The 57,671-nt window shown below is 58.4% G+C and carries 45 protein-coding genes and 2 pseudogenes (2 of these 47 cut by a window edge); 31 read left to right on the top strand and 16 right to left on the bottom strand.

Annotation, left to right across the window (positions count from 1 at the left end; genetic code table 11):
* Positions 1 to 893 carry the 3' portion of a hypothetical protein gene (locus LJY18_RS18160; RefSeq protein WP_238043227.1) on the top strand. The gene continues 337 nt to the left of window position 1, outside the view, so 893 of the gene's 1,230 nt are visible here — the last part of the coding sequence; the start codon falls outside the window, past its left edge; the stop codon is at positions 891 to 893.
* A gap of 56 nt (positions 894 to 949) precedes the next feature.
* On the opposite strand, the gene LJY18_RS18155 is transcribed toward LJY18_RS18160, so the two are convergent.
* Both LJY18_RS18155 and LJY18_RS18150 read right to left on the bottom strand, forming a co-directional pair.
* A complete protein-coding gene (locus tag LJY18_RS18155; RefSeq protein ID WP_172149172.1) occupies positions 950 to 1,417 on the bottom strand; it encodes an RNA methyltransferase in 468 nt (155 codons plus the stop codon).
* 370 nt (positions 1,418 to 1,787) lie between these two features.
* A complete protein-coding gene (locus LJY18_RS18150; protein ID WP_238043226.1) occupies positions 1,788 to 2,162 on the bottom strand; it encodes a YajD family HNH nuclease in 375 nt (124 codons plus the stop codon).
* A gap of 129 nt (positions 2,163 to 2,291) precedes the next feature.
* Here LJY18_RS18150 and LJY18_RS18145 point away from each other — a divergent pair, with 129 nt between their 5' ends.
* On the top strand, positions 2,292 to 2,621 hold the full coding sequence (locus tag LJY18_RS18145) for a hypothetical protein (RefSeq protein ID WP_238043224.1): 330 nt from the start codon (positions 2,292 to 2,294) through the stop codon (positions 2,619 to 2,621).
* Between the two features lie 139 nt (positions 2,622 to 2,760).
* Here LJY18_RS18145 and LJY18_RS18140 read toward each other — a convergent pair whose 3' ends face one another.
* The gene (locus tag LJY18_RS18140) at positions 2,761 to 3,315 is read right to left on the bottom strand and encodes a helix-turn-helix domain-containing protein (protein WP_238043222.1); all 555 of its coding nucleotides are present in this window, start codon (positions 3,313 to 3,315) and stop codon (positions 2,761 to 2,763) included.
* Positions 3,316 to 3,460: 145 nt separating this feature from the next.
* Between LJY18_RS18140 and LJY18_RS18135 the strand changes: the two genes are divergently transcribed.
* Together LJY18_RS18135 and LJY18_RS18130 are read left to right on the top strand one after the other, a co-directional pair.
* Complete coding sequence (locus LJY18_RS18135) at positions 3,461 to 5,920, top strand: FAD-dependent oxidoreductase (protein WP_238043220.1); 2,460 nt, start codon at positions 3,461 to 3,463, stop codon at positions 5,918 to 5,920.
* Between the two features lie 192 nt (positions 5,921 to 6,112).
* Positions 6,113 to 6,429, top strand: a pseudogene (locus LJY18_RS18130) (IS3 family transposase); the annotation flags it as partial.
* Positions 6,430 to 6,608: 179 nt separating this feature from the next.
* Here LJY18_RS18130 and LJY18_RS18125 read toward each other — a convergent pair.
* Both LJY18_RS18125 and LJY18_RS18120 read right to left on the bottom strand, forming a co-directional pair.
* Positions 6,609 to 7,082: a cyclic nucleotide-binding domain-containing protein gene (locus LJY18_RS18125; RefSeq protein WP_238043219.1), complete on the bottom strand. Its 474-nt coding sequence runs from the start codon at positions 7,080 to 7,082 to the stop codon at positions 6,609 to 6,611.
* 112 nt (positions 7,083 to 7,194) lie between these two features.
* Positions 7,195 to 9,240 (bottom strand): S9 family peptidase, encoded by a 2,046-nt coding sequence (locus LJY18_RS18120; protein WP_238043217.1) that lies wholly within the window; start codon positions 9,238 to 9,240, stop codon positions 7,195 to 7,197.
* A gap of 162 nt (positions 9,241 to 9,402) precedes the next feature.
* On the opposite strand from LJY18_RS18120, the gene LJY18_RS18115 reads away from it, so the two are divergent.
* The 3 genes from LJY18_RS18115 (at position 9,403) to LJY18_RS18105 (ending at position 11,578) form a co-directional block, all read left to right on the top strand.
* Positions 9,403 to 9,885 (top strand): MFS transporter, encoded by a 483-nt coding sequence (locus LJY18_RS18115; RefSeq protein WP_238043216.1) that lies wholly within the window; start codon positions 9,403 to 9,405, stop codon positions 9,883 to 9,885.
* A gap of 358 nt (positions 9,886 to 10,243) precedes the next feature.
* Positions 10,244 to 11,020, top strand: a complete 777-nt coding sequence (locus LJY18_RS18110) for a class II glutamine amidotransferase (protein WP_238043215.1) — start codon at positions 10,244 to 10,246, stop codon at positions 11,018 to 11,020.
* 33 nt (positions 11,021 to 11,053) lie between these two features.
* Positions 11,054 to 11,578, top strand: coding sequence for a DUF2937 family protein (locus LJY18_RS18105; protein ID WP_238043214.1), 525 nt, complete (start codon positions 11,054 to 11,056; stop codon positions 11,576 to 11,578).
* 138 nt (positions 11,579 to 11,716) lie between these two features.
* On the opposite strand, the gene LJY18_RS18100 is transcribed toward LJY18_RS18105, so the two are convergent.
* Entirely contained in the window at positions 11,717 to 12,895 is a 1,179-nt protein-coding gene (locus LJY18_RS18100) for a vWA domain-containing protein (RefSeq protein ID WP_238043213.1), read from the bottom strand.
* A 156-nt stretch (positions 12,896 to 13,051) separates the two neighbouring features.
* A complete protein-coding gene (locus LJY18_RS18095; RefSeq protein WP_079202284.1) occupies positions 13,052 to 13,897 on the bottom strand; it encodes an AAA family ATPase in 846 nt (281 codons plus the stop codon).
* Between the two features lie 248 nt (positions 13,898 to 14,145).
* On the opposite strand from LJY18_RS18095, the gene cysK reads away from it, so the two are divergent.
* From cysK to LJY18_RS17985, 22 genes and pseudogenes are all read left to right on the top strand, one after another.
* On the top strand, positions 14,146 to 15,120 hold the full coding sequence (cysK, locus tag LJY18_RS18090) for a cysteine synthase A (RefSeq protein ID WP_238043212.1): 975 nt from the start codon (positions 14,146 to 14,148) through the stop codon (positions 15,118 to 15,120).
* Positions 15,121 to 15,734: 614 nt separating this feature from the next.
* Positions 15,735 to 16,019: an integration host factor subunit beta gene (ihfB, locus tag LJY18_RS18085; RefSeq protein ID WP_172149193.1), complete on the top strand. Its 285-nt coding sequence runs from the start codon at positions 15,735 to 15,737 to the stop codon at positions 16,017 to 16,019.
* Positions 16,020 to 16,434: 415 nt separating this feature from the next.
* A complete protein-coding gene (locus tag LJY18_RS18080) occupies positions 16,435 to 17,700 on the top strand; it encodes a Wzz/FepE/Etk N-terminal domain-containing protein (RefSeq protein WP_238043211.1) in 1,266 nt (421 codons plus the stop codon).
* 710 nt (positions 17,701 to 18,410) lie between these two features.
* Positions 18,411 to 19,682 (top strand): Wzz/FepE/Etk N-terminal domain-containing protein, encoded by a 1,272-nt coding sequence (locus LJY18_RS18075; RefSeq protein ID WP_238043210.1) that lies wholly within the window; start codon positions 18,411 to 18,413, stop codon positions 19,680 to 19,682.
* A 262-nt stretch (positions 19,683 to 19,944) separates the two neighbouring features.
* Positions 19,945 to 21,000 (top strand): LPS O-antigen chain length determinant protein WzzB, encoded by a 1,056-nt coding sequence (locus LJY18_RS18070; protein WP_238043208.1) that lies wholly within the window; start codon positions 19,945 to 19,947, stop codon positions 20,998 to 21,000.
* A gap of 242 nt (positions 21,001 to 21,242) precedes the next feature.
* A complete protein-coding gene (locus LJY18_RS18065) occupies positions 21,243 to 22,736 on the top strand; it encodes an MBL fold metallo-hydrolase (protein ID WP_238043206.1) in 1,494 nt (497 codons plus the stop codon).
* Between the two features lie 255 nt (positions 22,737 to 22,991).
* Complete coding sequence (rfaH, locus tag LJY18_RS18060) at positions 22,992 to 23,513, top strand: transcription/translation regulatory transformer protein RfaH (protein WP_238043203.1); 522 nt, start codon at positions 22,992 to 22,994, stop codon at positions 23,511 to 23,513.
* A 773-nt stretch (positions 23,514 to 24,286) separates the two neighbouring features.
* Positions 24,287 to 25,717: a sugar transporter gene (locus LJY18_RS18055; RefSeq protein WP_238043201.1), complete on the top strand. Its 1,431-nt coding sequence runs from the start codon at positions 24,287 to 24,289 to the stop codon at positions 25,715 to 25,717.
* On the top strand, positions 25,714 to 26,916 hold the full coding sequence (locus tag LJY18_RS22590; RefSeq protein ID WP_238043200.1) for an O-antigen ligase family protein: 1,203 nt from the start codon (positions 25,714 to 25,716) through the stop codon (positions 26,914 to 26,916). The genes LJY18_RS18055 and LJY18_RS22590 overlap by 4 nt, the downstream gene beginning before the upstream one ends.
* The gene (locus tag LJY18_RS18045; protein WP_238043199.1) at positions 26,906 to 28,132 is read left to right on the top strand and encodes a glycosyltransferase; all 1,227 of its coding nucleotides are present in this window, start codon (positions 26,906 to 26,908) and stop codon (positions 28,130 to 28,132) included. The genes LJY18_RS22590 and LJY18_RS18045 overlap by 11 nt, the downstream gene beginning before the upstream one ends.
* On the top strand, positions 28,125 to 29,159 hold the full coding sequence (locus tag LJY18_RS18040; RefSeq protein WP_238043411.1) for a polysaccharide biosynthesis protein: 1,035 nt from the start codon (positions 28,125 to 28,127) through the stop codon (positions 29,157 to 29,159). The genes LJY18_RS18045 and LJY18_RS18040 overlap by 8 nt, the downstream gene beginning before the upstream one ends.
* 3 nt (positions 29,160 to 29,162) lie before the next feature.
* On the top strand, positions 29,163 to 30,281 hold the full coding sequence (gene wbjC / locus LJY18_RS18035; RefSeq protein WP_238043198.1) for a UDP-2-acetamido-2,6-beta-L-arabino-hexul-4-ose reductase: 1,119 nt from the start codon (positions 29,163 to 29,165) through the stop codon (positions 30,279 to 30,281).
* 23 nt (positions 30,282 to 30,304) lie between these two features.
* Positions 30,305 to 31,435 (top strand): non-hydrolyzing UDP-N-acetylglucosamine 2-epimerase, encoded by a 1,131-nt coding sequence (gene wecB / locus LJY18_RS18030; RefSeq protein ID WP_238043197.1) that lies wholly within the window; start codon positions 30,305 to 30,307, stop codon positions 31,433 to 31,435.
* Positions 31,436 to 31,440: 5 nt separating this feature from the next.
* Entirely contained in the window at positions 31,441 to 32,673 is a 1,233-nt protein-coding gene (locus LJY18_RS18025) for a glycosyltransferase family 4 protein (RefSeq protein WP_238043196.1), read from the top strand.
* Complete coding sequence (locus LJY18_RS18020; protein ID WP_238043195.1) at positions 32,673 to 33,269, top strand: sugar transferase; 597 nt, start codon at positions 32,673 to 32,675, stop codon at positions 33,267 to 33,269. The genes LJY18_RS18025 and LJY18_RS18020 overlap by 1 nt, the downstream gene beginning before the upstream one ends.
* On the top strand, positions 33,266 to 33,886 hold the full coding sequence (locus LJY18_RS18015; RefSeq protein ID WP_238043194.1) for an acetyltransferase: 621 nt from the start codon (positions 33,266 to 33,268) through the stop codon (positions 33,884 to 33,886). The genes LJY18_RS18020 and LJY18_RS18015 overlap by 4 nt, the downstream gene beginning before the upstream one ends.
* A gap of 11 nt (positions 33,887 to 33,897) precedes the next feature.
* Positions 33,898 to 35,070: a DegT/DnrJ/EryC1/StrS family aminotransferase gene (locus tag LJY18_RS18010; protein WP_238043193.1), complete on the top strand. Its 1,173-nt coding sequence runs from the start codon at positions 33,898 to 33,900 to the stop codon at positions 35,068 to 35,070.
* 34 nt (positions 35,071 to 35,104) lie between these two features.
* Positions 35,105 to 35,305: pseudogene (locus LJY18_RS18005) on the top strand (glycosyl transferase); the annotation flags it as partial.
* Positions 35,302 to 35,886: a PglD-related sugar-binding protein gene (locus tag LJY18_RS18000; protein WP_238043191.1), complete on the top strand. Its 585-nt coding sequence runs from the start codon at positions 35,302 to 35,304 to the stop codon at positions 35,884 to 35,886. The pseudogene LJY18_RS18005 and the gene LJY18_RS18000, both read left to right, overlap by 4 nt.
* Positions 35,887 to 36,132: 246 nt before the next feature.
* Positions 36,133 to 38,139 carry a polysaccharide biosynthesis protein gene (locus LJY18_RS17995; protein WP_238043189.1) on the top strand — a complete coding sequence of 669 codons (2,007 nt, stop codon included), beginning with the start codon at positions 36,133 to 36,135 and terminating at the stop codon, positions 38,137 to 38,139.
* A gap of 326 nt (positions 38,140 to 38,465) precedes the next feature.
* A complete protein-coding gene (locus tag LJY18_RS17990; protein ID WP_238043187.1) occupies positions 38,466 to 39,692 on the top strand; it encodes an O-antigen ligase family protein in 1,227 nt (408 codons plus the stop codon).
* A gap of 352 nt (positions 39,693 to 40,044) precedes the next feature.
* The gene (locus LJY18_RS17985; RefSeq protein WP_238043185.1) at positions 40,045 to 40,491 is read left to right on the top strand and encodes an REP-associated tyrosine transposase; all 447 of its coding nucleotides are present in this window, start codon (positions 40,045 to 40,047) and stop codon (positions 40,489 to 40,491) included.
* Positions 40,492 to 40,869: 378 nt separating this feature from the next.
* On the opposite strand, the gene LJY18_RS17980 is transcribed toward LJY18_RS17985, so the two are convergent.
* The 6 genes from LJY18_RS17980 to LJY18_RS17955 all read right to left on the bottom strand — a co-directional run bounded on the left by LJY18_RS17980 (position 40,870) and on the right by LJY18_RS17955 (position 47,782).
* Positions 40,870 to 42,516, bottom strand: a complete 1,647-nt coding sequence (locus tag LJY18_RS17980) for a BatD family protein (RefSeq protein WP_238043184.1) — start codon at positions 42,514 to 42,516, stop codon at positions 40,870 to 40,872.
* Positions 42,513 to 44,264, bottom strand: a complete 1,752-nt coding sequence (locus LJY18_RS17975; RefSeq protein ID WP_238043182.1) for a VWA domain-containing protein — start codon at positions 44,262 to 44,264, stop codon at positions 42,513 to 42,515. Before LJY18_RS17975 ends, LJY18_RS17980 begins: the two co-directional genes overlap by 4 nt.
* The gene (locus LJY18_RS17970) at positions 44,261 to 45,292 is read right to left on the bottom strand and encodes a vWA domain-containing protein (RefSeq protein WP_238043180.1); all 1,032 of its coding nucleotides are present in this window, start codon (positions 45,290 to 45,292) and stop codon (positions 44,261 to 44,263) included. Before LJY18_RS17970 ends, LJY18_RS17975 begins: the two co-directional genes overlap by 4 nt.
* Positions 45,285 to 45,779, bottom strand: a complete 495-nt coding sequence (locus LJY18_RS17965; protein WP_238043178.1) for a DUF4381 domain-containing protein — start codon at positions 45,777 to 45,779, stop codon at positions 45,285 to 45,287. Before LJY18_RS17965 ends, LJY18_RS17970 begins: the two co-directional genes overlap by 8 nt.
* Positions 45,776 to 46,714 (bottom strand): DUF58 domain-containing protein, encoded by a 939-nt coding sequence (locus tag LJY18_RS17960; RefSeq protein WP_238043176.1) that lies wholly within the window; start codon positions 46,712 to 46,714, stop codon positions 45,776 to 45,778. Before LJY18_RS17960 ends, LJY18_RS17965 begins: the two co-directional genes overlap by 4 nt.
* Before the next feature lie 108 nt (positions 46,715 to 46,822).
* The gene (locus tag LJY18_RS17955; RefSeq protein WP_238043174.1) at positions 46,823 to 47,782 is read right to left on the bottom strand and encodes an AAA family ATPase; all 960 of its coding nucleotides are present in this window, start codon (positions 47,780 to 47,782) and stop codon (positions 46,823 to 46,825) included.
* A 642-nt stretch (positions 47,783 to 48,424) separates the two neighbouring features.
* Here LJY18_RS17955 and LJY18_RS17950 point away from each other — a divergent pair.
* The gene (locus tag LJY18_RS17950) at positions 48,425 to 53,287 is read left to right on the top strand and encodes an NAD-glutamate dehydrogenase (protein WP_238043173.1); all 4,863 of its coding nucleotides are present in this window, start codon (positions 48,425 to 48,427) and stop codon (positions 53,285 to 53,287) included.
* A 486-nt stretch (positions 53,288 to 53,773) separates the two neighbouring features.
* On the opposite strand, the gene LJY18_RS17945 is transcribed toward LJY18_RS17950, so the two are convergent.
* Both LJY18_RS17945 and LJY18_RS17940 read right to left on the bottom strand, forming a co-directional pair.
* Complete coding sequence (locus LJY18_RS17945) at positions 53,774 to 55,363, bottom strand: ABC-F family ATPase (protein ID WP_238043172.1); 1,590 nt, start codon at positions 55,361 to 55,363, stop codon at positions 53,774 to 53,776.
* Positions 55,364 to 55,476: 113 nt separating this feature from the next.
* On the bottom strand, positions 55,477 to 55,755 hold the full coding sequence (locus tag LJY18_RS17940; RefSeq protein ID WP_238043171.1) for a peptidylprolyl isomerase: 279 nt from the start codon (positions 55,753 to 55,755) through the stop codon (positions 55,477 to 55,479).
* 147 nt (positions 55,756 to 55,902) lie between these two features.
* On the opposite strand from LJY18_RS17940, the gene LJY18_RS17935 reads away from it, so the two are divergent.
* Complete coding sequence (locus LJY18_RS17935; protein ID WP_238043170.1) at positions 55,903 to 57,111, top strand: PilT/PilU family type 4a pilus ATPase; 1,209 nt, start codon at positions 55,903 to 55,905, stop codon at positions 57,109 to 57,111.
* 32 nt (positions 57,112 to 57,143) lie between these two features.
* Here the strand turns inward: LJY18_RS17935 and LJY18_RS17930 are convergent, their stop codons facing one another.
* Positions 57,144 to 57,671, bottom strand: the 3' portion of a protein-coding gene (locus LJY18_RS17930) for a tetratricopeptide repeat protein (protein WP_238043169.1). The gene runs 339 nt beyond the window's last position; only the last 528 of its 867 coding nucleotides appear in the window; its start codon lies beyond the right edge, outside the window; its stop codon occupies positions 57,144 to 57,146.

The following is a 57,671-nucleotide window of genomic DNA, read 5'->3' as shown; positions in this document are numbered from 1 at the left end:
CCGAAGACTGGGCCTTGCTGCGCGGCGACGACCTGGTGCCCAGCGCCCAGTTGCGTCAGCAGAACAAGACCGAACTGGTCGCGCGCCTGCAGTTCGAGCTGCCCAAGGGCTGGCGCGGCGTCGAGACCGGCTGGCCGCGGATCGGCAAGAACAAGTTCCGCATCGACAACCCGCATCGCAAGTTCGATCGTCCGACCGGTTGGATCATCGCCGGCAAGATCGGGACACGCCGTGACAAGCTTGGTGAAACCGATGTGACCATCGCCGCGCCGATTGGCGAGGGCATGCGCCGCATGGACATTCTGACCCTGTTGACCTTCGTCTGGAAGGAAGCCCAGGCGGTGTTCCCGCGTGACCCGGCCAAGCTACTGATCGTGGGGGCTGGCGACCCGATGTGGCGTGGCGGCCTGTCGGCGACCAATTCCTATTACATGCATGCCGATCGTCCACTGGTCAGTGAAAACGGCACCAGTTCGCTCGTGCATGAACTGGTGCACGTGTTCAGCCGCATTCAGTCGCGCGACCGTAGCGACTGGGTCACCGAGGGGCTTGCCGAGTACTACGCCATCGAGCTGGTTCGCCGTGCGGGTGGCTTGAGTGAGGAGCGCTACCAGAAAGTCCGCGAGCAGATGGTTGACTGGAGCAAGCCGGTGAAGAGCCTGCGTGGCAGCAGTGCCAGCGGTCCAGTGACTGCGCGTGCGGTACTGTTGCTGCAGGAACTGGATCGGGAAATCCGTCAAAAGACCAAGGGCAGTACCGAGCCACGCTCGCTGGACGATGTAACCCGTGGTCTGATGCGCCTGGACAAGGTCACTACCAAGGAGTTTATCGAGATCAGCGAGAACGTGATGGGCGGGGCGTCCAAGGTACTCGACAGCAAACTGCTGAAGTAGCCTCTGCGCCGCTCGGGCTTATCTGCCGTTCGCGCGCCCGGCTTCGGTCGGGGCGTCTAGAACTTGGGGCCGGATTTGGTGTTATTGCCCTTGGCCATGCGGTCGTAGAGCACCACATTGACCGTGGCGGCGAGGTTCATGCAGCCCTGGGTGGGGATGTAGATCACATCCTCGCACCAGGCGCGTATTTCCTTGTTCAGCGAGCCGTCTTCCGGGCCGAAGATATAGATCGCCCGGTCCGGGTGGGTGTACTGCGGCAGCGGCCGCGCGCCTTCGACCAATTCCACCGCGACCGGCGTGCAGCCCAGCGGGATGATCTTCTGCAGATCATCGATGCCGATCAGCGGAATATCCTGGAAGACTTTCTTGGTGTCGGTGACGAAGTCGCGGGCATGCTCATAGCGCGTGCCGGTGTAGAACACCGAGGCCGCGCCATAGCAACCGGCGGCGCGCATCACCGCGCCGACGTTCTCCGGGGATTTCGGGTTGAATAAACCAATGCAGCTGTATCGTTTGTTCGCCACGAAGCAGGGCCTTTACGCAAAAGGCGGCAGTATAAGGCCTGACGGCATTGCTGCCAGGGCAATCGGATGAAGCTGCATGCTGGGGCTGATGGGATTACGGCATCGATTGGCTGAGCGCCCGCCGGATCTGTGCCGCGCCGATGAACCACGCGGCGCTGCCTGCGCATAGGGCGGCTCGGGCGGCGATCCGTTCGGAGGTAGGGCGGCCTCGGAGCGCAGCGACAGCCCGCCAGCTTTTGTGCCGCGCCGAACAACCAATGGTGCACTGCCTGCGGCGAGTAACACCCTACGGATGGCGGATCGCTCGAGGTATTAGGAGCAGCGGGCGTTTGGAGGCGGCCGCAGTAGACGGGAGTTTTGTCCCAATCGCTCAGTCTTTGCTCTTCAGCAGGGCGGCCAGGTCGGCAAAGGCCTTGTGGGTCGATTTTGGCCCCTGCGGGCTGGACGTCGAGCCTTCGCTGAAGTACTGCTGGTCGGTGTAGCGCGCATGCTCGTTATCGTGACAATACAGGCACAGCAACTCCCAGTTGGAACCGTCTTGTGGGTTGTTGTCGTGATTGTGATCGCGGTGGTGCACGGTCAGTTCGCTCAGGCGCTTGCCGGAAAACTCCCGGGCACAACGACCGCAGACATGCGGGTACATCTTCAGGGCTTTATCCCGGTAGCCTTCTTCGCGACTGCGCTGGGCATCGGCGAGGATGCGGTCGAGCTTGGCGGTAGGCGAGGGTGATTTGTCCGTGCTCATGACTGCTCTCGTGGCTAACTACTAATGCCGACAGTGTAGCCCTGCCGATGGTCGGCGAAAACAGGCGGGTGGGCACTAATCGGCACTGCGCACAGCCCAATGCCCAGGAGTCTTGCAAAATAGAGGTGAATGATGCGAGTGGCGAGTGCGCTACTGCTGAGTCTGACGGTGCTGTGCGGCAGCGTGATCCAGGCGCGGGACTATCCAGCGTCGACGCCCCGTGAGCGACCTGCCGGCTCACCCGGCACCGCCACGCCGCAACCCTTCATCCGGTCGCTGCCACGCAACCTGCCGACTCCGGCGCCGAATAATCCACCCTTGCTCAACGACGGAACGGGCTACAAGGCCAATCCATCTGGCGGTTCCCTGGCTCCAGCCGATGGTCAGTTGCCGCTGCTGGAGCAGCAGCGCCAGCGAAACAGTCAGGGCATGCCGGGCAGCCACAAGGGCATCGACTGAATTCACCAGCCTCGAAAAGGCCAACGCTTAGCGGCTGAAGCGGATCGCCAGAGGCAGGGTGAAGCTCTGCTGCCATCAGGCGAGCAACGCGGTTCAGGCTGACGACGATTATGCGCAGTGGGTACGATTTGGCTTTTTCTCAGCTGTAAACCCAAAGCACTCTGGTGAAGCCTTTGTTTCTATTGGCGCAACGGCAGGGAATGCCGCTCGGGATTTGGAAGCCTTCTCCGGCACAGACTACAACCTCTTCATCCGCAATCCAGAGTGTCAACTCTCCCTCCAGCACATAGCCACCTTGCTCTGTGCTCTCGATAATCTGCCGATCGCCGAAGTCTGCCCCAGGTTCAAGCACAGTTTCTAGCATGATCAATTGACTGGAAATGTTTGGGGAAATCACGCGGTCTGAGACGCCACGAGCGAAACTGAGAGTGCGTCTTTCTTCTGGGCTTGTAACCCATTGCTTTTGAGGTGGCTGTGCCGGGCTGATGAAATATGAGTAGGTAACACCCAGCGCTTGGCTGATGGAGTGGAGGTCTTCCACTGTGGGTTGTGAAAGGCCGCGCTCAATTTGGGAGATGAAGCCAATGGATCGATCTATACGCGCAGCAAGTTGACGGACCGTCACTTTCTGCCGAGTTCGCAGGTCTCTGATGCTCTTGGCAAGGCTCATGGAGTCAATGTCAGGCGTGCTCATTCGTAACTCATTGGGCGCAGAGGGGTGGCCATTATGGCGTAGGGCTCAAGTCTATTGAAGCGCCCTGTGGGTGCTTGTCCCATGAACTATATTGGCGTAATGTTCATGAACGTATTGTTTGACTTGTTCATTGTTTGGGGGTGCCATGACCACTGAATTACCTTCGCACGCGCGTGCTGTCATTGTCGGGGGAGGGGTTATTGGCACTAGCATTGCCTATCACCTAGCCAAGTTGGGTTGGACGGATATCGTCCTGCTGGAGCGAGACCAGCTGACTTCAGGCACAACCTGGCACGCAGCTGGGTTGATCACAGGTGCGGGCATTTCCTGTGAGACCCTACTTTGGGCGCAACAGTACACACGCAAGCTGTATGAGAGCCTTGAGGCTGAAACCGGCCTTTCCACCGGCTTTAAGCGCATCGGACACCTGCATCTGGCAACAACCGAAACACGCCGGGAAATTCAGCGCCGCGAGATGAATTTTGCCCGTTCGCAGGGGGTGGACAAATTCGAGGTTGGCCCACGAGAGGTCAAGGAGTTGTTCCCGCTGATTGAAAACACTGGCGTGCTTTCTGCGATCTATACGCCTACCGACGGTCGTGCCAATCCGGTCGATGTCACCATGTCGCTGGCCAAGGGCGCACGCATGCAGGGCGTGCGCATCTTCGAAAAAGTGCAGGTCAACGACTTCGTGGTGAGAAACAAGCGTATCACCGGGGTGCAAACCAATCTGGGTGATATCAGTGCCGATGTCGTGATACTGGCCGCCGGCATGTGGTCACGGCAACTGGGCGCGAAGATCAGCGTTTCGGTGCCGCTGCAGGCCGCCGAGCATTATTACTTGCTGACCGAGACGATTGAGGGCGCGCACCCCGATATGCCGGTGGTTGAAGATCCTGCCACCTACACCTATGTGCGCGAAGAAAGCGGCGGCTTGTTGTTCGGCCTGTTCGAGCCCTGCGGCGCGGCCTGGAGCCCCAAAGGCATTGCCGATGATGCCAGCTGGCTGAATCTGCCACCGGACTGGGAGCGCATGACGCCATTCCTGGAGGCCGGTTTCAAACGTTATCCGGTAATGAATGAAGCAGGGATCAAGACCTTCTTCTGCGGCCCGGAAAGCTTCACCCCCGATGGCGGCTTCCTGATGGGCGAAAGTCCGGAAGTGGACGGTTTGTATGTGGCCAGTGGCCTCAACTCGCTGGGCATTCTGATGGCCGGTGGCATGGGCCTGTTGATGGCTGAGCAGATTGTGCATGGCAATGCCTCTCAGGATATGACCGGCCTGATGCTGTCGCGCACGGCACGCCATGAATCGGTCAGCAACTTTCTCACCGCGCGGATTCCGGACGTCTTGGGCTATGGCTTCAGTCATGGCGTGATGCCCAACTTCAAGCACAAGAGTGCGCGTAACGCCCGGCGCCTGGCCTTGCACGATCGCTATGCCGCCCGTGGTGCTTATTTCGTCACACTCAGTGGCTGGGAAATGCCCAACTGGTTTGCTCCGGACGGGCAGATGCCGGCAGTGGAATACCGTTTCGGTCGGCAGCCCTGGTTCCACCTGGCTGCCGCCGAGCACAAAGCCACCCGTGAAGCAGTGGCGCTGTTCGACAAATCCTTTATGGGTAAATTCATGGTGCAGGGCCGCGATGCGGAGAAGGTGCTCAATCGCGTTTGCGCCAACTCGGTGTCGATTCCGCTGGGGCGCAACATCTATACCCAGTGGCTGAATACCCAGGGCGGCATCATTTCCGACCTGACCATCACCCGTATGGGCGAGCAGGAGTACATGCTGATTACCGGTGATGTGCTGCAACGCATTACCCCCAGCTGGTTGCGTCAACACACTGGCGAGGATGAGCAGTGCACGGTGACGGATGTGACTTCGGCCTACACCTTGCTGAGTTTGCAGGGGCCAAAGTCGCGTGAGCTGCTGCAAGCCATCAGCGGCGCTGACCTGTCCACCGAGGCTGTGCCATTCCGTGCCAGTTGCGAGATCGAGCTGGGTTATGCGCGCATCCTGCTGGTGCGTATCACCTACATGGGCGAGCTGGGTTACGAGCTGTACATCCCTACCGAATACAGCCACACCGTGTATGACGCCTTGGTGGAAGGCATCGAAGGCCAGGGCGTTCCGCTGGTGCACGGTGGTCTGATGGCGCTGGAAAGCCTGCGTCTGGAGAAGGGCTACCGCGATTTTGGCGTGGATATCGACAACACCGATACCCCGCTGGAAGTCGGCCTGGGTTTTGTCGTCGACTTCAACAAGGAAGACTTCATCGGTCGCGATGTGTTGGTCGCGCAGAAGGCCAGCGGCCCGCTGAAGAAACGCCTGGTGCAGTTCCTGCTCAAGGACGCCGAGCCGCTGCTGTATGGCCAGGAACCGATCCGCTGTGATGGCGAATATTGCGGTTACATGCGTGCCGGTGCTTTTGGTCACACCCTTGGCGCTGCGGTCGGTCTAGGTGTGATCGAGCTGGAGGAGGGCATCACTGCCGATCTGTTGCGCAGCAAGCTCTTCGAGGTGGAGATCAACGATCAGCTGGTCGAAGCCACGGTGTCGCTGGCACCGATGTACGACCCCAAGAGCGATCGTATTCGCCTATAACCGCCATGGCCTGACTGCTCTGAGTGGCAGCCGCTGCAGCGTCTTGTTTGACGTTGCGCGGCGGCGCTCAGCCCGAGTTTATTGCCATGCCTATGTCGACTGCCCGCGGAGGACTCCTCATGCAACACGAAAACAACCACTACATCATTAAAATCAGCTGCCCAGCCACCTCGGGCATCGTCGCGGCAACAGACGAGCGACCTGGCGATTGATGCGCTGCTAATGGCGGCCTGGCGACGTAAGCCGAGGCAGTAAGTGATGATCCACTTAATCGGTAGCATGAGCCATCGAGGAAATTGTCATGACAACGCGGTGGCGGAAAGTTTCTTCCAGCTGCTGAAGCGGGAACGGATCAAGCGGAAGATCTACGGCACTCGGCAGGATGCCCGCAGGATGTATTCGATTACATCGAGATGTTCTACAACTCAAAACGACGGCATGGTTTCAACAATCAGCTGTCACCGGTAGAGTTCGAAAAGCGCTATTTCCAAAGCTTGGGGAGTGTCTAGAAAACCCGGGGCGATTCATGATGAAGAGCAACCTGAAGCAATCATAGGGCTGTTGGCTTCTTCTTGCGCGGCCTGGGAGTACGGCGCATCCATATCTGACGCTCGTGACCCGGATCGCAGTCCGCTAGCGCGGCCCAGGGATTCCCTGGCTCCGGCGAGCTCAAGGTGGTTATGGCTGCTTAGATCTGCTGCTCGACCAACTGACCGTCGACCATGCGCAAGCGCCTGGACATGGCCACGGCGATGGCGCGGATGACTTGGGCGGCGGACTTGGGGGCCTCCTGCAGCATCTTCTCCAGCGAGTCCCGGGCCAGGATCAACAAGGTGCAGTCGCTGACGGCGATGCAGCTGGCCGAGCGCCTTTCGCCGTCCAGCACCGCCATTTCGCCAAAGGCGCGACCTTTGCGCAGCTTGGCAATCTCGACCGTTTCGCCACTGGAGTTGGTCTTGCGGATCGACACCGCGCCGAAGTGGATGATGCACATGAAGGTACCGGCATCGCCCTCGTGGCAGATAATGGCATCCGGCTCAAATCTGCTGATGTTGAAATAGCCAGCCGCGCTAAGCACCTCGCTGGGCTGCAGGCTGTTGAACAGCCCGCAGTCGAGCAGCATGTCGCGGATTTCATCGATCAGGTAAGAGCTGTCTGGCATGGGGTTCTGCTGCGTCGGGTCGGGATAAGTGTGACGTTAGCCGGCCTGCCCATGCTTGCCAACTGCCGCTGGCACCAAGCTGTGAAAGGGCGCGCAGTCGGGTGTGTTTTTTTCAGCCCAACCCGAACACCTTGAGCAGGAAGGCGTACTCCAGCGCCACATCCTTGAGTGCCTGGTAGCGTCCGCTCATGCCGCCATGGCCGGCGTCGAGGTCGGTCTTCAGTAGCAGCAGGTGGTTATCGGTCTTGGTGGCCCGCAGCTTGGCCACCCACTTGGCCGCCTCCCAATATTGCACGCGGCTGTCGTTGTACCCGGCCACGGCGAGAATTGCCGGATAGGCCTGGGCCTGGACGTTCTCGTAGGGGGCGTAGCTCTTGATCCGCTCGAACACCTCGGCTTCGTGCGGATCGCCCCATTCGTCGTACTCGGTGACGGTCAGCGGCAGGTCAGGATTCTGCATGGTGTTGAGCACATCGACGAAGGGCACCTCGGCGATGGCTGCGGCAAACAGTTCGGGGCGCTGATTGAGCACCGCGCCGATCAGCAGGCCGCCGGCACTGCCGCCGCTGATGGCGAGCTGGCCCGCCGTGGTGTAGCCGCTGGCGATCAGGTGCTCGGCGCAGGCGATGAAGTCGCCGAAGCTGTTGTGCTTGTGTTCCAGCTTGCCGGCGCGGTACCAGGCTTCGCCCAGCTCGCCGCCGCCGCGCACGTGGGCGATGGCAAAGACGAAGCCGCGTTCCAGCAGACTCAAGCGCGCATGGGAGAACCAGGGGTCAAGGCTTTCGCCGTAGGCACCGTAGCCATAGAGATAGAGCGGGGCAGGCTGGCCAAATACGTCACGCTTGGCCACCAGGCTGATGGGCACCTGGGTGCCGTCCGCAGCGGTGGCCCAGAGGCGCTGGCTGACATAATCGTCGGCGTTGAACGGACCCAGTACCGGGGTTTCCTTGAGCACCTGCTGGACGCCGTCGACGAGCGTCAGTTGGCGGATTTGCGCCGGGCGGTTGAGCGCTTCGTAGCGCAGGCGAATCACCGGGCTGGCAAACTCCAGGGTGTCCTGCACGTCCAGGCTGTAGGCCGCATCCGGCAGCGTCACCCGGTAGGCTTGCTGGCCCTGGGCATGCACCTCGATGATCGGCAGGCCGCCCTCGCGCAGGCTGAGGGTCAGCGCGCTGTCGTTCAGGCTCACGCCTTCGAGCATCAGCTGCGGGTCATGGCCGCGCAGTTCGCTCCAGTGCTCGCGGGTCGGCGTCTGCCCGGCGACGCTGGCTTCCTTCACGCAGTACAGGGCGAAGTTGATCCCGCTCTGGTTGCTGCGGATCAGCCAGGCCCAGCCCCCATCGACCTTGCCGTGGTCGACGTAATATTCGTGGCCTTCCTCGCGCGGCGCCAGGCAGCGGAACGCGGCCTCCGGCGTATCGGCATCCAGCACCCAGGCCTCGCTGGTGGTCTTGCTGTTGAGCAGCACCACCAGTTGGCGCTCGGAGCTGGCGCGGTAACAGTTGAGAAAGAAACGCCCGTCGGCCTCGTGAAACACCTGCTCGGCCGAATCGCTGCCGAGCCGATGGCGGTACAGCTTGTGCGGGCGATGGCAGTCGTCCAGCTCGCCGAAGAACAGGGTCTGGCTGTCGTTGGCCCAGGTCATGCTGCCGTCGCAATCGGCGAAGGGCAGTTGGCTGATCGCGCCGGTGGCCAGTTCCTTGACGAACAGCTGATAAACCTCTTCGCCACTGGTATCCAGGCTGTAGGCCAGGCGCTGGTGATCCTGACTGACGCTGAAGGCGCCCAGCGAGATAAAACCACCATCTGCCAGGGCGTTGGGGTCGAGCAGCAGCTGTTCGGCGTGCTCATCGACATCGAGCGAGCCATCGGCCGGACGCGGGCAGCGATAGTGGCGCGGGTATTCGTCACCAGCGGTGGTGCGCTGATAGTAAAGCCAAGGGCCCCAGGGCGAAGGCAGCGACAGGTCGGTCTCGCGGATGCGGCCCTTGATCTCCTGAAACAGCGCTTCGCGCAGCTCGCGTTGCTCCGCTAGCTCGGCTTCCAGGTAGGTGTTTTCCGCCTTGAGGTACTCGAGCACCTCCTCGGCGTCGCGCTGCTCCAACCAGCGGTAAGGGTCGGCAGCATTGTCGGTGCGGGCGATGGGGGCGTGCGGCATCTGGTGACTCCAATTCTGTACGGTCTGCAGCTAGCAGCCTGTCGGACCACGGAAAAGCCGTTATCATAAGCCGCACTGCATCAGCAGGCCGTTGAAAAATGCAGCCTCACTCGCTGCGGTTATCAACGGGCCAGCCCCGTCATGCTCAGAGATCCGCGCTTTATGACCGAAAACGACTATTTACTTGCCTGGGGCGTCTATGTCGTCGCTGCCTTGGGTTGCCTGCTGGTGTGGTTCCGCATAACTCGCTGGATGTGGCGTTATCTGCGCGAGCCCCTGCGTTTGCTGGCAGCGGTGCTGCTGTTCAGTCCGACCGTAGTCGATCCGTCCAATGAACAGGTACTCGCCCCGTCGATTGCCATCACCGCGCTGGATCTGCTGCTGGATGTGGGTAACGGTATCTGGCGCGCAGTAGCCGATCTGTCCATGTACGGTCTGATTGCATTCGCCCTGTATCTGTTGTTCGTGGCCATTCGTTGGCCCCTGGCGCGCTGGTGGAAGAGTCACCGTGGTCCGCAAGCGGAGCCGGATGACGAGAACGCGCCGACCCTGCGCGAAATCATGCAACGCGAGAACGAGGAACCTGTCGAGAGTCTTTATGCCCAGGCTGACTCGCGCCACTTGCGCGTGGAACCCCGGCTGTGAAGCCTGCAGCAGCACGCAATTAGCAGGGCGCTACGGGCCGCAGGCAGTGTACCGATGCTTCTTCGGCGCGGCGCAAAAGCTTGCGGGCTGTCGCTGTGCTCCGAGCGGAACGCCGCCCGGATCGCCCTACGCAACTTGCAATTCATCGGACATGGCAGGTGTGTGGCCGTTGGATCGGGCAAGCGCAGGCTGGCGGTAGGGGGCTTGTCCTGAGCAAAGTCCAGCATCAAACCGCCACATAACCCAGCAGGGGGCGCTGCCGGATTGTTTAACGCGCCTGTGCAAGCGTTCATGGCTTGCACCTGTCTGTGCAGACGTTCAGCATGCGCCTTTGAGCGCAGAGTCGAGAGTTGCAAGCATGTGTGAATTGCTCGGCATGAGTGCCAATGTGCCCACCGACATCGTCTTCAGTTTTACCGGGCTGATCCGCCGTGGCGGCGACACCGGGCCGCATCGTGACGGCTGGGGCATCGGCTTTTATGAAGGGCGCGGTCTGCGCCTGTTTCAGGAGCCGCGCGCCAGCAGCGAATCGGAGGTGGCGCAACTGGTGCAGCGTTACCCGATCAAGAGCGAGGTGGTGATCGGGCACATTCGCCAGGCCAACGTCGGCAAGGTCTGCCTGGCCAATACCCACCCGTTCGTGCGCGAACTCTGGGGGCGTAACTGGTGTTTCGCGCACAACGGCCAGTTGGCGGGTTTTTCACCGACGCCAAGCTTCTATCGACCCATTGGCGACACCGACAGCGAGGCGGCTTTTTGCGAGCTGCTCAATGGTCTGCGCCGCGACTTCCCGGAACCGGTGGCCGTGGAGCTGCTCCTGCCCGGTCTGGTTGCGGCCTGTGCGGCCTATCGCAAGCACGGCGTGTTCAACTGCCTGCTCAGCAATGGCGACTGGTTATTCAGCTTCTGCTCGACCAAGCTGGCACACATCACCCGGCGCGCGCCCTTTGGCCCGGCGCAGTTGAAAGATGCCGATGTGCGGGTGGATTTCCAGGCCGAGACCACGCCCAACGATGTGGTGACGGTGCTGGCCACGGAACCCTTGACCGATAACGAATGCTGGAACCTGTATCGTCCGGGTGAGTGGCGGCTGTGGCGGGGCGGCGAGTGTGTGGCCCGGGGCATGAGCGACTGAACGGACGGGTAATTTGCAATCAGGAGAGGGGCGATGTTCAGAAGCTATCTACGCTTGGCGCTGTTTGCCTTGGGCCTGCTGGTTGGCGTGCAGGTACCGGGGTATATCGGGGACTACAGCAAACGTGTCGAAGCGCACCGGCTGGAGTCAGAGCAGAGCTTGGCGGGTTTCCGTGAGACTGCCAGGCGCTTTTTTCAGGGCGATCTGCAGGCGTTGGTGACGCACTATCAGGACAGTGATGACCCGGTCATGCGCAGTGACGCGCAGAGCGTGGGCTACCTGGTCGATCGCGCCAGTTTCCTCGAACTGGAGTGGCAGGCCATGCAACAGCCGTGGTACGGCCAGGTCTGGCACCTGGCGACGGCCGCCGATAGCGAACTGATGGACGAAACCTACAGTGCCTACCGTTATCAGGTACTGCTGGCGCCGCAGGCCATCGCCTGGGGCCTGGTGTGTGCCTTGCTGTTGGCCTGGCTGGTGGAATGCCTGTTGCTGCTGATCGGCTTGCTGCTCGGCGGCGGCCGCAGCCAGCAGGTGCAACGGAGGCACTGGCGTTAGACGCTATCCGTAGGGGCACTGGCCGAAGGCTGTGCCCCCTTGGTTTATCGGCGCGGCAAATATCTGGCGGGCTGTCGCTACGCTCCGAACGGAACGCCGCCTGGGCCAACCCAAGGCGCGCCGATTCTGCGGGGTGACCTACTTGGACAGGAACTTCATACCGTCTTCCAAGCCTTGCAGCGTCAGCGGGTACATCTTGTCTTCCAGCAGCTCGCGCATGATATTGGTCGAGGCGGTGTAGCCCCAGGCGTCCTTGGGGTAGGGGTTGATCCAGATGAGCTTCTTGTACTTCTCCATGAACCGCTTGATCCACACGTAGCCCGGCTCCTCGTTCCAGTGCTCAACGCTGCCGCCGGCCTGGGTGATCTCATAAGGCGCCATGGCCGCGTCGCCGACTAATACCACCTTGTAGTCGGCGCCGTATTTATTCAGAACATCCTGGGTGGAGAAGCGTTCGGAGCTGCGCCGCAGGTTGTTCTTCCACACCGATTCGTACACACAGTTGTGGAAGTAGAAATACTCCATGTGCTTGAACTCGGTCTTGCAGGCCGAGAACAGCTCTTCGCAGACCTTGACGTGGGCATCCATCGAGCCGCCGATGTCGAACAGAATCAGCAGTTTGACCGTGTTGCGCCGCTCCGGACGCATCTGGATATTCAGCAGGCCGCCGTCCTTGGCGGTGTGGTCGATGGTGCCGTCCAGGTCCAGCTCGTCCTGGGCGCCCTGGCGAGCGAACTTGCGCAGGCGGCGCAGGGCGATCTTGATGTTGCGCGTGCCCAGTTCGACCTGGTCGTCGAGGTTCTTGTACTCGCGCTGATCCCAGACCTTGACCGCCTTGCCCTGGCGCTTGCCGGCATCGCCGACGCGGATGCCTTCCGGGTTGAAGCCGCCGGAGCCGAACGGGCTGGTGCCGCCGGTGCCGATCCACTTGTTGCCGCCTTCGTGGCGTTCCTTCTGTTCTTCCAGGCGCTTCTTGAACTCCTCGATCAGCTTGTCCAGGCCGCCCAAGGACTCGATCTTGGCGCGTTCCTCGTCGCTCAGCGAACGCTCGAATTCCTTGCGCAGCCACTCGTCGGGGATCAACGCCTCGATGTGCTGGTTGAGGTTTTCCAGACCCTTGAAGTAGGCACCGAAGGCCCGGTCGAACTTGTCGAAGTGGCGCTCGTCCTTGACCAGGATCGCCCGGGCGAGATAGTAGAACTCGTCCATGTCGGCAAACACCACGTTGTGTTTCAACGCGTTGATCAGGTCGAGCAGCTCGCGCACCGATACTGGCACCTTGGCCGCGCGCATTTCATTGAACAGGTTGAGCAGCATGGCTGCGTCCTCACAAGTATCCGTAGGGTGGGTTAGCCGCGTAGCGGTGTAACTCACCATCGATGCCATCGGCACCGTTTTGGCCAGCCTGGCGGCTGGTCGGTGGGTTAGGCTGCGCTAAGCTGCGCGGCCCGACCCACTCTGCAAAAGCGTGGCTTAACGACTGGCGCGGCGGCTCATGAAGGCCAGGCGCTCGAGCAGTTGCACGTCCTGCTCGTTCTTCACCAGGGCGCCGGCCAGCGGCGGGATGGCCTTGGTCGGATCGCGTTCGCGCAGCACCGCTTCGCCGATATTGTCGGCCATCAGCAGCTTGAGCCAGTCGACCAGTTCGCTGGTCGAGGGCTTCTTCTTCAGGCCCGGCACCTTGCGCACGTCGAAGAACACGTCCAGCGCCTCGGCCACCAGATCCTTCTTGATGTTCGGGTAGTGCACGTCGACGATCTTCTGCAGGGTCACGCGGTCCGGGAAGGCGATGTAGTGGAAGAAGCAGCGGCGCAGGAAGGCGTCCGGCAGCTCCTTCTCATTGTTTGAGGTGATGATGATGATCGGGCGCAGCTTGGCCTTGATCGTCTCGTCGGTCTCGTAGACGTAGAACTCCATCTTGTCGAGTTCTTGCAGCAGGTCGTTGGGGAACTCGATGTCGGCCTTGTCGATTTCGTCGATCAGCAGGATCACCCGCTCCTCGGCCTCGAAGGCTTCCCACAGCTTGCCCTTCTTGATGTAGTTGCGAACGTCGTTGACCTTGTCGGAATCCAGCTGCGAATCGCGCAGGCGGCTGACTGCGTCGTACTCGTACAGCCCCTGGTGGGCCTTGGTGGTGGACTTGATGTGCCAGGTAATCAACTTGGCGCCGAAGGACTCGGCCAGTTGCTCGGCGAGCATGGTCTTGCCGGTGCCCGGTTCGCCCTTGACCAGCAGCGGACGCTCCAGGGTAATGGCGGCGTTGACCGCGAGCTTGAGGTCGTCGGTGGCGACGTACGACTGGGTGCCTTCGAACTTCATCGGTAAATCCTCGAACGGTAACGCGTCGGGCAATACCCGCGGGTTCAGTATTTGAAAAGGCGACTATACCGCGCAGTCCCGGTGACTGTGAACGCAGACGCGCCATTCAGTCACTGAATGGCGGGTCACGCTATGCTCGTCACTGCAGTCGGCTCGAGTCGCGAACCGGTTTCGCCGCGCTGGACGGCCGCGCCTGAGCATCATAGGCTTCAAGGCTTTCTCCCGGCAGCAAGCACAAGGACACCGCCATGAGCCGCATCTTTGCAGACAACGCACAAACCATCGGCAACACCCCGCTGGTCAAGATCAACCGCCTCGGCCCGGCGGGTGTCACCATCCTGGCCAAGATCGAAGGGCGCAACCCAGCCTATTCGGTGAAATGCCGGATCGGCGCCAGCATGGTTTGGGACGCGGAGGAGCGGGGTGTGCTCAAGCCCGGCATGACCATCGTCGAACCGACCTCGGGCAACACCGGGATCGGCCTGGCCTTCGTCGCCGCGGCGCGCGGCTACCAATTGTTGCTGACCATGCCTGCCTCCATGAGCCTGGAGCGGCGCAAGGTGCTCAAGGCCCTGGGCGCAGAATTGGTGCTGACCGAGCCGGCCAAGGGCATGAAAGGCGCCATTGAGCAGGCCGCGGAAATTGCCGCCGCCGACCCCGCCAAATATTACATGCCGCAGCAGTTCAACAACCCGGCCAACCCGGCGATCCACGAAGCAACCACCGGCCCGGAAATCTGGAACGACACCGATGGCGCAGTCGATGTGCTGGTCTCCGGCGTCGGCACCGGCGGCACCATTACCGGCGTGTCGCGTTACATCAAGCAAACCCAGGGCAAGCCGATTCTCTCGGTCGCGGTCGAGCCGATCAGCTCGCCGGTGATCAGCCAGACCATCGCTGGCGACGAGGTCAAGCCCAGCCCGCACAAGATTCAGGGCATCGGTGCCGGCTTCGTGCCGAACAACCTCGACCTGAGCATGGTCGATCGCGTCGAACAGGTCAGCGACGAGGACGCCAAGGCTGTGGCGCAGCGGTTGATGCGTGAAGAAGGCATCCTCTGCGGCATCTCCTGCGGCGCCGCCATGGCCGCCGCCCTGCGCATTGCCGCCGAACCGGCCATGCAAGGCAAGACCATCGTGGTCATCCTGCCCGACTCCGGTGAGCGCTACCTGAGCAGCATGCTGTTCAGCGACATGTTCAGCGAACAGGAACTGCAGCAGTAAACCCATCGCACCGGGTCGCGGACCGCCGCCCGGAACTTCCCACAAGAGCAACAGGCCCCGCATCTCCCTGTAGGAGGCGCGCCCTCGCGGCGATAGCGGACAACGTCCGCTCAACAAGCAAAGCATCGCGCCGGGGTAACGGAACACCGCCAGAATCTTCCCGCAAGAGCAACAGGCCGCGCATTTCCCTGTATGAGGGCCGTGCCCGTTCCTGACGGGCTTGCGGCATTTCCCACATCCATGTGGGTCACGCGTCCCGCGGCGATAGCGGACAACGTCCGCCCAACAAGCCAAAGCATCGCGCCGAGGTCACGAAACGCCGCCCGGACCCTCCTACAAAGGTAACCAGCACCACAAATCCTTGTAGGAGGGCGTGCCCGTTCCTGACGGGCTTGCGGCATTTCCCACATCCATGTGGGTTACGCGCCCCGCAGCGATAGTGGACAACGTATGGCCAACAATCGAAAGCATCATGCCGAGGTCAGCCCTTCTTCCAAGGCAACGAACACCGCAATCCCCCCTAATCCATTGATTTTCGGGCTGTTCAAATGCTGGGCAGCGTGCTAAAACCATTCTATCGAGTGATCTAGCCGCTTGAAAAAGAAGGGAAAAACATGACCAAGTCGGAGTTGATCGAAAGGATCGTCACCCATCAGGGGCAGCTCTCAAACAAAGATGTCGAGCTGGCCATCAAAACCATGCTGGAACAGATGTCCCAAGCTTTGGCTACGGGTGACCGCATTGAAATCCGCGGCTTCGGCAGTTTTTCTCTGCACTACCGCGCACCCCGTGTTGGGCGTAACCCGAAAACCGGTGATTCGGTTCGCCTCGATGGAAAATTTGTACCGCATTTCAAACCGGGCAAAGAGCTGCGCGATCGGGTCAATGAAGACGAGTAGGGCTGTGCCTGTTCTGTCCTAGCGCATTTCTTCGTGTCAGCGGATGTACGTAGGGCGGCTTCGGAGCGAAGCGACAACCCGCCAGCTTTTGCGCCGCGCCGCCGAACCCATGGTGCACCGCCTCTGGCGAGTGACGCCCGGCGCTCGCGGATCATCTACCTTCACTCATGTGTGTCGCCCCATGGCCGCAGTTGGTTTGCCTGCTTTTTCAGCGCAATGCACAGTTCAGTCATGAATTAGCTGCTTTTTGCTCTGCTTCGCACAAATTGCAGGGTTCATGGAACCTTTTTCGCCAAAAGCTGCCATATTTCCTCTTGATGTGTGTGGATATCAACTCTGATGGCCGGCTAATGGCCTCAGCAGGCTGCTTAGGGATGAGCATTAGAAAACTGTTTGTTTCGGAGCCTCCCTAAATATGCAAGACCAATCCCCGCGATCCTTTAACGATGACGAGATCGACTTGGTCAAACTGTTTCAATCCCTGTTCAAGCAAAAGTTTCTGATCTTGGCTGTTGCCGCATTGGTAACTCTTATGGCCGCTGCCTATGCGTTTCTGGCCACGCCGCACTACCAGGTGCAGAGCATATTGCGTCCGGTTGATCGCGGTAGTCTTGATGAGCTGAATAGCACCGGCGTTTACGAGTTGACCCCATCTGAAGCGCTCAGCCGCGTTGGCTCAGGGCTCTCATCTTATGAAAATCGCCTGGCATTTTTTCGCGATCATCAGGCGCTTTTCAGCGGTCTGATCGGGCCGAACCGTTCGTTGGAGCAGGCTTTTGAGGCGTTCAATCGAACGTCGTTCACCATGCTGCAAGTCGACCCTAAAAAAACTGCTGGCCAGAGCGAGTTTGTTGGTCTGTCGCTGACCTACCCGCGGGGCGTGGAGGGAGTGGAGGTGATCAACGGCTTCGTCACCTTTGTGCTGGATACCGAGCGGGCGCGAATAGACTCGGATTTGCAGGTGCTGGTGGCCAATAGGTTGCTTAACATCGAACAGAAGATTAACGCGGCACGCGCCAGCTATGCCGCGAGCAAAGAGGCACGGATCGCCGCCCTGCTCGAACAGGACACCTTGACCCGCGCCCAGTTGCAGGATGAACTCCGCGCATTGCGCGGCGAATTGAAAACCCGTCGTCAGTCACGCATCGCGGTTCTGGACGAAGCTATCCAGATTGCCGAATCGCTGGGTATCGAGAACCCCACCACCCCCTCGTCAATGTCTGAGTCGCAGCGTCAGGGGCAAGTGGTGCGTACCGAGGTAAACAGCCGAGAAATTCCGCTCTATTTCATGGGCAGCGCAGCCTTGAAGGCCGAGCGCGAGGCATTGAACGCCCGCCGCTCGGATGACTTCATCGAACCGCGAATTGCCGAGATCGAGAAGGAGCTGACGCTGCTGAACCAAAACCGCCAGGTAGAAATTCTCGAAAAGCGCCAGAACGAAGATCTCTACCTCAAGGATCTAGCGGAGTGGCGTCAGGAAGCGGCGCAACTCAAGGGGATCAAGTTCGATACCAGTGCATTAAAGCTGGTGCGGCTGGATCAGCAAGCGCTCGAACCGCTGGCACCAGTCAAGCCGAAGAAGGCCATGATCATCGCCTTGGGTGGGGTAGGGGGGCTGATGCTTGGCTTTTTCGTGGCCTTGCTGCGCAATTTAGTACGCCCGAGAAGACAAATGGCCTGAGCGTGGTTGGCTAGATCAGCTCCTCGGATCACGCTGGAGCTCATCATGGCTGCTGTCCAGCAACACACTCCAACCCCTGCGCGACCCTAGGATGGTGCGAACGGCGATCCGTCGGGCCGCGTAGGATGAGCGCAGCTATTCCCATCACCAGGCAGGTTTGCATTTGCTACCGATGAGCATATTCGGAAGAAAATGCGAGATAGTGATCAACGATGGGTATTGCTGCACTCGACCGTGACGGGAACGACTCCTTCATACGTGGTACATAGATCCCGTCTGCAGGATGAGCCCATATGCATCCTACAAAAGCAGCTCCGGCTATTGAGCTTACGTAGCTCTGCGGGACTTGCAGGCCGAACACTTTGCCTTAATAGGCAAGAGATGCGTGGTCAAGAGTGGTGTAAAAACGAGTGAGTAACTATTTGCGCAGCTACCCTGAACTCTGGCCAACCCTTGCGGCCCGCGCTCCACATGGGTTGTGATAGCTGTCACCAGGTTCCCTTCTATCCGTTCGTAGCGACCAAGCCGCTGTCAAGGCTTGTAATGTCATACGCTGCTGGCACAATGCCGCGCAATCACTGCTGGCAGGATTGACGCAGGCCCTGATTCCGTCTGCTCTTGAGCAATAGCCGCAGCGGAAAGCAAGCCCAAGGATCGTTGTCTGCCTGCTGGCGCATTAGTGAAGCCCTTTCCGAAGATGGATCTTGATCGTGAATGCAATTTCCCAAGCGATGCCGCAAACCTCCAGTGATGAAATCGACCTGGCTGCCCTTTTCCGCGCGCTCTGGAAGCAAAAACTACTGATTGTCTCCATCACGCTGCTGGTCGGCTTGTTGGCAGCGGCATATGCCTTTCTGGCGACGCCTCAATACCAGGTGCAAAGCGTGCTGCGCCCGGCCCTGATCAAAGACCTTGATGCGCTTAACCGTATGGGTGTTTACGAACTCACCCCAGGCCAGGCCATGCGGCGTGTCGGTGCAAGCTTGGAGTCTTACGACACTCGTCTTGAGTTCTTTCGCGCCAACCAGGGATTGTTCGAAAGCCTGCGTCTGCCCAAGCGCAGCCTTGAACAGACCTTTGAAAGCTTTAACCAGCAAGCCTTCAAGATGCTCCAGCCCGATACGAAGAAAACCGATAACCTGAGTGCCTACATCGGCATCCAGTTGACTTATCCCGAGGGCGTCAACGGCGTCACCTTAGTCAATGACCTGGTCGAGTACAGCTTTCAGCTTGAGCGCCAGCGTATCGCCGCCGACCTGGCCGTGGTCATTCAGAACCGCCTGAACCAGCTCGAACTGCAGATCGCCGCGGCGCGCGCGAGCTATGAAGCGACCAAAGAATCGAGAATTGCCGCGCTGCTAGAGGCCGACAGCCTCAAGCGTGCAGAGTTGCAAGACGAGCTCAAGGCCCTGCGCCAACAGCTCAAGACGCGTCGCAACAACCGGATTGCCCAACTGGATGAATCCATTCGCATCGCCAAGACCCTTGGCATCATCAAGCCGACCACCCCTTCGGCTCTGGGTGAGGGCGAGCGGGTTTCGCAGGGCAGCGTGATCCGCACCGAGGTGAACAGCCAGCAGATACCGCTCTATTTCATGGGCAGCGAAGCGCTCGAGGCCGAGCGCAATGCCTTGCTCCAACGCCGTTCCGACGACTTCACCGAGCCGCGTGTCGCGCAGATCGCCAAGGAACTGCAATTGCTGGCGAACAATCGGCAGATCGAAGTACTCAACAAGCGGGAAAACGAAGACCTGTTTCTCAAGAAGTTGGCCAGCTGGCGTGAAGAGGCTGCGCGCTTGCGCAGCCTTGATGTCGATGTTTCAACCCTGAAGCTGGCCACTGTCGACCAGTCGGCGATGCAGCCGATCAAGCCAATCAAGCCGAAGAAGGCCCTGATTCTGGCCTTGGGTCTGGTGCTGGGCGGCATGCTCGGACTGTTTATCGCCTTGCTGCGTAATATGTTGCAGCGGCCCCACACATAATTAATGTGCTCGCTTGACGCCCACTGCGCAGTGCTCCTGACCCCGGTTGTGTTGCGCCCAGGCGGGGTACTTCAATGCGATCTGTTCCACACCGTTTGTTCGTTAGTAAAGGTCTGGATGCCCTAGACTGAGCCACGCGACTGGTCGCTAGGGGGGTTGTATTGCATGGCGTTGCTGGCAGAATGCGCCCCTGCGAAGCCCTCTGCTATGCGAGCGGCGTTACGTCTGAATAATCGAATTTTTGACAACAGTTGGATCTACAGTGACCGAACCAACATATCCGCGCCAAGTTAATAGTGAAGATGAAATCGATCTGGTTGAGCTGTTCTACGGCCTGTGGACGCAAAAATGGCTGATAGCCCTGATTACTTTGGTGTTCGCTGTGGGTGCAGCTTCGTATGCCTTTTTCAGCCAGCCGGTATATGAGGCGCGTGCCGCTTTACTGCCACCCTCGCTTAGCAATATCGCCGGCTTCAACTTGGGGCGTGGTGGCAACGGCGAACTCAAGTCTTTTGCGGTAGCCGATGTGTATGCCGTGGTTACCCGAAACTTGCAAGGTGATGACGCTCGGCGCGAGTTTTTCCGAGAGGTCTACTTGCCCTCTCTGAGCGAAGGGTCGCGTTCCGGTTCCCAGGATGCGCTCTACGCTAGTTTTGCTAAAACACTCAGTGTCAAAGCGCCGGACAAAAACCAACCGGATCGCTATACCGTCGTCGTCGAGCATCATGACCCGGCGCAGGCCGCCGAGTGGGCCAAAGGGTATATCGATCTTGTGACCCGGTTGGCGCTCGATGAGATGCTGCAAAACATTCACCGAGAGGTTGAGGTGAAGGGGACTCAGGTTCAACAGGAGATCAAAACCCTGCGTGTGTTCGCCAAGGCTCGCCGTGAGGATCGGATTATTCGGCTCCAGGAAGCTTTGGTGGTGGCTGAGGCGCTGGGTTTGGAGAATGCCCCAGTAATCAGTGGCCAAATAGCCGAACAGCTGTCTGCCTTCATGGATGGCGACCTGATGTATATGCGCGGTTCCAAAGCGCTGCGTGCAGAGATCAGTGTCCTGAAAGCTCGCACCTCGGATGATCCCTTTATCCCTAACCTGCGCAATCTGGAGGAAAAGTACGCCTTCTATGAGGGTATGCAACTTGATCCAGAAAAAGTGGCTGTTGCACGCCAAGATGGGGGAATCGAGGTGCCGGATCAGCCCATCAAGCCGAAGAAGCCGCTGATAGTGGCACTGGGTGTGGTGCTGGGCGGCATGCTCGGCGTGTTTATCGCATTGATTCGCCTGATGCTGAGAAAACGCTCCGCCAAAGCCTGATGCTGTATGGCAAGCGATAACGGAGGGCATTCTCCACTACGGCGCCAAATGGCGTGACTGGCTCCTGCTACGTGTGTAAACGCGGGCGTTGATCGTTCCCACGCTCTGCGTGGGGATGCAGCTCCGCACCCACAGCCGTGACGCGCTCGATACACACAAGCGGCCCAGGCCGCAGTAAAGAACCGCATCCGGCTCGGCTGCAATCGCCGGCCATCGTTAATGGATTAACAGAGATCAATCACATGGATTACCCCGACATTTTGCATCACGGTGCCAAAGACGGCGTGACCGGCTCCTGCCATCCACTGCTGATGGACACTGAACACAGCCTGCTGATCGACTGCGGCCTGTTCCAGGGCGCGGAAATCTCGGCTGAAGGCAAATCCGCGGCTGATCGACTGGCCATCGAATTTCCCCTGGATACGATCCAGGCCTTGGTCGCCACCCATGTGCATATCGATCACGTCGGGCGTATTCCCTATCTGCTGGCTGCTGGTTTCAAGGGCCCGATTCTCTGTAGCGAACCTTCGGCCAAGCTGCTGCCCATTGTCCTGGAAGACGCCTTCAAGCTGGGTTTCAGTCGCGATCAGAAGCAGGTCGAGCGCTACCTCAAGCTGGTTGAACAGCGCATCATCGCTTTGCCCTACAAGACCTGGTTTACTCTGCATGACAGCGAGCGCCTTATCTGCCGCATCCGACTGCAGCGCGCCGGGCATATCCTCGGCTCGGCCTACGTAGAGATCGACCTGCATTACCCCGAGACCGGAAAGAAGAAACGCATCGTCTTCTCTGGCGACTTGGGTGCGCCGCATGCGCCGCTACTGCCCGCCCCCAAGCCGCCGTATCGCGCCGACATCCTGGTAATCGAGAGCACCTACGGCGACCGCCTGCACGAAGATCGGCGCACCCGGCGCAAGCGCCTGGAAGGCGTCATCGAACAAGCCCTGGCCAATAACGGCACCGTACTGATCCCCGCCTTCAGCATCGGTCGCACCCAGGAACTGCTCTACGAACTGGAAGGCATCATCCACAGCAAAAAAATCGATGCCGGTCGCAAGGGGCAAACGAGCAGAGCCGCCCGTGATCCCTCAATCCCGTCGGTAGGCAAGGCCGGGGTTGGCGGCGGCAGCACAGTCGAGATCGACTGGCCGACATTACCGATCATTCTCGATTCGCCCTTGGCTAGCCGTTTCACCCGGGTTTACCGCGAGCTGAAACCCTTCTGGGACAACGAGGCGCTGCAGCGCGTCAAGCAGGGCCGCAACCCGCTGGGTTTCGAGCAACTGCTGACCGTCGACAGCCACCAGGCCCATCTGGCCATGGTGCGCCACCTGGCAGCTACCGCTCGTCCGGCCATCGTCATCGCCGGGAACGGAATGTGCAGCAGCGGTCGAATTGTCAATTACCTGAAAGCCATGCTCCACGATCCCCGACATGACGTACTCTTCATCGGTTATCAGGCACAAGGCACACCCGGTCGAGCGATCCAGATGTATGGTGAGCGCGGCGGTTACGTCTATTTTGACGGAGAGCGCTACAAGATTGGAGCCAAAATCAATACCATAGGCGGCTATTCGGCCCATGCGGATCAGAAAGGTTTGTTGGGCTTCGTCAGACGCATGCGCAGCTGGCCCAGCCAGGTGCGCATCGTCCATGGCGAACGGATCAAGGCACACTACAGGCAGGCCCATCGGAACCTGGAGCTATCAATTCCGAGCGGCCGCAACGATGCTTGACTTCAAGCGCTAGTTTTTCACCTGCATTGATGAGGAAATGCAGCAGCCGTAAATCACCTATTTTTCAGTAGCCAGCGGGTCGTCTCATAACCGGCATCTCTGGCGACTCCGACAAATGTGGCCTCAACGGTAAAAAGTCCATCCTAAACACTTGGTTAGGTTGAAACGAACCCTGCAGCCGGCCCAATCAAGCCAGCTGCACACAGGAGTGAACTGTCGGTCTGCAGCTGCTGCGCCGATTAGCTTGTTACCTTTATGAATGTAACTGCCACAACAACCGCCTGCATCTCAGGTACGGCCCCTGGTTGGTACCTCGTGCACTGCAAGTCCCGCCAGGATGAGCGTGCAGAAGAGAACCTGCTACGCCAGGGCTACCCTTGCTATCGGCCGCAACACAGCTGTGAGCGGATCGTGCGTGGCCGTCGGCAAATCATCGCCGAATCGTTGTTCCCCGGTTATCTATTCATCCAACTGGCCGCCGATGCCAACTGGGCCCCTCTGCGCTCGACCCGCGGGGTCAGTCGAATAGTGGGTTTTGGCGGTATGCCGCTGCGACTCGATGACAGCTTGATCGAGCGCTTGCAACACCGTACAACGGCACCCGTTAAACCAGCCCTCGAAGCGGGGGATAGCGTACGTATTACCGAAGGGGGCTTTGCCGAGCTGGACGCCATCTTCGTGGCCATGGATGGCGAGCAGCGTGTTCTACTGCTGCTCAATATGCTCAATCGCCAGCACCAGATCAGCATGCCGCTGGTGAGCATCGTCAAGAACTGAACACCCCTCGGCACTGGCCGAGATCAAGGCTGCACCCTGGCTAATCCAGTAAAATTCGATGATTTTGACGTTCTCAGGAAACCAACGGTAAATCCTGGGGCGGTAGCGTGTCTGAGATCAAACCGCTTCCAGGCATGTGCTGCACTCGCTTTCTGTAGGTGGACCCGCTTGGAGCTTTGTAAGCGCACTGCGTCCGCTATCGCCGCGTGAGACATGGATGTGAGTGAATGCAGCAAGACTGTCAGAGACTCCATGGTTGAGTGCAGTAGGAAAATGTCGGTAACATTTTCAAGAACAAGCGCGGTTCTCCTGGCAGACAAATGCGTGGTGAACTTTTGCTAAAGAAGCTTGAGTGGTGTTGTGAGAAGGAAGCTGAAATGTGTAAGGCAGGCTGGTTGCAGAGACTGAATGTAACTATGAAGAGTACCTCAAAGAAATAGTTGGACAAATATTCGTTCGTGCCGGAGATATGAGTCAATGTTGGTACGTGCGATTAAAGTTTTGATGCATCATGATTTGATCATCTAAGATGAAAATATTAAGGAGAGCTGCTTAATACCGTATCATATTTTTGAATAAAAGATCATGACCTATGAGATTTGGCCTTTTTAATTTATCTGGTTGTCTTCCACTTCATCAATAATGAGAAAAAATAATTGACATCGGAGGCTTGTCTTCATCGAGAAGTTACCATTGCTTGATTGTTGTTCCTCTCCGCGCGACATGAACAAATATCGTTGTTCGAGTCTGAAGGATATCAAAGTGTTAAACTTATGAATTTTTTTATAAAACTGATTTTCTATGTGCCAGTGAAATTAGTTCCGGCTTTAGTGGGCGTATTTTTTGTGGTTTTCTTGTACGGGAAATTATTTGATGGTCAGTATGTAAACTATTCGATAAGTATTATATGTTCTTTGATTGCTATGCAATTGTGTATTGGATGGTTGGCTAATTCAATTCTTTATTTTCTCCCTAGCCGTGAGAGCAAAGAAGAGTTTTTGTTTGACTGCATAATATTGGTAATACTGATTTCTCCAGTGGCTTCTGTTATAGCTGCATTGATTGCAGGTTTCTTCATTTCAGGGTCCGCTGTTTTTTACTGCGTAATTTTTCTGTGTCTGTCGCAAATTTTTTATTTTTTAGTTTCGGCTATATTTCAGTCTGAAGTGCTTATAAAGCAACAGCTGTATTCTGTTATGTTTCAAGGATGTTCGCAAATTTTGATGTTGTTGATTTTATTCAAAATTTACGGGCCTAGGTTCGAATGTGCAATAGTTGCAATGGGTGTGGGGTTTGTTGTTTCGGTAATTTATTTGTTCTTTAAATTGTCTGGGATTTTTAGTGTAAGAAACATTTATTTTGATTTTAATAGACTCGTTTCAACTTTTAATTTGGTATTTAAATATGGCTCACCATTAGTGCTGTGGATGTTTGGTGTTCTTGCCGTTTCAGGCGGCGAGAGATTTGCAGTGAGCTTTTTTAATATTGAGCTAGGAGATGCGTATTTATCGTTGAAAGATTTGTTTGTTGGTGCTTCTGGTCTTCTTAGTATGCCATTGCTGATGTTGGTTCATCCGATTATTATCGACAGATTTCGGCGAGGGTATTTTGACAGCAAAACTATCGAGAGTTCCATAGGGCTCCTGATTATTGTATTTTCTCTATTTTGGACTGCTTGGCAGTTTGTTGGCTTTCATTTATTCGAGTTTGCAGCAGGGAAAGAAATATATTTACCTAAGTTGGTTATATTTATAATTTTCGTTAGTGTATTTTTGGGCTGCGTGTCTATTTACCTTCAGAAAAGACTAGAAGTCCATAAGAGGATATCGCTAATGGCGAGATATGCACTTTTCTCAGGTCTGGTTTCAATTGTTTTGAGTTTTACTGGGGCTTATTTTTTGGGGCTATATGGAATTGCTATTGGTATCTTGGTTTCACAGGCCTTATATACAGGATTGGTCTTGGGTAGTACTTTTAAGAAATTGCAGTTTTATCCATGCCTTATGCAGCCATTAATTATTTCATTGTTTTGTTGGTTTTTGGGATTAATTTACTCGCTTTTATTGGATTCAGTATTTTCACAAGCAGAGTGGCATATTAAATATGTTTGTTGGACTGTGGGTTTTATGGTTTTATCTGTATTTGTCCTCTACCGTGGGGTTGAGTGGAGTAAGCTCGGAGCTGCTAGGGTGGTGGCTAAGTGATTTTAATTATTGCTTTTTTAATAATTTTCCCGTTTAGTGTTTTTGATTATAAAGATACTGGTGTTCCTCTTTCAGATATGGTCTGTGTTATTGGATTCTTGTTGATTGCTTATAGAATATATACTTTGGAGGCTTGCGTTCTCATATTGTCAATATTTTTTGCTTTTGTCTCTGTGATGATTGGCTTGGTCAAGTACGGTAGTATTGGTTATTCAAGTGTTCTTTCATTAGTTTTTTTGTTTAAACCGTGTTTCGCGTATTTTGCTGGGGCTGTAATTATTTCAAGTAATGAGGATTTTTTAAGATTCATTAAAGGGTCGGCAGTAATGTCGTCGATTTTAATACTACCTGTTTTTCTCTCCATAGCTGTATTTGATAATTTTATTGTTAGGTCGAATTCATCAATTAACGGTAGTTTTTTTGGCGTGCCTTTATTCGGGGCTTACGGTGTGAATTCCCTGGCAGCATACTATGTTTTGCTTGCATTCATGCTGTCTCTTGCTTTATCTGAATACAGGTTTTCTGTAGTGGTTCGTGCGCTTCTTTTCATGAGTTTAGCCATAGCGTTCTATCTTGTGCTCGGTTCATTGTCTCGCATGGCTATTGTTGCAATATCTATTTTGTACCTCGGTCTTCACAAGGATTTAATTAAGAGTAATTTTTATTTAGGAGGCGTATTTGTTATTGTTGTTATTTTTATGGGGGTAAGCTTGTTTTCAATTGCTTATCAAGAAGGAATTGGCGTTGAAAAAATTAATCAAGTAATTAATGGGTTGGCTGCTGGTGATTTAGATTATGTATCTAGTGGTCGATTAACTTTGTATAGGGTGGCTTTGGAACAAATATTCAACAGTCCATTTAGTGGTGTGTCGTTTGGAGGGTTTGGTTTGCATGTGCAAAGCATCAGTGGATATGCAGATCTAGCAGGGTTGAGTCCGCATAATCAATATATAACCCTATTCTGGAAGATGGGTTTTCCTGCAGCTTTTTTTTACATTGTGTTTTTGGTGGCTGTTGTTTATCGGGCAGGTGCGAATTGTGGAAAGGTATTCAGGAAATGGGTGTTTAGACTTTGCTTGATTGTGCTTATAGTGTTTTCCAGTCTTTGGGATGCTCTTCTTATCCCTAATGTTGCTGTTTTCTTCTTCTTTTTAATGGGTGCTTTTTCAAGCCAGGGCTATAAGTTAGATGAAAAATAAAATTATGTATCTTGGTTATTATGTGGGCGATGAGTATTTTGAAAGGTATTCAAAGGGTGATCGGTTTCCACAAGTGGCAGCTTACAAGTTGGAAAGTCGAATTTTAAATTCACTTGCCCAGGGCGGTGAATCTGTTAATGTCTTGGGGAGTATTGCGGTAACAACTTACCCGATGAATAAGAGGGCTGTACTCCCTTCTGGGCTATTTTCAAGTGATAATGGGCAAAATGGTAAAATTTTCCCCTTTATAAATACGCCTTTACTTAAAATGCCTTCTAGATTTTTTTCATCAATCTTCTGTATGTTGAGCCGCGGACGTGCAGACGCTGTATTTGTTTATTCTGCACATTCTCCTTACTTGTTGTCGTCTTATGTTTTTTCAAGAATTTATAAAATACCATTTTTTGTTTTTTTACCTGATCTACCTCTGTTTATGGATATGGGGTTGAAGCGATCTTTCTTTTCTAGATTTTTAAAGAAGCTTGATAACGAAATTATTAACTTTCTCGTTTCTTTATCCTCTGGTGTGTTTGTTTCAACAAAGTACATGATTGAGGATAATCCACGCTGGAGAAGTTTGCCTTATCTTGTGGTAGAGGGGATAGCAGAAGGAGTAAGTGGAGATCTGTCTGTGGATGAAAGAGCTGTTTTAGCTAGCGAAATGCGCAGCCAGAAAGTTATTTTCTATGCGGGGGGAGTAAATAGATCCTATGGTATTCGTGAGTTAGTAGAAGGCTTTATTGAGAGTAATATTGATGCGCAGTTGTGGATTTGTGGGCGTGGAGATTTGGAGAGTTATCTTGATGAGGTTTCGGCCAGGCACGTAGGTGTTAAATATCTGGGCTTTTTGCCACCAGATGATGTGTTGAGTATCCAAAATTCTTGTGATCTTTTGGTTCTAAGTAGAGATCCGAAAGAAAAGTATACGCGCTATTCGTTCCCCTCTAAATTGCTAGAGTACATGTCAAGCGGTGTTCCTGTTCTTACAACCAAACTTGAAGGTATTCCAGAAGAGTACTATGAGTATTTGAATATTATCAGTGAGTTTTCAGTTGCTGGAATTGCTACTGCGCTAGAAGAGTTTTTCTCCATAGATGAGACGCTCGTTCGTCGCAAATCCGCGCGTGGGGGGGAGTTTGTTAGGAGTAATAAGAATACAATAGCTGTTGGTTCTAAAATGGTTAATTTTTTAAATAGGTGCATAAATGATTTTTAATGGAAAGAGGCTGTTGATTAGCGGTGGTACGGGTTCTTTTGGTAATGCCGTCCTCAAACGCTTCCTCGACACTGACATTGCCGAAATTCGTATTTTCAGCCGTGACGAGAAGAAGCAGGATGACATGCGCAAGCGCTATGCCAACTCCAAACTGAAATTCTATATTGGTGATGTCCGCGACTACCAAAGTGTGCTTAATGCTACTCGTGGTGTGGACTATATTTTCCATGCCGCCGCATTGAAGCAGGTACCTTCCTGCGAATTTCATCCAATGGAAGCAGTAAAGACCAATGTGTTGGGCACCGAAAACGTGCTGGAAGCTGCCATCCAGAATGGCGTCAAGCGTGTAGTTTGTTTGAGCACTGACAAGGCCGTTTACCCTATCAATGCCATGGGAATCTCCAAGGCGATGATGGAAAAAGTCATGGTTGCCAAGTCGCGCAATGCAGATGACGACAAAACAGTAATTTGCGGTACTCGTTACGGTAATGTAATGGCATCGCGTGGCTCGGTGATTCCGTTGTTTATCGAGCAGATCCGCGCCGGCGTGCCGTTGACGCTGACCGATCCAAACATGACCCGCTTTATGATGACGCTGGCTGATGCTGTGGATCTGGTGCTGTATGCCTTCGAGCATGGCAATAATGGCGATATGTTTGTGCAGAAGGCGCCGGCAGCCACTGTAGAAACTTTGGCTAAGGCACTGACTCGGATGCTCGAAAAACCCGAGCACCCTATCCAAGTAATCGGTACCCGCCATGGCGAGAAACTATACGAGGCTCTGCTTAGTCGTGAGGAAATGGCCTGTGCCGAGGACCGGGGCCAGTACTTTCGTGTGCCGCCAGATCTGCGAGACCTGAACTACGCCAAGTTCGTGGAGCAGGGAGAGGAGAAAATTTCCCGTACTGAAGATTACAACTCGCATAACACCGAACGGTTGGACGTCGAGGGCATGCAGCGTTTATTGCTCAAGCTCGATTTCATGCGCGCGATCCAGCGTGGTGAACACGTAGCGGCTGAGGAGTAAGCGATGAAAGTACTGATCACGGGTTCCAATGGATTCGTGGGTAAAAACTTGGCCATGCATCTGAGCGAGCGCAAAGATGTCGAGGTGCTACGTTTTATCCGCGGTGATGATGTGGCTTTATTACCGGCGTTGGTGACCACAGTCGACTTTGTGTTTCATTTGGCCGGCGTAAACCGTCCGCAGAATACGCAAGAGTTCAAAACCGGGAACATCGATCTGACTCAAGCACTCTGTGATGCAGTCAAGGCCAGTGGCAAGCCTGTGCCCGTGCTTTACACCTCATCTAGCCAAGCTCAGCAGGACAACCCTTATGGCAGCAGCAAGCGTGGCGCCGAGGAAGCCTTGCTCGAACTGTCCAGCCAGCATGGTTCTGCGGTGCACCTGTTCCGTTTGCCCAATGTGTTTGGCAAGTGGGCCCGGCCGAATTACAACTCGGCGGTAGCGACCTTCTGCCACAACATTGCTAGAGATCTGCCGATCCAGATAAACGATCCACATGCCCGGATCAACCTTGTGTATATCGACGATGTGGTCGCGCACTTCATCGAGGTAATGGATGGCAAGTCGACCGCTGAACCATTCGCGAGTATCGACCCGCAGTACAGTATTACCGTCGGCGAACTGGCCGAGCAGCTTTATGCCTTCCGCGATAGTCGCAAGTCACTCGTAACCGAACCCGTAGGTACGGGTTTGGTACGGGCGCTGTACTCTACCTACCTGAGCTATCTGCCGCCCGAGCGCTTCACCTATGACGTGCCGAAGTATGGTGATCAGCGTGGCGTGTTCGTGGAAATGCTCAAGACCAAAGACTCCGGACAGTTCTCTTACTTTACCGCTCATCCGGGCATCACCCGTGGCGGACACTACCACCACTCCAAGACCGAGAAATTTCTGGTCATCAAAGGCAATGCCTGTTTTCGCTTTCGCCAAATTGTCTCGGGCGAATTTTATGAATTGTTCACCGATGGTGAACAACCGGAAATCGTTGAAACAGTACCCGGCTGGACCCATGACATCACCAACGTGGGTGATGAGGACATGATCGTGATGCTCTGGGCTAACGAGATTTTCGACCGTGAGCATCCGGACACCTTCACTTGTCCAGTCGGCACCGAAGCCTAAGTCGCTTTGAACAAGGATTTGCAATGAAAAAGCTGAAAGTTGTCACCGTGGTCGGCACCCGCCCGGAAATTATTCGCTTGTCGCGCGTCATGGCCAAGCTGGACGAGCATTGTGAACATGTGCTGGTGCATACCGGCCAGAATTACGACTATGAACTGAATCAGATTTTCTTTGATGATCTGAGTATTCGTAAACCGGATCACTTTCTTAACGCCGCAGGTGCATCAGGTGCCGAGACTATCGGTAACGTAATCATTGCCGTGGATCGTGTGCTGGCTGAAGTGCAACCCGAGGCCTTGCTGGTGTTGGGCGATACCAACAGCTGCATGGCAGTGATTCCAGCAAAGCGTCGCAAGATTCCGACCTTCCATATGGAAGCTGGCAACCGCTGCTTTGATATGCGCGTGCCTGAAGAAATCAACCGCCGGATCGTCGATCACACCGCTGATATTAATCTGACTTACAGCACTATCGCGCGTGATTACCTGCTACGTGAGGGCCTACCGCCAGATATGGTGATCAAGACCGGTAGTCCGATGTTCGAAGTGCTCAACCACTACCGTGACGGGATCGAAGCATCTGACGTACTGGCGCGCCTGGGGCTGGACGCAGGCAAGTTCTTTGTGGTCAGCGCCCATCGCGAAGAAAATATCGACTCCGACCAGAATTTCCTCAAGCTGGTTGCGGTACTCAATACCGTGGCTGAGCATTACGGCTATCCGGTAATCATCTCGACCCACCCGCGTACCCAGAAGCGCGTGGATGCCATGGGCGTGCAGTTTCATGCAAACGTGCGCCTACTCAAACCGCTGGGGTTCAAGGACTACAACAAGCTGCAGCTCACCGCCAAGGCGGTGCTGTCGGACAGTGGCACCATCAATGAAGAGTCCTCGATCCTCAACTTTCCGGCATTGAATATCCGTGAGGCCCATGAGCGCCCGGAAGGCATGGAAGAAGCTGCGGTGATGATGGTTGGTCTGGAAGTTGAGCGCGTTATGCAGGCGCTGCAGATTCTGGAAAGCCAGGTCTGTGGTGATGAACGCAGTCTGCGTCTGGTCGGCGACTACAGCATGCCTAACGTATCCGACAAGGTAGTACGCATCGTGCACAGTTATCGTGACTATGTGATGCGTACTGTCTGGAAGAGGTACTGAGTCGCGTGGCTATTCGTGTTCTCTTGCTAACTCAGTGGTTCGAACCTGAGCCAACTTTCAAAGGCATGGACTTTGCTCGTGAGTTGATTAGGCAGGGCTTCGATGTCGAGGTGGTGACCGGTTTCCCTAATTACCCGGGCGGTAAGATCTACCCTGGATACTCGCTCAAGTGGCTGCAACGCGAGCTGATTGACGGGGTTCAGGTGACGCGGGTACCACTTTATCCAAGTCATGATCAGGGCGCAGTGGGACGAGTACTCAATTATGTGAGTTTCGCAGCCAGTTCCCTGTTTTACGGCTTGTTTGCAGCCAAGCGTCCAGATGTTATCTATGCTTATCATCCGCCCCTTACCATGGGTATCACAGCGGTACTGATTCGTCTGTTTCGCCGCGTCCCAGTGGTTTACGACATTCAGGACATGTGGCCGGATACCTTGCGTGCAACTGGGATGTTCTCCAACGAGAAAGCCTTGTACGTTGTATCCCGAGTATGCGATTGGGTCTATCGGCGGGCCGATCAATTGGTAGTTCTGTCACCGGGCTTCAAGCGCCTGCTGATCGAACGAGGCGTACCGGCTGTCAAGATCGAGGTGATCTACAACTGGTGCGCCGAAGATTCACTGACGGATCCGCAGGGTGTTGTTCCTGCGGCATTTCTTGGCAAGGACAAGTTTCGTATTCTGTTTGCCGGAAATATGGGCAAGGCACAGGCGCTGGATGCAGTGCTTCGCGCTGCCGAGTTGCTGCAGCAGCAAGCCCCGGACTTGACCTTCGTCTTCCTTGGAGGTGGTGTAGAAGTGAGACGCCTGCAACAACTTGCTGCGGACGAGTCCCTTTCCAACGTAACCTTTCTACCCCCCGTGCCAATGACTGAGGTCGGTAACTACCTCAACGCTGCGGACGTCCTGTTGGTGCACCTGAAAAAAGATCCTCTGTTCACCATCACCATCCCATCCAAGACCCAGGCCTACATGGCAGTTGGCAAACCGATCCTTATGGCGGTAAATGGCGATGCTGCGGACCTGGTACGGGATAGTGGTTGTGGCCAAATCGCGGAGTCGGAAAATCCTCAGGCAATTGCAGATGCTGCACTGTCCCTGATGCAAGCTGGCTCTGACGAGCGCAATGCAATGGCAATAAACAGCCGTCGCTTCTACCAGGAAAAGCTTTCCTTGAGTGTGGGCGCTGGCCGCTTCGGGCAGATATTCAAAAAACTGGCTGGCGCAAAGGAAGTCTGATGTTTAAACGTCTGTTCGACATAGTAGCCTCGGCCTTTGGCCTGCTGTTGCTTTCGCCGATCATCGCAGTTGTCGCCTGGCAAATCCGGCGCAGACTAGGCTCGCCAGTGCTCTTTCGTCAGGTGCGTCCTGGCCTGAATGGTCGGCCATTCGAGATGATCAAGTTCCGCACCATGCGCGATGCTGTGGATGCGGCAGGCAAGTCACTGCCAGATTCTGAACGCATGACGCCGTTCGGTAGTTTTCTGCGCTCCAGTAGCCTGGACGAGTTGCCGGAATTGTGGAACGTGCTCAAAGGCGACATGAGCCTGGTAGGTCCGCGCCCACTGCTGATGGAATACCTACCCCTTTACAGTCCCGAGCAGTATCGGCGCCATGAAGTGCGTCCCGGAGTTACCGGGTGGGCACAGATCAATGGGCGCAACGCGTTGAGCTGGGACGAGAAGTTCAAGCTGGATATCTGGTACGTGGACAATCGCTCATTCTGGCTGGATCTGAAAATCATCTTCCTGACCATCAAGAAGGTGGTTGTGCGTGACGGTATCAGTGCGGTTGGGGAGGCGACCATGGCCAAATTTACCGGCGGTAAGTCGTGATGAGACTGGCCATCCTCGGGGCTAGCGGGCATGGCAAGGTGGTCGCTGATACCGCCGAATGTTGTGGGTGGCAGACTGTCGAGTTTTTCGATGACGCTTGGCCTGGACTTCATGCAAATGCTGCTTGGTCGGTTGTCGGCGATAGCGCAGCTCTGATGGGCCGGTTAGCCGACTTTGATGGCGTTGTGGTGGCTATCGGCAATAACCGTATCCGTCACGCCAAGCTGCTTGAGTTGCGAGCGGCGGGGGCTTGTCTGGTGACACTGGTTCATCCCGCCGCCATCGTAAGTCGATACGCCGCTGTTGGTCAGGGAACGGTGGTATTCGCTGGGGCTGTGGTGAATGCAGAGGTATGCATAGGTCAAGGTGCCATTCTCAATACTAGCTGCAGCATCGATCATGATTGTGTGTTGGGCGATGCTGTGCATATCAGTCCCGGAGTACTGCTAGCAGGTGGTGTGCAAGTGGGGGACTTGAGCTGGATCGGTATTGGCACCAGCGTGCGTCAACTGGTTCGCATCGGCGAGCGCGTGTTGGTTGGCGCCGGTTCGGCGGTCGTCAGTGATATTCCAAATGATGTGACTGTGGCTGGCGTGCCGGCCAAAAGGATGAGGTAACCAGAGGTTTTATGCTCAACACCCCGTTTTCCCCTTGGCCCTTGTTCTCTGAAGAAGAGGCTAATGCCGTTCGTGATGTAATTCTCTCCAACAAGGTTAACTACTGGACGGGGAGGGAGTGCCGTGAGTTCGAGAAGGAGTTTGCGGCATGGACCGGCAGCGAGTATGCCGTTGCCTTGGCCAATGGCACTGTTGCACTGGATCTGGCTCTGCAAGCATTGGGCATAGGTGTTGGCGATGAGGTGGTCGTTACGCCGCGCACCTTCCTCGCTTCGGTGTCGAGCATCGTCAATGCCGGTGCGATACCGGTTTTTGCGGACGTCGACAACGAGTCGCAGAACATTACCGCCGAAACTATCCGCGCCGTGCTTACACCGCGTACTCGGGCGGTAATTTGCGTGCATCTGGCCGGCTGGCCCTGCGATATGGATCCGATCATGGCGCTGGCAGCAAAGCACGATCTGAAAGTGATCGAGGATTGCGCCCAAGCGCATGGCGCGCACTACAAAGGCCGTCCGGTCGGCTCGATCGGCCATGTTGGTGCCTGGTCGTTTTGCCAGGACAAAATCATGACTACCGGCGGTGAAGGCGGCATGGTCACTACTAATGATAGCGCCTTGTGGTCGCGTATGTGGTCGATCAAAGATCACGGCAAATCCTGGGAAGCTGTTTACGAGCGCGACCATGCGCCCGGCTTCCGATGGTTGCATGAGAGCTTCGGCACCAACTGGCGGATGATGGAGGTTCAGGCTGTTATTGGCCGGATCCAGTTGCGACGTATGCAGGATTGGCACGCGAAGCGATTGGCCAATGCCGGGCGTATCTGGACGTCTGCGCAAGCGCTTGCGGGGTTGCGTGTTCCGACGCTGCCGGCTGAGGTCACGCATGCGGCTTACAAGTGTTATGTGTTTGTCGAGCCGGCTGATTTGAAAGCAGGTTGGGATCGTGACCGTATCCTCAATGAAATCACCGCTAGAGGCGTGCCTTGTTTCTCGGGTTCTTGCTCAGAGGTGTATTTGGAGAAGGCCTTCGATGACACCGGCTGGCGTCCGGTAGAGCGCTTGTTCGTCGCTAAAGAGCTGGGGGAGACCAGCTTGATGTTCCTGGTTCATCCGACGCTTACCGAAGCAGAAATTAATAAGACCTGTGATGTCTTGGCTCGGGTAATGCGTGAGGCCTGTTGAGTTTGGTTTGCTGATGTTGAGCGGGTTGCCGCTCCAGTACGCTTCGCGCCACTTCGGCAAGCATTTGCCGGGAGCCCTGGCGGTGGGGGGCATCAATCTTCTCTGGCTGTTGCCCATCGCGCTTTGGGTGGGGCTTGGCGGGGTTGATGGCTTGCTGGGGTTGTTGATCGCTTATGTGCCGTTGCTGGGGCTGGCGGTGAAATACCATGCTGGCGAGCTGGAGGTGCGGGCGTGAGGGAGAAGATATTACTGATCATCGGCGCGGGCGGCCACGGCAAGGCGGTTGCGGAAGCGGCGCTGCTCAGTGGTGAATGGCAGCGCATCGCTTTTGCCGATGACCGTTGGCCAGAGTTGTGCGAAACCTTTGGCTGGCCGGTTGTGGCCAATGTGGCAGGCTTGGCGGCGCTGGAGGCCCAGGTTGCGGGGGCCATTGCGGCAGTTGGCAATAATGCAGTGCGCGAACAGTGGGTCAAAGCCATTCGTGCCGCCGGGCTGCCCTTGGTAACGGTGATGCATCCCCGTGCCTGCGTGAGTGCTGCTGCAACCATCGGCGCGGGCACAGCGATCATGGCGCTGGCGATGGTGGGCGTCGATGCGACGATTGGTGAGGCGGCTATCGTCAATGCCAATGCAACGGTCGATCACGATGCCTGTCTTGGGAATTTTGCCCATCTTGGGGTTGGGGTTCAGCTGGCTGGTGGCGTGAAGATTGGCGCCCGGGCCTGGTTGCAGGCAGGCTGTAGCGCGGGGTATCAGGTCGTGGTGCACGATGGGGTGGTGTGTGCGCCGGGGACGGTATTGCGGGCTGGAGTTTAGATTTAGGTTTAAAGGTAGCGGGTCAGGTATTTGTGGGGATGATTGCAGGTATCTGGTGATGCTGATGGTTTGGGCGGACGTTGTCCGCCATCGCGGCGGGGCGCCCCTCCTACAGGGGGATGTGGTGCCTGTGCTTTTGTGGGTGGTGTGCATTCGCTGTTGGGTTTGCCATCAATAGTCAGGTTTTTTACCCGGTGGAGAGCGTCACTTCGCTGGTTTTCAAGTTCTCAGGATTGAGGTGTTGTTGTGTTAAGACTTGCCGAAAAGTTGCGTAGCCGTCTGGTCAAGCTGCCACGACGTCACAAGCGACTGATTCAGGTCAGTGTCGATGTGGTGTTGGTCTGGGCGGCGCTGTGGCTGGCGTTTGTCGTGCGCCTGGGCGACTCGAAAAATATTGAGCCGTTTGCCGGGCATGCCTGGCTTTTTGTTTTGGCGCCGTTGATCGCCATTCCCATGTTTGTGCGCTTCGGCATGTACCGGGCCGTCATGCGCTTTTTCGGCAACGATGCGCTGCTCTCTATCGGCAAGGCGGTTACGCTATCGGCGTTGCTGCTGGCTTTGGCGGTGTACTGGCATCAGGGGGCGCCCAAGCTGATTCCGCGCTCTATGGTGTTCAACTATTGGTGGCTGAGCCTGGTGATAATCGGCGGGCTGCGACTGGTGATGCGTCAGTACTTTATGGGCGACTGGTACTCGTCGGATCATCCTGGCCGGCTCAAAGGTCGTGATGCCGGGTTGCCCAAGGTGGCGATCTATGGTGCCGGTGCGGCCGGCAATCAGTTGGTAGCGGCGTTGCGGCTGGGCCGGGGTATGCGGCCGGTGGCGTTTATCGACGATGATGCCAATATTGCCAACCGGGTGATCGCCGGGCTTCGGGTCTATACCTCCAAGCATATCCAGCAGTTGATCGATGAAACCGGCGCCGACGAGATCCTGCTGGCGATCCCATCGGCCAGCCGGGTTCGTCGTCGCGAGATTCTGGAACTGTTGGAGCAGTACCCGCTGCATGTGCGTAGCGTGCCCGGGTTCATGGATTTGGCCAGCGGTCGGGTCAAGGTCGATGATGTGCAGGAAGTGGACATCGCCGACCTGCTCGGGCGCGATGCGGTGCCGCCGCAGCAGGCGTTGTTCGAACGTTGCATCCGTGGCCAGGTGGTGATGGTGACCGGCGCGGGTGGTTCCATCGGCTCGGAGTTGTGCCGGCAGATCGTAGCCACCGGGCCGACAACCCTGTTGTTGTTCGAGCACAGCGAATTCAATCTCTACAGCATTCACAGTGAGCTGGAGCAGCGCATTCGTCGCGAGTCGTTGTCGGTGCGCCTGGTGCCGATCTTGGGCTCTATCCGTAACCCCGGGCGCTTGTTCGATGTGATGCGTACCTGGGCAGTGAATACGGTGTATCACGCGGCGGCATACAAGCATGTGCCGATGGTCGAGCACAACATCGCCGAGGGCGTGCTGAACAATGTGCTGGGCTCCACCTTTACCGCCCAGGCGGCGATCAAGGCGGGGGTCGAGCACTTTGTGCTGATCTCCACGGATAAAGCGGTGCGCCCGACCAATGTGATGGGCAGTACCAAGCGCTTGGCCGAGATGGTCTTGCAGGCCTTGAGTGCGGAGTCGGCCCCGGTGCTGTTTAGAAGTGACGATGGCGTGCATCGGGTCAATAAGACCCGCTTCACAATGGTGCGTTTCGGCAATGTGCTGGGCTCATCAGGTTCGGTGATCCCACGCTTTCACGATCAGATTCGCCGGGGTGGTCCGGTGACAGTAACGCACCCGAATATCACCCGTTATTTCATGACCATCCCCGAAGCTGCGCAGTTGGTGATCCAGGCTGGTGCCATGGGCCAGGGCGGCGATGTGTTCGTGTTGGACATGGGCCAGCCGGTGAGGATTGTCGATCTGGCTGAAAAGATGATTCACCTCAGCGGTCTCAGCGTGCGCTCGGAGAAGAACCCGCACGGTGATATCGCCATCGAGTTCACCGGCTTGCGCCCTGGCGAGAAGTTGTATGAGGAATTGTTGATCGGCGATAACGTCAGCCCGACCGACCACCCGATGATCATGCGCGCTAATGAGGAGTGCCTGTCCTGGGAGGTCTTCAAGAAGGTCTTGACCGATCTGCTCGATGCGGTCGAACGCGACGACTACGACCGCGTGCGCCAACTGCTGCGCGAATCCGTGAGCGGTTACGCGCCGGAAGGCGAGATCGTCGACTGGATCCACCTGCAACGGCGAGTTGAGCCTTAGGCTGCGGATTTTCGGTGCAGGTTGTTTTGGGGCCAAACTCGGTGTGATGCTTTTGATTATGGAGCGGACTATGTCCGCTATCGCCGCGAGGTCGCGCCTCCTACAGGTGAGGAGGTGTTCTTGTGGGAGTGGCCGGGCGGCGTTCCGCTTTAGCCGCGAATGGCGCAGGCCTGTCGGCGACCCCATGGGGGAGCTAGGCAAAACGCCGGGAGCCTTTTCGAGAACGGTCGCGACCTTCCTGCAAATGATGAGTGGCCCCGCTACTTAATCAGCACATACAAATCGATGTTTATCGTTTTTCAGATCAAGTAATTAAAGGATGAGTAGTGCTTTTTAGTCAGCGTTTGATCGCGCCAACGGCAGGACTGCCTAAGGCCTGGTTGTTTATCCTGGGATTGGGCTTGTTTGTGCAGATGTCGGGGCTGTTGTTCAACAGCGATGGCAGCCGCTATTCGACTCAGACTTATTTGTTGTTGTTCGTGCCGGCATTAACTCTATTGCTTTGGCAGCGTCTAGCCGTGGATATCTGGCGCCAGATGCCCGGTGTTTTCCTGCTAAGCCTACTGGCTTGGGTGCTGCTCACCGGCTCAGTCAATCCCGGATCCACTCACAATCCGGCCTATTGGCTGAAGATCGATGCACTGATTCTGCTTTATGTCTTTGCCGTGGCCAGCCTAGCACGGCACGAGCGGGCGTTCACCTGGCTGTTGGTGGCCGTGGTGGTGGCGGCAGCAGTGTTTGCCTGGTTGACGCTGTACTACCAGTTCGGCGTGCTGGATAAGCCGCTTGGATACAGGGCTGTCCGACTAAGCGAGCTAGGGTGGCGCGGCCTGGCTGATCTGGACAATACCATCATCGCCGGTTTGTACTACGGCGTGTTCGCGGTGCTTCTGACTTATCTCTTCGTTGGCTTGAAGGTGCGTGGCTGGCAGGCTGGTTTGCTGGTTGCAGGTATGCTGGGGCTGCTGGCCTATGTGCTGTTTACCTTCTCCCGAGGCGCCTGGTTCTCGACGGCGGCGGGATGTTTAGTGATGTTGCTGTTGTTCCCGAATATCAAGTCGCGAACCTTGATTGGGTTGGGTTGTGCCTTGGTTTTCGTCAGCATTTACCTGTTCTGGCCTGAGCTTCAACATGAGCAAAAAATAGGCGTAAACGGCCGTCTCCCTATCTGGGCTAATTGGGCCGAGCGTCTTCCCGAGTTCTGGTTGATGGGCGCGGGGGCTGGGGCGGATTTAGTCTTCCAACTGCCCAACTCTGGTGCCAGTTATAAACACGCCCACAGTCTGTATCTGCAACTCTGGTATCAGTACGGCATCGTCGGCATCGGTCTTTTTGCGTTGCTGCTGCTGAGCCTGCTGTGGAAAGGCTGGGTGTGTCGCGCGCAGCCTCTGGCCAGGGTAGGGGTGGCGTTGTTGGTGTTCGCCATGGTGGCGATGGTTTCCGATGTCTATGCAATCTTCCATCGCTTGAGCCCCTACTGGGTGTTGGTCTGGTTCCCGATCGGCATCCTGCTCGGGGTGCGGCATCCGCAGGCGAACCAAACCACTAAGTAGATAGTGCATGCATAGAGCAAGCCGCTGGCCGCTGTTGTAGGCGGGGCCGGGCGGCGTTCCGTGCCCTCGGCGCAATGCTCTCGACCATGGAGCGGACTATGTCCGCTATCGCCGTGAGGTCGCGCCTCCTGCAGGGGATCGCGGTGCTGATTGCCATTGTGTAGGAGGGCCCGGGCGGCGTTCCGTGCCCTCGGCGCGATGCTCTCGCGCATGGAGCGGACTATGTCCGCTATCGCCGCGAGGTCGCGCCTCCTACAGGGGACCGCGGTGCAGGCTGCTGTTGTAGGAGGGCCCGGGCGGCGTTCCGTGACCCGGCGCGATTTTTTGGGTTTTTGATGGAAAGGATTCCTTCATGTGCAAGAACAGTTCACCAGCTGCTCGGCGGTTACGCGCGGGGCGTTGGTCTGAGGTTGGGCAGATCTATCTTGTCACTACGGTAACTCGGGATCGTCTCCCGTTCTTCAAAGACTTTGATCGGGCGCGGATGCTGATAGGCATCATGCGAGAGGATCAGGCCAGAGGCTCACATCAGACCTTGGCGTTTGTGGTGATGCCGGATCACCTGCATTGGTTGTTGCAGTTGAAGCAGGGATCGCTTTCGCATTTGGTTGGTCGAGTAAAGTCGTTGGCGGGGAAGCGAATCGGGCGAGCCGTCTGGCAGGATGGCTTTCATGATCGAGCCTTGCGCCGAGAAGATGATTTGCAGGCTGTGGCGCGTTACATCGTTGCCAATCCTGTGCGTGCTGGCCTAGTGGCGCATGCAGGGCAATATTCACATTGGGACGCGGTTTGGTTGTAGTGGTTGTTCCTGTAGAAAGGCCGCCCCCGGCGCGATGCTCATGACCAAGCAGCGGACTATGTCCGCTATCGCCGCGAGGTCGCGCCTCCTGCAGGGGGCCGCGGTGCTGATTGCTGTTGTGTAGGAGGGCCCGGGCGGCGTTCCGTGACCTGGCGCGATGCTCTCGACCATGGAGCGGACTATGTCCGCTATCTCCGCGAGGTCGCGTGACCCACATGGATGTGGGAAATGCCGCTAGCCCGTCGGGAACGGGCACAGCCCTCCTACAAGGGATCGCGTTGCTGGCTGCTGTTGTAGGAGGGTCCGGGCGGCGATCCGTGCCTCGGCGCGATGCTTTTGGTTTTTTGAGCGGGTTGCGCGTGGTTGAGACCGCGCTGTTCAGCGCGGGTACAACGGTGGCAGTGGGCTGGTTTCCTGGGTGGTGGGGTTGCTGCTGCCGGCTTCGTTGCTGGGCAGGGTGCGGATGGCGCGCCAGAGGTCTTCGCCTTGCCAGTGCTGACCGGTTTCGCTGTAGAGCGCGCCATTCAGGCCGTCGAGCGCGTCGGACAGGGGGACGAAGCGGGCGGCCATTGCGGCTAGGGTTTCCGGTTGTTGGCGGGCCCAGGCGTCGAGGGCGTGACGGGTGGCTAGCGAGTCGTTGGCCAGGCAGGCGCGCTTGAGGTCGTCGAGCAGGGTACGCGGGCTGGGGCCGGTCTGATTGGCGCGGGCGATTGCCGGCTGACGGCGGGCATGCCACCAAAGGCCGAAGCCGAGCAGGGTGCTGACGGTCAGCATGGCGCTGCTCAATTGCCAGGGCCACAGCGGCGGGCCTTGTACCCAGGCCTGGGTCGGTGTCTCGCTGGGCAGCAGCTCCGCTTCCAGGCCGGGAGCCGGTAGGACCTCGAGGCTGTGTGCCGGCAGGCTGGTGCGCTCGAGGCGATCCTCAAGGGTATTCCACCAGACGATTTCAACCGCCGGCAGTTCTAATTGACCGCTGTGATTGGGCACCAGGGCTTCGCGTTCCTCGCGGCTGCCAATCACGCCGTGGTCGCTGATCTGGTTGGCCAGTTTCGGTTGATCCGGGTAGCGCCGCAGGCCTTTGACCGCGGTGGCGGGCAAGGGTGACAGTTGCGCGCTGGAGAGTCCGTCGGCCTTGAGCAGCAGGCTGCGGGTCAGCGAGTCGCCGACTTTGACCTTGTCCGGTTGCGGGCTCCAGGTTTGCGCCAGGCTCAAACTACGGGCCGGTAGCCAGGGGGCGTCGCTGGGGTAGTCGGCGGGCTTGGCTTTGACCGTCAGGGGGATTTGCGGTGACTTGACCCGTACGATTTTGCCGGGACGCGGGCCGAAGGGCTGGAAGTCATTGCTGCTGGAACGGTCGACCAGGGTGGCGCTGAAAGCCTGGGCGGGAATAGTCAGTTCGCCGCTGCGCTGGGGGAAGATCGCGTAGCGCAGTTCGATCACGCCGTGGCGGATACCGTTGATGTCCTTTTCATAGGTGCGCGGCTTGCCGAGTTGTTCGACCCGAGCCTCGGGCATTTCCAGCGGGCTCAGGCTGCTGTCGTCATACAGCGACACAGAATGGTAGATGCGCAGGGTCAGCACGCTCTGCGCCTGAACGTAGATGCTTTCCTCGTCCAGGCTGGCGTCGATGAACACCGGGGCCAGTTTGCTGGTCGCGCTGGCGCTCCCGGCTTCCTGCACGTGCAGGGTGATCGGCAGGCTCTGCAGGTCACCCAGGCTTAGCGGCGGCACGACCACATAGCCGCTGTGTTTCGGTTGCAGGGTGACGACCCAGCGGGTGATTGCGCGGGACTCGCCATCGAGCGTGGTCAGGCGATTGAACTGGCGGGTGCCGAGCACCTCGAACAGGGTGTCAAGCGGGCTGAGGTCGGGTTTGCTGAATTGGGTGGCGTCGTCGGATTCGAGAGTCAACTCGAAGGTTTCGCTGGTGCTCAGGCGGTCGCGGTCGATGCTCGCCGTGAAGCTTTGCGCACTGGCCTGGAGCGCCAGCAGGCTGAGGAGAAGGGTGCAGAGCAGGCGGGTCATCGAGTTAGTTCCTGACGCTGTTGCTGTTCGTACCAGAATTTTCGCCGCAGCAACTCACCCGGTTCATCGGGGATTTGCCGCAGCCATTGTTCCAGGGCCTGGCGTCGCTCGCCATCGAGAGGCTGCGCTGTGCCGGCGATTTGTTCTTCGCCCTGCAAGTCTTCGTCCGGTTCGCTGGGTGTGGACTTGTCGCCGTCGCCGGGCGTGGGCTGGCCGGGTGCCGGCTCCTCGTCGCCAGGGCTGGATTGGCCGGAGGCAGGTGGCGGCTTGTCGTCATCAGGCTGCGCTGGCCCGGCCTGTGGTTGCGGCGGCGGGGTGGGCGTGCTGTCCGATTGTTCTTGCTGATTTTGCTGCGGGTTCTGCTCTTGTTGGTTTTGCTGCAGCAGTTGTTCGATCAGGGCTTTATTCTTCTGCGCTGGGAGCAGATCGGGCTGTAATTCCAATGCCTGGTTGTAGGCATCCAGGGCGGCTTCCAGTTCGTTGCTGCGGGCCAGGGCGTTGCCCCGGTTGTAGTGGGCGACGGCGTTGTCGCCGCGGCCGAAACGTTCAGCCGCGGCCGGGTAATCGCCTGCCTGGTATAGCGCCAGACCCTGCCATTGCGGATCCTGGAAGCGTGCGGCCGCTTCACCGGGGCGCTGCGCCTCGAGCAGCCGCTGGCCTTGTTGATCGGCGCGCCACCAGAGGTCGTCAAAGCTGAAGGCGTAGCTGCTCTGCGGTACGCCGAGCAGCAGTAGCGGCAGGCAGAACAACCAGCCTCGGCGACCGGCGCAGGCGGCCAGCAGCAATAGCGGCAGGAGCAGCCAGTGGCCTTGGTCGGCCCAGGCCTGCAGGCGCGTCTGTTCGCCGTCACTGCGCAGTTGCTGGGGCATGGCGAGCAGGCCGAGGTCGTTCAGGTCGCGGTCATCCGCGCTGGCCTGGCGATAGTGGCCGCCGATCTGCCGGGCGAAGCGGGCGAGCTCGGCACTGTCGAGGCGCGGGATGAGAATCGTGCCCTGGGCGTCTTTGAGAAAAGAACCGTCTTCCTGAACGATAGGGGCTCCCTCGGCGCTGCCGATCCCGAGCATATACAGGCGCTCACCGTTGTTGCCGAGCGCCTGGCTGATGCCAAGACGTTCCTGCTGGTCCAGGCCGCTGCCGATTAGCAGGAGACGGCCCTGGCCTTGGCCGCCCTGTTCCAGCAGTTGCAGCGCCTTGTTCAGCGCCAGGTCGGCACGCCGGCCCGGCTCCGGCATGATCGAGGGCGTGAGCGATTCGAGCAGGTTGCGGCTGGTGGCCAGGTCGTCGGATAGCGGCACCAGGGTGTGTGCGCTGCCGGCGTAGACAACGATGGCGGTCTGCGCATCGCGGCGTGCCTGGAGCAGGTCGAGCAGCTTGCGTTTGGCCTGCTCCAGACGGTTGGGCGAGGCGTCGCTGGCGAGCATCTGCGGGGTCAGTTCAAGCATGATCACCAGCGGGTCGGCGGGTTTCAGGTTGCTCTGCTCCAGGCGTTGCCAGCTGGGTCCGAGCAGTGCCAGCACAGCCAGCAACCAGGCCAGGGCCAGGGCGATGGCGGGCAGGCGGCTGGCACGGCTTCGGCCGCCGCTGAGCAGCGCCGCATGAAAGGCCGCTGGCAGCAGCAGCTGCCAGCGGCCGGCGCGTTTCTCCCGGTGCCAGAGTTGCCAGAGCAGCCCCGCCAGCAGTGGCACAACCAGCAGCCAGTAAAGGCGCAGCCAGTGCGGCCATAAACCCAGTAGCCAATCTTCGATCATGGCTGTCTCCGCCAGGGACGTTGCGCCAATAGGCGCAGCTGTGGTCGCAGTTGCGGCCAGAGTTCGCGACTCACCAGCAGCATGCTCAGCAGCAGCGCGGCGCTCAGTGGCCAGGCATACAGCGCCCGGGCCGGGCGGGCCAGAGTCGGCTGCTGCGCCACCGGTTCGAGGCGGTCGAGCTGCTGCTCGATGGCACGCAGTTCGCTGCTGTCGCGGGCGCGGAAGTATTCGCCGCCGGTCGCATCGGCTATCGCGCGCAGGCTCGGCTCGTCCAGGTCCAGCCCCGGATTGAGGCCGAACAGGCCGGCAATCCCGCCTTGTTGCGGATCGGCGCCAATGCCGATCGGATAGATTTTAATCCCTTCCTCGGCGGCCAGACGTGCCGCGATCATCGGTTCGATCTCACCCCCAGTATTGGCGCCATCGGTGACCAGCACCAACACGCGGCTTTCCGCCGGTCGCTGGCGCAGGCGCTTGACCGACAGGCCGATGGCATCGCCGATGGCGGTGTTCTTGCCGGCAATGCCGATCACCGCTTCGTCGAGCCAGGTGCGCACGGTGCGCCGGTCGAAGGTCAGGGGCGCCTGCAGATAGGCCTGGCTGCCGAAGAGGATCAGGCCGACGCGGTCGCCCTGACGGCCTTCGATAAAATCGCCCAGCAGGTGTTTGACCAGGCTCAGGCGGTCGACTTCCTCGTCTTCCCAGCGCATGTCGGCGTAGGCCATGGAACCGGAGACATCCACCGCGAGCAGCAGGTCGCGGCCGCTGGCGGGCATTGGCAATGGTTCGCCGACCCATTCCGGGCGGGCTGCGGCCGCCAGCAGCAGCAGCCAGAGCAGGGCGAAGGGCGCCTGCTGGCGCCAGGCCGGCAGGTTGGCCCGCGCGCGGCGTCCGGCCAAACCTTCCAACTCGCCGAGGAAGCTGACTTTCAGGGCCGCCTCGCCGCTGTCCGCCGCCGGCAGCAGCAGGCGCAGCAACCAGGGCAGCGGCGCGAGCAGGATGATCCACGGCCAGGCGAATTCAAACATGCTTGCGAATCCAGATGGCGACCGCCTGGTTGAGTCCGTCGATGGCCTTGTCGTCGAGCGTGCAGTGCGGTCGATAGGCCCCTTCGACCAGGATCATCCAGCGGGTCAGGCCGGCCGCCGGGCAACGGCTGTCGAGAAACGCCAGCCAGCCTCGGCTGCTCAGGGTGTGGCTGTGGCTATGCGGGTAGTGCTGGCGGCACAGGCGCTTGAGCAGCCCGTTGAGCTGCTGCAACCAGGGGCCGGCGGGAGCGCCGTCGTAGGGTTTGGCCAGTTGTTCGAGTTCTGCCAGGGCAGCCACCCGCAGAGGATCGAGGGCGTTGTCGCTGAGGCTCGCCTTGTGCCGGCGATTTAGACGTTGCAGCAGGCGCGTCAGGCCCCAGAGCAGCAGTGGCACGAGCAAGGCCAGCAGCCACCAGCCGGGCGCAGGCGGCCACCACTCGATGGGTGCCGGGGCGATCAGGGGCTCGAGTTGATCCAGCGGGTTCATAACCGTTTACCGGGGCGTTGCGCGTTGAGGTGGTCGCGCAGTTGTTCAATCATCTCACGCTGGGTGCTCAGCGCCAGCAAGGGCACGCCGAGCTTCTGCGCCAGGCGTTGCCAGCGCGCTTGTCGCGCCTCGCCCTGGGCACGATAGGCCTGGCGCAGGCTGGCGTCATGGGTGTCGAGTTCCAGTTGCGCGCCGCGCTCGGCAAAGCGCAGCAGGCCGGCGGCCGGCAGGGCATGGTCGAGCGGGTCGGAAATCGGCAGCAAGAGCAGGTCGGTATGGCGCGCCAGTAGGGTCAGTTGTTGTTCGCTGCTGTCGCTGAGGGTGCGTTCGTCGCAGATGATCACCGCTAGGCTGCCGGGGCGAAGCACTTCGCGGGCGCGGCGCAGGGCCAGGCTGAAACTGTCCTGGCTGGCTCGCCCGTCGCCGGACAGCGCCTGGTTGGCGCGGGCCAGGCGATTGAGCAGCTGCAGCAGGCTCTGCTTGCTGCGTCGCGGTTTGATTTCGTGCTGCTCCTGGCCAAATACCAGGCCGCCAATGCGGTCGTTGTGACCGAGGGCAGCCCAGCCGATCAGGCTGGCGGCCTGGGCGGCGAGCACCGACTTGAACATCAATCCGGAGCCGAAAAACAGCCGCTGGCTTTGTTCCACGAGAATGTAGGTCGGCCGCTCGCGTTCCTCATGGAACAGCTTGGTGTGCGGCTCCTGGGTGCGCGCGGTGACTCGCCAATCGATGGTGCGCACGTCGTCGCCAGCCTGGTAGACCCGCACCTGGTCGAAATCCACGCCGCGCCCGCGCAGCTTGGAGTGGTGCAAGCCGATCAGCGGGCTGCGCTTGGCCGGCGTGGAGAATAGCTGCACCTCGCGCACGCGGTGGCGTATCTCGATCAATTCAGCGAGATTGACGCGCACGCCGGGTTGGGTGGGCTGGTTGTGCATCGCGGTTCAGTAGGTCGCCCGGATGCAATCCGGGCGCGCTGGGCGGTGCTCCCCAGGTTGCATCCGAACCTGGGCTTGCGGCTTATGGGTTATGGCTGGCTGCTGCATTTATGCCACCGCCACCACATCGAGGATGCGTTGCACCACGCGATCCTGGTCGATACCGGCGGCTTCGGCCTCGAACGACAGGATGATGCGGTGGCGCAGCACGTCGAACAGCACGGCCTGGATGTCTTCCGGGCTGACGAACTCACGCCCGGCCAGCCAGGCGTGGGCGCGTGCGCAGCGATCCAGGGCAATCGAGCCGCGCGGGCTGGCGCCGTAGGCGATCCATTCGGCCAGTTCCGGGTCGAACTTGCCCGGCGTGCGTGAGGCCATGACCAATTGCACCAGGTATTCCTCCACCGCATCGGCCATGTACAGGCCGAGGATTTCCTTGCGGGCGGCGAAAATCGCCTGCTGGCTGACGCGGAACTCGGGCTTGGTTTCGCCATGCAGCGCTTCGCCGCGTGCCTGGGCGAGGATCTTGCGCTCGACGTTGGCATCCGGGAAACCGACCTTCACGTGCATCAGGAAGCGATCGAGCTGAGCTTCGGGCAGCGGGTAGGTGCCTTCCTGCTCAATCGGGTTTTGCGTGGCCATGACCAGGAACAGCGGTGACAGCTCGTAGGTGCTGCGGCCGACGCTGACCTGGCGCTCGGCCATGGCTTCGAGCAGTGCCGACTGCACCTTGGCCGGCGCACGGTTGATCTCGTCGGCCAGCACCAGGTTATGAAAAATCGGCCCCTGCTGGAACACGAAACTGCCGGTCTCCGGACGGTAGATCTCGGTGCCGGTGATATCGGCCGGCAACAAATCCGGGGTGAACTGGATGCGATGGAATTCGGCTTCGATACCTTCGGCCAGTTCCTTGATCGCCTTGGTCTTGGCCAGCCCTGGCGCGCCTTCGACCAGCATATGCCCATCAGCCAGCAAGGCGATCAGCAGTCGTTCGATGAGTTTTTCCTGGCCAAGGATCTGGGTAGAAAGAAAGGTTCGCAGAGCGAGCAGCGCTTCACGGTGTTCCATCGTTGGCTATTCCTGGCGGGATTGGCGCGTCGGGACCTAGGGTCGCCACAGCAGACTGACACTTTAATGCATAAGGGCAGGGGCCTGCTATGCGCGACAGCACAGGTTGATCCGGATAAGAAGGCCGAGGCCCACACCTCCTCAAATCTAAAAAGCATCGCGCCGGGGCGGCCCTCCTACAAAGGCCGCTGGTGATTAGCTGTAGGAGGCCCGATCTTGGAGCGATAGCGGACAAGGTCCGCTCGAAAAGCAAAAGCATCACGCCGGGACGGCCCTCCTACAAGGGCCGCTGGCGATCAGCTGTAGGAGGCCCGACCTCGGGGCGATAGCGGACAAGGTCCGCTCGAAAGCAAAAGCATCGCGCCGGGGCGGGCTACTGACGCATGCTTGTGGCTGGGTTTTATCGGGTCGGGTATCAGGGGTGAAACAAAATGTCGCAGCGCGGCAAGCGCTGCAAGGCGTTCCCTCGTTAAGCTCATGCGGCAAATGTGACCAGCGAGTCGTTGATGTCGCCACAACCTTAGGGGCAAGCATTTTCAATGCGGCCAGTGCCACTTGAACTAATGTTGTGGCGTAAGTGCAAGACTCGCGACTGCCCTCAGCCTGCTAATCGAATCTCAAGCCAAACGGAGCATAATAAACATGGCGTTCTTTACGGCGGCCAGCAAAGCCGACTTCCAGCATCAACTGCAAGCGGCCCTGGCGCAGCACGTCAGTGAACAAGCATTGCCACAAGTCGCGCTGTTCGCCGAGCAATTCTTCGGCATCATCGCACTTGACGAACTCACCCAGCGCCGGCTGTCCGATCTGGTCGGTTGCACCCTGTCATCCTGGCGCATGTTGCAGCGCTTCGATCACAGCAAAACTGAAATTCGCGCCTTCAACCCCGATTACGAGAAGCACGGCTGGCAGTCGACGCATACCGGCGTGGAAATCCTGCGCAGCGATATTCCCTTCCTGGTCGACTCGGCACGCATGGAGCTGAATCGCCGCGGCTACAGCATCCACACCCTGCAGAACACCGTGTTCAGCGTACGCCGCAATGCCCAGGGCGAGTTGCTGGAAATCCTGCCCAAGGGCACCCAGGGTGAGGGTGTGCTGCAGGAAGCGTTGATGTTCCTGGAAATCGACCGTTGCGCCAGCAGCAGCGAGCTGAAGACCCTGGAAAAAGCCCTGCGCGAAGTCTTCGAGGAAGTGCGCCTGAGCGTGAATGATTTTCAGCCGATGAAGGCCAAGGCCCAGGAACTGCTGGCCTGGCTGGGCAAGGCAAAACTCAATGTCGAGGTCGCCGAAGTCGAGGAAATCAAGGTGTTCCTGAGCTGGTTGCTCGATGACCACTTCACCTTTCTTGGCTATGAAGAATTCACCGTGGTCGATGCGCCGGGTGGCGGCACCATCGTCTACGACGAGCAGTCACTGCTGGGTATGTCCAAGCGCTTGCGGAGCGGCCTCAAGAGCGAGGACCTGAGCATCGAGCCGGAAGCGCTTAGCTACCTGCGCGAGCCGCTGCTGTTGTCCTTCGCCAAGGCGGCTGTACCGAGCCGCGTGCATCGTCCGGCCTATCCGGATCTGGTGTCGATACGTGAGCTGGACAGCAAGGGCCGGGTCATCAAGGAATGCCGCTTCATGGGCCTGTACACCTCGGCGGTATATGCCGAGAGCGTGTGGAACATCCCCTATATCCGCCGCAAGGTGGCAGTGATCGAGCAGCGTGCCGGTTTTGACAGCAAGGCGCACCTGGGCAAGGAACTGGCTCAGGTATTGGAAGTGCTGCCGCGTGACGACCTGTTCCAGACCCCGGTCGATGACCTGTGTGATACCGCCATGGCCATCGTGCAGATACAGGAGCGCAACAAGATCCGCGTGTTCCTGCGCCGCGACCCCTATGGTCGGTTCTGCTACTGCCTGGTCTATGTACCGCGAGACGTCTACTCCACCGAAATCCGCATGAAGATCCAGCAGGTGTTGATGGAGCGCCTGCAAGCCACCGATTGCGAATTCTGGACCTTCTTCTCCGAGTCGGTGCTGGCGCGCGTGCAGTTCATCCTGCGTGCCGATCCGAAGAACAAGGTGCAGATCGATCCGGTGCGTCTGGAGAAAGAAGTCATTCAGGCCTGTCGTTCGTGGAAAGACGATTACGTCAGCCTGATGGTGGAAAGCTTCGGCGAAGCCCAGGGCACCAATGTGCTGGCGGATTTTCCCAGTGGTTTCCCGGCCGGTTACCGCGAGCGTTTTGCCCCGCATTCGGCGGTGGTGGACATGCAGCACCTGCTCAGCCTGAGCAGCGAGCGGCCGTTGGTGATGAGTTTCTATCAGCCGCTGGCCGATGCCGGTCAGCAATTGCATTGCAAGCTGTACCACGCCGATACGCCGTTGCCGCTGTCGGACGTGCTGCCGGTTCTGGAAAACCTTGGCCTGCGCGTGCTCGGTGAGTTCCCTTACCGCCTGCACCAGCAGGATGGCCGCGAGTTCTGGATCCATGATTTCGCCTTCACTTATGCCGAAGGCCTGGACGTCGATATCCAGCAGCTCAATGACACCCTGCAGGATGCCTTCGTCCACATCGTCGGTGGCGACGCCGAGAATGATGCCTTCAACCGCCTGGTGCTGACGGCGGCCATGCCGTGGCGCGACGTAGCGCTGCTGCGCGCCTATGCGCGCTACTTGAAGCAGATTCGCCTGGGTTTCGGCCTCAACTATATCGCCAGCACCCTGGTCAACCATGCCAATATCGCCAAGGAATTGGTGCGGCTGTTCAGGACTCGCTTCTATCTGGCTCGCAAACTCGGCGCCGGAGACCTGGAGAGCAAGCAGCATAAGCTGGAACAGGCGATTCTCGCTGCGCTGGATAACGTGGCGGTGCTCAACGAAGACCGCATCCTCAGGCGCTACCTGGACCTGATCAAGGCCACCCTGCGCACCAACTTTTACCAGTCCGATGCCGCAGGGCTGAGCAAGTCCTACTTCAGCTTCAAGCTCAACCCGCGGGCGATTCCGGACATTCCCAAGCCGACGCCAAAGTTCGAGATATTCGTCTATTCACCACGAGTCGAAGGCGTGCACCTGCGTTTCGGCGACGTCGCCCGCGGTGGCCTGCGCTGGTCGGATCGTGATGAAGACTTCCGGACCGAAGTGCTTGGTCTGGTCAAGGCGCAACAGGTAAAGAACGCCGTGATCGTGCCGATGGGCGCCAAGGGCGGATTCCTGCCGCGGCGCATGCCGGTGGGCGGCTCGCGTGACGAGATCATGGCTGAGGGCATCGCCTGCTACCGGATCTTTATCAGCGGCCTGCTCGATATCACCGACAACCTCAAGGACGGCGTGGTGGTGCCGCCGGCCAACGTGGTGCGCCACGACCAGGATGACCCCTATTTGGTGGTTGCCGCTGACAAGGGCACCGCAACCTTCTCCGATATCGCCAACGGTATTGCGGCCGACTATGGCTTCTGGCTGGGCGATGCCTTCGCTTCCGGTGGTTCGGCCGGTTATGACCACAAGGGCATGGGCATCACCGCCAAGGGCGCCTGGGTCTCGGTGCAGCGTCACTTCCGTGAGCGCGGCATCAATGTGCAGCAGGACAACACCACGGTGATTGGTATCGGCGACATGGCCGGTGATGTGTTCGGCAACGGTCTGCTGCTGTCGGACAAGCTGCAGCTGGTCGCGGCCTTCAACCACCTGCATATCGTCATCGACCCCAACCCGGATGCGGCCAAGAGCTTCGTCGAGCGCAAGCGTCTGTTCAACCTGCCGCGCTCAAGCTGGGCCGATTACGATACCTCGCTGCTGTCAGCGGGTGGCGGGATCTTCCTGCGTAGCGCCAAGAGCATTCCCATCAGCGCGGAAATGCAAGAGCGCTTTGACATCAGTGCCGACAAGCTGGCACCGACCGAGCTGCTCAATGCGCTGCTCAAGGCACCGGTGGACCTGATCTGGAACGGCGGGATCGGTACTTACGTCAAGTCGAGCAAGGAAAGCCATGCCGATGTGGGCGACAAGGCCAACGATGCGTTGCGCGTCGACGGTCGCGAGCTGCGGGCGAAAGTGGTGGGCGAGGGCGGCAACCTCGGCATGACCCAGCTGGGTCGCGTCGAGTACGGCCTCAATGGCGGGGCGAGTTACACCGACTTCATCGATAACGCGGCCGGGGTGGATTGCTCCGACCATGAGGTGAACATCAAGATCCTGCTCAACGAGATCGTTGCGGCCGGCGACATGACCGGCAAGCAGCGCAACAAGCTGCTGGTCGAGATGACCGATGCGGTGGGCGGCCTGGTGTTGGCCAACAACTACAAGCAGACCCAGGCCCTGTCACTGGCCGAGCGTCGTGCGCGTGAACGGCTGGGCGAGTACAAGCGGGTCATGGCTGGGCTGGAAGCAGCCGGCAAGCTGGATCGCGCCCTGGAGTTCCTGCCGTCTGACGACGAGCTCAACGAGCGCGCCGCCAAAGGCCAGGGCCTGACTCGTCCGGAACTGGCGGTACTGATCTCCTACAGCAAGATCGACCTGAAGGAGTCGCTGCTGAAATCCCAGGTGCCGGACGATGAATACCTGGCGCGCGAGATGGAAACCGCCTTCCCGCCGCTGTTGGCGCAGACGTTCGGTGAGCAGATGCGTCGTCATCGCCTCAAGCGCGAAATTGTCAGCACGCAGATCGCCAACGATCTGGTCAACCACATGGGCATCACCTTCGTGCAACGCTTGAAGGAGTCCACCGGCATGAGTTCTGCCAACGTCGCCGGGGCTTATGTCATCGTGCGCGATGTGTTCCGCCTGCCGCATTGGTGGAAGCAGATCGAGGCGCTGGACTACCAGGTGCCGGCCGAACTGCAACTGCAAATGATGGATGAGCTGATGCGCCTGGGGCGTCGGGCCACCCGCTGGTTCCTGCGTAGCCGCCGCAATGAGCTGGATGCGGCGCGCGATGTCGCACATTTCGCGCCACGCATCGAAGCACTGGCCATGAACCTCGACGAGTTGCTCGAAGGCCCGTCGCGTGAGCAGTGGCTCGCGCGTTTCCAGGCGTATGTCGAGGCCGGTGTGCCTGAGGTGCTGGCGCGTATGGTGGCCGGTACCAGCCATCTGTACACCCTGCTGCCGATCATCGAGGCTTCGGATGTCACCGCCCAGGAACCGCAGCGGGTTGCCGCGTGCTACTTCGCGGTTGGTGGCTCGCTGGAGCTGTCCTGGTACCTGCAACAGATCACCGGTCTGGCGGTGGAAAGCAACTGGCAGGCCTTGGCGCGGGAAGCCTTCCGCGACGATCTGGACTGGCAGCAGCGAGCGATCACCGTGTCGGCGTTGCAGATGGTCGAGGCGCCAACGGAAATCGAAGAGCGGCTGGTGGTTTGGCTGGAACAGCATCGTCGGCTGGTCGATCGCTGGAAAACCATGCTCGCTGAGTTGCGTGCGGCGACAGGCTCCGATTACGCCATGTATGCGGTCGCCAATCGCGAGTTGATGGATCTGGCACAAACCGCCCAGCGTGGAGTCAGCGTGTCCTGAACTGCACTTGAGCTGAACCAGAGCCCCGCCTAGTGCGGGGCTTTTTACTGAGAGGTTGTGAAAAGATCCCACCTACTGCGACCGCCTCCAGGTGCCAACAGCTGACATGGCCTGGATACATCGGTGCCGTTCCACATCCGGCGGGCTGTCGCTTTGCTCCGAACGGAACGCCGCCCGAGCCGTCCTACGATCCGAGGAAATAGCCCGACCTGGGGTGATCCGCGATCCGTAGGGTGTACCTCGCCGCAGGCAGTGCACCGTGGATCATGGGCGCGACGCAAAAGCTGGCGGGCTGTCGCTTCGCTCCGAGGCCGCCCTACAACCCGAACGGATCACCGCCAGATCCGTAATAACCCGCGATCCGTAGGGTGCCACTCGCCGCAGGCAGTGCACCGTGGATCGTTGGCACGACGCAAAAACTGGCGGGTTGTTGCTGCGTTCCGGACGGATCGCCGCCCGAGCCGCCCGACGAACCAGCTTACTGGATCAGGGGATCAGGCCCTGGCTGCGCAGATAGTCGTCGTAGGTGCCGCTGAAGTCGACTACGCCGCTGGCGGAGAGCTCGATGATGCGCGTGGCCAGGGAGCCGACGAACTCGCGGTCGTGGCTGACGAAGACCAGCGTGCCCGGGTAGTTTTCCAGCGCCAGGTTGAGCGCCTCGATGGATTCCATGTCGAGGTGGTTGGTCGGTTCGTCCATGATCAGCACGTTAGGCTTTTGCAGGATCAGCTTGCCGAACAGCATGCGGCCCTGTTCGCCACCGGAAATCACCTTCACCGACTTGAGAATTTCGTCGTTGGAGAACAGCATTCGGCCGAGGGTGCCACGCACCAGTTGCTCGCCGCCCTGGGTCCAGCGGCCCATCCAGTCGAACAGGTTGCTCTCGTCTTCGAAGTCGGAGGCGTGATCCTGGGCGTAGTAGCCCAGCTCGGCACTTTCGGTCCATTTGACGGTACCGGCATCCGGGTACAGTTCCCCGACCAGGGTGCGCAGCAGGGTGGTCTTGCCGATGCCGTTGGGGCCGATGATGGCCACACGTTCGCCGGCTTCGACGGTGAAGCTGAAGTTCTTGAACAGCGGCTTGCCGTCGAAGCCCTTGGCCATGCTGTCGACGATCACGGCCTGGCGGTGCAGCTTCTTGTTCTGCTCGAAGCGAATGAACGGGCTGATCCGGCTGGACGGCTTGACCTCGGCCAGCTGGATCTTGTCGATCTGCTTGGCACGCGAGGTGGCCTGCTTGGCTTTCGAGGCGTTGGCCGAGAAGCGGCTGACGAAGGATTGCAGCTCGTTGATCTGGGCTTTCTTCTTGGCGTTATCCGACAGCAGTTGTTCGCGCGACTGGGTCGCAGCGGTCATGTACTCGTCGTAGTTGCCCGGGAACAGGCGCAGTTCGCAGTAATCCAGATCCGCCATGTGGGTGCACACACTGTTGAGGAAGTGGCGGTCGTGAGAAATGATGATCATGGTGCTGTTGCGCTGGGTCAGGATGTTTTCCAGCCAGCGGATGGTGTTGATATCCAGGTGGTTGGTCGGCTCGTCGAGCAGCAACACTTCCGGATCCGAGAACAGCGCCTGGGCCAGCAGTACACGCAGTTTCCAGCCTGGGGCGACTTCGCTCATCGGGCCGAAATGCTGAGCCAGCGGAATGCCCAGGCCCATCAGCAGTTCGCCGGCGCGGGATTCGGCGGTGTAGCCGTCCATCTCGGCGAACTCGGTTTCCAGTTCGGCCACGGCCATGCCGTCGTCTTCGCTCATTTCCGGCAGCGAGTAGATGCGGTCACGCTCGGCTTTGACCTTCCACAACTCTTCGTGGCCCATGATCACGGTATCGATCACGCTGAAGTCTTCGTAGGCGAACTGATCCTGGCGCAGCTTGCCCAGGCGCACGTTCGGCTCCAGCATCACCTGACCGCCGCTCGGTTCCAGGTCGTTGCCGAGAATTTTCATGAAGGTCGACTTGCCGCAGCCGTTCGCCCCGATCAGGCCATAACGGTTGCCGCCGCCAAACTTGACGGAAACGTTCTCGAACAGGGGTTTGGCCCCGAATTGCATGGTGATATTGGCGGTGGAGATCACGAATCGTTGTCCAGGAAGCGAGCGCGGGAGCGCGAAAGGGGCAAGATTGTACAGCTTTTTGGCCCGGCAAGGCAGCCGGGAGGACAGGTGGACGGCTTTGTCGAGTGTTTTGCTCAGTCGCGGTAGAACACCTGCACCAGGTGATAGCCGAACTGGCTCTTCACCGGGCCATGCACCTCACGCAGGGGTTTCTTGAAGATCACCTGATCGATTGCCCGGACCATCTGCCCGGGACGTACTTCGCCGAGATCGCCGCCGCGCTTGCCGGACGGGCAGGTGGAATGCTGCCGGGCGAGCAGGTCGAAGGCCTCGCCGGCGGCGATGCGCTTCTTCAAGGCGGCGGCCTCTGCTTCGGTCTTGACCAGAATATGGCGGGCCATTGCTTTTGCCATGACGGGTTCCTCATTTTAGCTGGGCTGCTATTGTGCCAGCATTTGCTGCGCCATCAGAATGACGTCACTTTCCGGTTTGCCGGATTCTCCGGGGCACGGGCGAATCCTGGCCTACTGTATTAAATCCAATCGACGGAAGCGCTGCTCATGGATATCCACTCAATGCTGAAAGTCCTGGCCAGCCAGGACGGTTCCGACCTCTATCTGTCTACCGGTGCGCCGCCATGCGCCAAGTTCAATGGCGTGCTCAAGGCGCTCAGTCAGGAAGCCTTGAAGGCAGGCGAGGTGGCCGGCATTGCCGAGTCGGTGATGGATGTGGCCCAGCGTGAGGAATTCGAGCGCGAGCTGGAGATGAACCTGGCGATTTCCCTGGCTGGCGTGGGGCGCTTTCGCATCAACATCTTCAAGCAGCGCAACGAGGTGTCCATTGTCGCGCGTAACATCAAGCTGGATATCCCCAAGTTCGAGGACTTGAAGCTACCCGAGGTGTTGCTCGGCACCGTCATGGAGAAGCGCGGCCTGGTGCTGTTCGTCGGCGGCACGGGGTCGGGCAAGTCCACCTCGCTGGCGGCGCTGATCGACTACCGCAACCGCAATAGCGGCGGGCACATCATCACCATCGAAGACCCGGTGGAGTATGTCCACCGGCACAAGAAATCGATCATCAACCAGCGTGAAGTGGGGGTCGATACCCGCAGCTTCCACGCCGCGCTGAAGAACACCCTGCGCCAGGCGCCGGATGTGATCCTGATCGGCGAGATTCGCGACCGCGAGACCATGGAGCACGCACTGGCCTTCGCCGACACCGGTCACCTGGCGATCTCCACGCTGCACGCCAACAACGCCAACCAGGCGCTGGACCGCATCATCAACTTCTTCCCGGAGGAGCGCCGCCCGCAGTTGCTCAACGACCTGGGCAACAACCTCAAGGCCTTCGTTTCTCAGCGTCTGGTCAAGACCAGCGACGGCAAACGCCGCGCGGCGGTGGAGGTGCTGCTCGGTACGCCAACCATCCGCGACCTGATCAAGCGCAACGAGTTTTCCGAGATCAAGGAAATCATGGAAAAGTCGAAGAACCTGGGCATGCAGACCTTTGACATGGCGCTGATCGACCTGGTCCATGAAGGCGCCATCAGCGAAGAGGAGGCGGTGAAGAATGCCGACTCGGCGAACAACGTGCGCCTCAAACTCAAGCTGCACCGGGAGAACCCGGCGAACCAGGTGGCGGCCGCCGCCTCCGATACGGCGGTCAAGGCACCGGAGCCGGCTGCCGCCCCAAGTTGGGGTATGGAGCTGACCCTGGAAGATATCGCCGCGGATGAGGAGCCGGAAGAGCCGGGTCGCCAGGGCGTATAAGTAGGGCTGGCCGTTGGCTGCGCCTGCTGCAGCTATTCACCCTGGCGGCGAATATCCAGACGCAAGTCGTAGATGAGGGCACGTCCTGCGCTTACGTGAAATGATGCTTGTTCGTGGAGTTCCAGCACTTGTGGCGCATTGCTGCTGCCCAAGTGCTCGGTGATGATCGAGAAGACCAAGACGCCATCTTCTGCTGCCAGTAGCTCTGGCTCAGCGCGCCGATAGCGATAGGAATCGACGCGGTCGAAGGTGGCCTGCCAAAGCGCTGCCAGTTCCGCTTGGCTCAGGTTGTTCCATGCGGAGCCGTCGGGCAGACGGACCCGGATCTTCGCTGCGGGGCTGAACATTCCGACGATACCCTGCGCATCCTGTGCTTGCGCGGCCCTGTCGATGGCGGCAAGCGTTTCCAGTATCGCTGTTTTGGCGCTCTCGCCTGGCGCAAAGGAAGACGTCGCTGCGCCATCGAGGGTGGTCATGAATTGCATCGCCGGGTGCTCTCCTTGCCCCGCTGCGGTGCGAATCCAGCTAAGCCCCTGCAGTTGTTCGCCTTGCTCATAAAG

The organism is Pseudomonas sp. MMS21 TM103, assembly GCF_022132145.1.
Taxonomy (GTDB): domain Bacteria; phylum Pseudomonadota; class Gammaproteobacteria; order Pseudomonadales; family Pseudomonadaceae; genus Aquipseudomonas.
The sequence above is the reverse complement of the archived record's forward strand: the minus strand, read 5'-3'. Positions and strand labels throughout refer to the sequence as shown.

Excerpts from the sequence above, each read along its gene's own strand:
- LJY18_RS17940 (WP_238043171.1), bottom strand. The coding sequence starts at position 55,755 with ATGGCAAAAGCAATGGCCCGCCATATTCTGGTCAAGACCGAAGCAGAG.
- LJY18_RS17935 (WP_238043170.1), top strand. The coding sequence starts at position 55,903 with ATGGATATCCACTCAATGCTGAAAGTCCTGGCCAGCCAGGACGGTTCC.
- LJY18_RS17965 (WP_238043178.1), bottom strand. The coding sequence starts at position 45,779 with ATGAACCCGCTGGATCAACTCGAGCCCCTGATCGCCCCGGCACCCATC.
- LJY18_RS18135 (WP_238043220.1), top strand. The coding sequence starts at position 3,461 with ATGACCACTGAATTACCTTCGCACGCGCGTGCTGTCATTGTCGGGGGA.
- cysK (WP_238043212.1), top strand. The coding sequence starts at position 14,146 with ATGAGCCGCATCTTTGCAGACAACGCACAAACCATCGGCAACACCCCG.
- wbjC (WP_238043198.1), top strand. The coding sequence starts at position 29,163 with ATGAAAGTACTGATCACGGGTTCCAATGGATTCGTGGGTAAAAACTTG.
- LJY18_RS17975 (WP_238043182.1), bottom strand. The coding sequence starts at position 44,264 with ATGATCGAAGATTGGCTACTGGGTTTATGGCCGCACTGGCTGCGCCTT.
- LJY18_RS18150 (WP_238043226.1), bottom strand. The coding sequence starts at position 2,162 with ATGAGCACGGACAAATCACCCTCGCCTACCGCCAAGCTCGACCGCATC.
- LJY18_RS18055 (WP_238043201.1), top strand. The coding sequence starts at position 24,287 with ATGAATTTTTTTATAAAACTGATTTTCTATGTGCCAGTGAAATTAGTT.
- LJY18_RS17985 (WP_238043185.1), top strand. The coding sequence starts at position 40,045 with ATGTGCAAGAACAGTTCACCAGCTGCTCGGCGGTTACGCGCGGGGCGT.
- LJY18_RS17980 (WP_238043184.1), bottom strand. The coding sequence starts at position 42,516 with ATGACCCGCCTGCTCTGCACCCTTCTCCTCAGCCTGCTGGCGCTCCAG.
- LJY18_RS18045 (WP_238043199.1), top strand. The coding sequence starts at position 26,906 with ATGAAAAATAAAATTATGTATCTTGGTTATTATGTGGGCGATGAGTAT.
- LJY18_RS18080 (WP_238043211.1), top strand. The coding sequence starts at position 16,435 with ATGCAAGACCAATCCCCGCGATCCTTTAACGATGACGAGATCGACTTG.
- LJY18_RS18125 (WP_238043219.1), bottom strand. The coding sequence starts at position 7,082 with ATGCCAGACAGCTCTTACCTGATCGATGAAATCCGCGACATGCTGCTC.
- LJY18_RS18020 (WP_238043195.1), top strand. The coding sequence starts at position 32,673 with ATGTTTAAACGTCTGTTCGACATAGTAGCCTCGGCCTTTGGCCTGCTG.
- LJY18_RS18140 (WP_238043222.1), bottom strand. The coding sequence starts at position 3,315 with ATGAGCACGCCTGACATTGACTCCATGAGCCTTGCCAAGAGCATCAGA.
- LJY18_RS18095 (WP_079202284.1), bottom strand. The coding sequence starts at position 13,897 with ATGAAGTTCGAAGGCACCCAGTCGTACGTCGCCACCGACGACCTCAAG.
- LJY18_RS18115 (WP_238043216.1), top strand. The coding sequence starts at position 9,403 with ATGACCGAAAACGACTATTTACTTGCCTGGGGCGTCTATGTCGTCGCT.
- rfaH (WP_238043203.1), top strand. The coding sequence starts at position 22,992 with ATGAATGTAACTGCCACAACAACCGCCTGCATCTCAGGTACGGCCCCT.
- LJY18_RS18110 (WP_238043215.1), top strand. The coding sequence starts at position 10,244 with ATGTGTGAATTGCTCGGCATGAGTGCCAATGTGCCCACCGACATCGTC.
- LJY18_RS17950 (WP_238043173.1), top strand. The coding sequence starts at position 48,425 with ATGGCGTTCTTTACGGCGGCCAGCAAAGCCGACTTCCAGCATCAACTG.
- LJY18_RS18065 (WP_238043206.1), top strand. The coding sequence starts at position 21,243 with ATGGATTACCCCGACATTTTGCATCACGGTGCCAAAGACGGCGTGACC.
- wecB (WP_238043197.1), top strand. The coding sequence starts at position 30,305 with ATGAAAAAGCTGAAAGTTGTCACCGTGGTCGGCACCCGCCCGGAAATT.
- ihfB (WP_172149193.1), top strand. The coding sequence starts at position 15,735 with ATGACCAAGTCGGAGTTGATCGAAAGGATCGTCACCCATCAGGGGCAG.
- LJY18_RS18105 (WP_238043214.1), top strand. The coding sequence starts at position 11,054 with ATGTTCAGAAGCTATCTACGCTTGGCGCTGTTTGCCTTGGGCCTGCTG.
- LJY18_RS18145 (WP_238043224.1), top strand. The coding sequence starts at position 2,292 with ATGATGCGAGTGGCGAGTGCGCTACTGCTGAGTCTGACGGTGCTGTGC.
- LJY18_RS17955 (WP_238043174.1), bottom strand. The coding sequence starts at position 47,782 with ATGGAACACCGTGAAGCGCTGCTCGCTCTGCGAACCTTTCTTTCTACC.
- LJY18_RS18010 (WP_238043193.1), top strand. The coding sequence starts at position 33,898 with ATGCTCAACACCCCGTTTTCCCCTTGGCCCTTGTTCTCTGAAGAAGAG.
- LJY18_RS18100 (WP_238043213.1), bottom strand. The coding sequence starts at position 12,895 with ATGCTGCTCAACCTGTTCAATGAAATGCGCGCGGCCAAGGTGCCAGTA.
- LJY18_RS17970 (WP_238043180.1), bottom strand. The coding sequence starts at position 45,292 with ATGTTTGAATTCGCCTGGCCGTGGATCATCCTGCTCGCGCCGCTGCCC.
- LJY18_RS18120 (WP_238043217.1), bottom strand. The coding sequence starts at position 9,240 with ATGCCGCACGCCCCCATCGCCCGCACCGACAATGCTGCCGACCCTTAC.
- LJY18_RS17960 (WP_238043176.1), bottom strand. The coding sequence starts at position 46,714 with ATGCACAACCAGCCCACCCAACCCGGCGTGCGCGTCAATCTCGCTGAA.